Origin of the sequence: Planomonospora parontospora (assembly GCA_014647935.1) — a bacterium.
Taxonomy (GTDB): Bacteria; Actinomycetota; Actinomycetes; order Streptosporangiales; family Streptosporangiaceae; genus Planomonospora; species Planomonospora parontospora.
In genome coordinates, this window is the sequence record BMQD01000017.1 from 112,567 (window position 1) to 170,237 (window position 57,671).

At 72.8% G+C, this 57,671-nt stretch carries 48 protein-coding genes (2 of these 48 only partly in view); 17 read left to right on the forward strand and 31 right to left on the reverse strand.

Translation table 11 applies throughout. From position 1 onward, the window contains the following. Both IEZ07_RS24990 and IEZ07_RS24995 read left to right on the forward strand, forming a co-directional pair. A protein-coding gene (locus tag IEZ07_RS24990; RefSeq protein ID WP_068895985.1) for a thiolase family protein crosses the window boundary here: on the forward strand, window positions 1-1,134 show its 3' portion. It extends 66 nt beyond the left edge of the window; only the last 1,134 of its 1,200 coding nucleotides appear in the window; its start codon lies beyond the left edge, outside the window; it ends in the stop codon at window positions 1,132-1,134. Beyond that, on the forward strand, window positions 1,131-3,203 hold the full coding sequence (locus IEZ07_RS24995; protein WP_191896978.1) for a 3-hydroxyacyl-CoA dehydrogenase NAD-binding domain-containing protein: 2,073 nt from the start codon (window positions 1,131-1,133) through the stop codon (window positions 3,201-3,203). The genes IEZ07_RS24990 and IEZ07_RS24995 overlap by 4 nt, the downstream gene beginning before the upstream one ends. Before the next feature lie 84 nt (window positions 3,204-3,287). Here IEZ07_RS24995 and IEZ07_RS25000 read toward each other — a convergent pair whose 3' ends face one another. Then, window positions 3,288-4,751: an amino acid permease gene (locus IEZ07_RS25000; RefSeq protein WP_191896979.1), complete on the reverse strand. Its 1,464-nt coding sequence runs from the start codon at window positions 4,749-4,751 to the stop codon at window positions 3,288-3,290. Between the two features lie 87 nt (window positions 4,752-4,838). After that, window positions 4,839-6,758 (reverse strand): 1-deoxy-D-xylulose-5-phosphate synthase, encoded by a 1,920-nt coding sequence (gene dxs / locus IEZ07_RS25005; protein ID WP_239320418.1) that lies wholly within the window; start codon window positions 6,756-6,758, stop codon window positions 4,839-4,841. A 117-nt stretch (window positions 6,759-6,875) separates the two neighbouring features. Between dxs and IEZ07_RS25010 the strand changes: the two genes are divergently transcribed. Continuing rightward, entirely contained in the window at window positions 6,876-7,718 is an 843-nt protein-coding gene (locus IEZ07_RS25010; protein ID WP_191896980.1) for a neutral zinc metallopeptidase, read from the forward strand. A gap of 138 nt (window positions 7,719-7,856) precedes the next feature. Here the strand turns inward: IEZ07_RS25010 and IEZ07_RS25015 are convergent, their stop codons facing one another. From IEZ07_RS25015 to IEZ07_RS25045, 7 genes are all read right to left on the reverse strand, one after another. Then, on the reverse strand, window positions 7,857-9,059 hold the full coding sequence (locus tag IEZ07_RS25015) for an ROK family transcriptional regulator (protein WP_068895992.1): 1,203 nt from the start codon (window positions 9,057-9,059) through the stop codon (window positions 7,857-7,859). Window positions 9,060-9,114: 55 nt separating this feature from the next. Then, a complete protein-coding gene (locus tag IEZ07_RS25020) occupies window positions 9,115-10,359 on the reverse strand; it encodes a sugar ABC transporter permease (protein ID WP_191896981.1) in 1,245 nt (414 codons plus the stop codon). After that, entirely contained in the window at window positions 10,356-11,120 is a 765-nt protein-coding gene (locus tag IEZ07_RS25025) for an ATP-binding cassette domain-containing protein (protein ID WP_068895995.1), read from the reverse strand. Before IEZ07_RS25025 ends, IEZ07_RS25020 begins: the two co-directional genes overlap by 4 nt. Before the next feature lie 69 nt (window positions 11,121-11,189). Continuing rightward, complete coding sequence (locus tag IEZ07_RS25030; RefSeq protein WP_068895997.1) at window positions 11,190-12,314, reverse strand: sugar ABC transporter substrate-binding protein; 1,125 nt, start codon at window positions 12,312-12,314, stop codon at window positions 11,190-11,192. 204 nt (window positions 12,315-12,518) lie between these two features. Continuing rightward, the gene (locus IEZ07_RS25035) at window positions 12,519-13,208 is read right to left on the reverse strand and encodes a sulfite exporter TauE/SafE family protein (RefSeq protein ID WP_239320420.1); all 690 of its coding nucleotides are present in this window, start codon (window positions 13,206-13,208) and stop codon (window positions 12,519-12,521) included. 394 nt (window positions 13,209-13,602) lie between these two features. Beyond that, window positions 13,603-16,347, reverse strand: coding sequence for an aconitate hydratase AcnA (gene acnA, locus IEZ07_RS25040; RefSeq protein ID WP_191896983.1), 2,745 nt, complete (start codon window positions 16,345-16,347; stop codon window positions 13,603-13,605). A gap of 201 nt (window positions 16,348-16,548) precedes the next feature. Then, entirely contained in the window at window positions 16,549-17,277 is a 729-nt protein-coding gene (locus IEZ07_RS25045) for a metal-dependent hydrolase (protein WP_191896984.1), read from the reverse strand. Between the two features lie 453 nt (window positions 17,278-17,730). On the opposite strand from IEZ07_RS25045, the gene IEZ07_RS25050 reads away from it, so the two are divergent. Together IEZ07_RS25050 and IEZ07_RS35950 are read left to right on the forward strand one after the other, a co-directional pair. Further along, window positions 17,731-18,528: a PadR family transcriptional regulator gene (locus IEZ07_RS25050; protein ID WP_191896985.1), complete on the forward strand. Its 798-nt coding sequence runs from the start codon at window positions 17,731-17,733 to the stop codon at window positions 18,526-18,528. A 5-nt stretch (window positions 18,529-18,533) separates the two neighbouring features. Then, window positions 18,534-19,127 (forward strand): DUF1707 SHOCT-like domain-containing protein, encoded by a 594-nt coding sequence (locus tag IEZ07_RS35950; protein ID WP_204054540.1) that lies wholly within the window; start codon window positions 18,534-18,536, stop codon window positions 19,125-19,127. Here IEZ07_RS35950 and mug read toward each other — a convergent pair. Then, window positions 19,090-19,698: a G/U mismatch-specific DNA glycosylase gene (mug, locus tag IEZ07_RS25060; protein WP_301549348.1), complete on the reverse strand. Its 609-nt coding sequence runs from the start codon at window positions 19,696-19,698 to the stop codon at window positions 19,090-19,092. The genes IEZ07_RS35950 and mug overlap by 38 nt on opposite strands. Window positions 19,699-19,785: 87 nt before the next feature. After that, window positions 19,786-21,213 (reverse strand): sugar porter family MFS transporter, encoded by a 1,428-nt coding sequence (locus IEZ07_RS25065; RefSeq protein WP_191896987.1) that lies wholly within the window; start codon window positions 21,211-21,213, stop codon window positions 19,786-19,788. Window positions 21,214-21,388: 175 nt separating this feature from the next. Between IEZ07_RS25065 and IEZ07_RS25070 the strand changes: the two genes are divergently transcribed. From IEZ07_RS25070 to IEZ07_RS25090, 5 genes are all read left to right on the forward strand, one after another. Continuing rightward, window positions 21,389-23,077, forward strand: coding sequence for a sensor histidine kinase (locus IEZ07_RS25070; RefSeq protein ID WP_191896988.1), 1,689 nt, complete (start codon window positions 21,389-21,391; stop codon window positions 23,075-23,077). Next, window positions 23,068-23,715, forward strand: coding sequence for a response regulator transcription factor (locus tag IEZ07_RS25075; RefSeq protein ID WP_068896016.1), 648 nt, complete (start codon window positions 23,068-23,070; stop codon window positions 23,713-23,715). Before IEZ07_RS25070 ends, IEZ07_RS25075 begins: the two co-directional genes overlap by 10 nt. Before the next feature lie 113 nt (window positions 23,716-23,828). After that, on the forward strand, window positions 23,829-24,887 hold the full coding sequence (locus IEZ07_RS25080; protein ID WP_239320429.1) for a hypothetical protein: 1,059 nt from the start codon (window positions 23,829-23,831) through the stop codon (window positions 24,885-24,887). An 89-nt stretch (window positions 24,888-24,976) separates the two neighbouring features. Next, complete coding sequence (locus IEZ07_RS25085; RefSeq protein ID WP_191896989.1) at window positions 24,977-26,344, forward strand: DUF8832 domain-containing protein; 1,368 nt, start codon at window positions 24,977-24,979, stop codon at window positions 26,342-26,344. Next, a complete protein-coding gene (locus IEZ07_RS25090) occupies window positions 26,341-26,748 on the forward strand; it encodes a hypothetical protein (RefSeq protein ID WP_191896990.1) in 408 nt (135 codons plus the stop codon). The genes IEZ07_RS25085 and IEZ07_RS25090 overlap by 4 nt, the downstream gene beginning before the upstream one ends. A gap of 99 nt (window positions 26,749-26,847) precedes the next feature. Here the strand turns inward: IEZ07_RS25090 and IEZ07_RS25095 are convergent, their stop codons facing one another. The 3 genes from IEZ07_RS25095 to IEZ07_RS25105 all read right to left on the reverse strand — a co-directional run bounded on the left by IEZ07_RS25095 (window position 26,848) and on the right by IEZ07_RS25105 (window position 32,247). Then, window positions 26,848-29,568, reverse strand: a complete 2,721-nt coding sequence (locus IEZ07_RS25095) for a polynucleotide kinase-phosphatase (RefSeq protein WP_373868882.1) — start codon at window positions 29,566-29,568, stop codon at window positions 26,848-26,850. Beyond that, complete coding sequence (locus IEZ07_RS25100) at window positions 29,565-31,139, reverse strand: 3' terminal RNA ribose 2'-O-methyltransferase Hen1 (RefSeq protein WP_191896991.1); 1,575 nt, start codon at window positions 31,137-31,139, stop codon at window positions 29,565-29,567. The genes IEZ07_RS25095 and IEZ07_RS25100 overlap by 4 nt, the downstream gene beginning before the upstream one ends. Before the next feature lie 184 nt (window positions 31,140-31,323). Then, window positions 31,324-32,247 (reverse strand): LLM class F420-dependent oxidoreductase, encoded by a 924-nt coding sequence (locus IEZ07_RS25105; protein ID WP_191896992.1) that lies wholly within the window; start codon window positions 32,245-32,247, stop codon window positions 31,324-31,326. Between the two features lie 148 nt (window positions 32,248-32,395). Here IEZ07_RS25105 and IEZ07_RS25110 point away from each other — a divergent pair, with 148 nt between their 5' ends. Further along, complete coding sequence (locus IEZ07_RS25110; protein ID WP_191896993.1) at window positions 32,396-33,460, forward strand: glycoside hydrolase family 18 protein; 1,065 nt, start codon at window positions 32,396-32,398, stop codon at window positions 33,458-33,460. 104 nt (window positions 33,461-33,564) lie between these two features. On the opposite strand, the gene IEZ07_RS25115 is transcribed toward IEZ07_RS25110, so the two are convergent. After that, window positions 33,565-34,821: a class I SAM-dependent RNA methyltransferase gene (locus IEZ07_RS25115; RefSeq protein ID WP_191896994.1), complete on the reverse strand. Its 1,257-nt coding sequence runs from the start codon at window positions 34,819-34,821 to the stop codon at window positions 33,565-33,567. Window positions 34,822-34,874: 53 nt separating this feature from the next. Continuing rightward, window positions 34,875-36,917 (reverse strand): APC family permease, encoded by a 2,043-nt coding sequence (locus IEZ07_RS25120; RefSeq protein ID WP_191896995.1) that lies wholly within the window; start codon window positions 36,915-36,917, stop codon window positions 34,875-34,877. Window positions 36,918-37,033: 116 nt separating this feature from the next. Between IEZ07_RS25120 and IEZ07_RS25125 the strand changes: the two genes are divergently transcribed. Both IEZ07_RS25125 and IEZ07_RS25130 read left to right on the forward strand, forming a co-directional pair. Continuing rightward, the gene (locus tag IEZ07_RS25125) at window positions 37,034-37,699 is read left to right on the forward strand and encodes a potassium channel family protein (RefSeq protein WP_068896028.1); all 666 of its coding nucleotides are present in this window, start codon (window positions 37,034-37,036) and stop codon (window positions 37,697-37,699) included. Then, window positions 37,699-38,358, forward strand: a complete 660-nt coding sequence (locus tag IEZ07_RS25130; protein WP_068896030.1) for a potassium channel family protein — start codon at window positions 37,699-37,701, stop codon at window positions 38,356-38,358. The genes IEZ07_RS25125 and IEZ07_RS25130 overlap by 1 nt, the downstream gene beginning before the upstream one ends. A gap of 82 nt (window positions 38,359-38,440) precedes the next feature. Here the strand turns inward: IEZ07_RS25130 and IEZ07_RS25135 are convergent, their stop codons facing one another. The 7 genes from IEZ07_RS25135 to valS form a co-directional block, all read right to left on the reverse strand. Then, window positions 38,441-39,112: a DUF3159 domain-containing protein gene (locus tag IEZ07_RS25135; RefSeq protein ID WP_373868883.1), complete on the reverse strand. Its 672-nt coding sequence runs from the start codon at window positions 39,110-39,112 to the stop codon at window positions 38,441-38,443. Between the two features lie 38 nt (window positions 39,113-39,150). Next, window positions 39,151-39,546, reverse strand: a complete 396-nt coding sequence (locus IEZ07_RS25140) for an OB-fold nucleic acid binding domain-containing protein (protein ID WP_068896033.1) — start codon at window positions 39,544-39,546, stop codon at window positions 39,151-39,153. A gap of 130 nt (window positions 39,547-39,676) precedes the next feature. Then, window positions 39,677-40,342: a DUF3710 domain-containing protein gene (locus tag IEZ07_RS25145; protein WP_191896996.1), complete on the reverse strand. Its 666-nt coding sequence runs from the start codon at window positions 40,340-40,342 to the stop codon at window positions 39,677-39,679. A 40-nt stretch (window positions 40,343-40,382) separates the two neighbouring features. Continuing rightward, window positions 40,383-40,826: a dUTP diphosphatase gene (gene dut, locus IEZ07_RS25150; RefSeq protein WP_189237300.1), complete on the reverse strand. Its 444-nt coding sequence runs from the start codon at window positions 40,824-40,826 to the stop codon at window positions 40,383-40,385. Next, window positions 40,823-41,377 (reverse strand): PaaI family thioesterase, encoded by a 555-nt coding sequence (locus IEZ07_RS25155; protein WP_068896039.1) that lies wholly within the window; start codon window positions 41,375-41,377, stop codon window positions 40,823-40,825. The genes dut and IEZ07_RS25155 overlap by 4 nt, the downstream gene beginning before the upstream one ends. Before the next feature lie 11 nt (window positions 41,378-41,388). Further along, on the reverse strand, window positions 41,389-42,777 hold the full coding sequence (locus tag IEZ07_RS25160; protein WP_191896997.1) for an AI-2E family transporter: 1,389 nt from the start codon (window positions 42,775-42,777) through the stop codon (window positions 41,389-41,391). Between the two features lie 307 nt (window positions 42,778-43,084). Continuing rightward, window positions 43,085-45,634 (reverse strand): valine--tRNA ligase, encoded by a 2,550-nt coding sequence (gene valS, locus IEZ07_RS25165; RefSeq protein WP_191896998.1) that lies wholly within the window; start codon window positions 45,632-45,634, stop codon window positions 43,085-43,087. Between the two features lie 107 nt (window positions 45,635-45,741). Between valS and IEZ07_RS25170 the strand changes: the two genes are divergently transcribed. Continuing rightward, window positions 45,742-46,038 carry a DUF4235 domain-containing protein gene (locus tag IEZ07_RS25170; RefSeq protein WP_068896045.1) on the forward strand — a complete coding sequence of 99 codons (297 nt, stop codon included), beginning with the start codon at window positions 45,742-45,744 and terminating at the stop codon, window positions 46,036-46,038. A 132-nt stretch (window positions 46,039-46,170) separates the two neighbouring features. On the opposite strand, the gene IEZ07_RS25175 is transcribed toward IEZ07_RS25170, so the two are convergent. The 5 genes from IEZ07_RS25175 to IEZ07_RS25195 all read right to left on the reverse strand — a co-directional run bounded on the left by IEZ07_RS25175 (window position 46,171) and on the right by IEZ07_RS25195 (window position 51,144). After that, on the reverse strand, window positions 46,171-47,547 hold the full coding sequence (locus tag IEZ07_RS25175; protein ID WP_068896047.1) for an alpha,alpha-trehalose-phosphate synthase (UDP-forming): 1,377 nt from the start codon (window positions 47,545-47,547) through the stop codon (window positions 46,171-46,173). Between the two features lie 52 nt (window positions 47,548-47,599). Continuing rightward, a complete protein-coding gene (locus IEZ07_RS25180; protein WP_191896999.1) occupies window positions 47,600-48,406 on the reverse strand; it encodes a hypothetical protein in 807 nt (268 codons plus the stop codon). A 90-nt stretch (window positions 48,407-48,496) separates the two neighbouring features. Then, a complete protein-coding gene (locus tag IEZ07_RS25185; RefSeq protein WP_012893211.1) occupies window positions 48,497-48,796 on the reverse strand; it encodes a DUF4193 domain-containing protein in 300 nt (99 codons plus the stop codon). 271 nt (window positions 48,797-49,067) lie between these two features. Continuing rightward, on the reverse strand, window positions 49,068-50,366 hold the full coding sequence (locus IEZ07_RS25190; protein WP_191897027.1) for a sensor histidine kinase: 1,299 nt from the start codon (window positions 50,364-50,366) through the stop codon (window positions 49,068-49,070). A gap of 124 nt (window positions 50,367-50,490) precedes the next feature. Beyond that, window positions 50,491-51,144 carry a response regulator transcription factor gene (locus IEZ07_RS25195; protein WP_068896051.1) on the reverse strand — a complete coding sequence of 218 codons (654 nt, stop codon included), beginning with the start codon at window positions 51,142-51,144 and terminating at the stop codon, window positions 50,491-50,493. A gap of 268 nt (window positions 51,145-51,412) precedes the next feature. Between IEZ07_RS25195 and IEZ07_RS25200 the strand changes: the two genes are divergently transcribed. Beyond that, the gene (locus tag IEZ07_RS25200) at window positions 51,413-51,577 is read left to right on the forward strand and encodes a hypothetical protein (RefSeq protein WP_189237307.1); all 165 of its coding nucleotides are present in this window, start codon (window positions 51,413-51,415) and stop codon (window positions 51,575-51,577) included. Between the two features lie 148 nt (window positions 51,578-51,725). On the opposite strand, the gene IEZ07_RS25205 is transcribed toward IEZ07_RS25200, so the two are convergent. Both IEZ07_RS25205 and IEZ07_RS25210 read right to left on the reverse strand, forming a co-directional pair. After that, entirely contained in the window at window positions 51,726-52,520 is a 795-nt protein-coding gene (locus IEZ07_RS25205) for an inositol monophosphatase family protein (RefSeq protein ID WP_191897000.1), read from the reverse strand. A gap of 164 nt (window positions 52,521-52,684) precedes the next feature. Beyond that, complete coding sequence (locus IEZ07_RS25210) at window positions 52,685-54,652, reverse strand: S9 family peptidase (RefSeq protein ID WP_191897001.1); 1,968 nt, start codon at window positions 54,650-54,652, stop codon at window positions 52,685-52,687. A gap of 165 nt (window positions 54,653-54,817) precedes the next feature. Here IEZ07_RS25210 and IEZ07_RS25215 point away from each other — a divergent pair, with 165 nt between their 5' ends. Further along, window positions 54,818-55,786 carry a ferrochelatase gene (locus IEZ07_RS25215; RefSeq protein ID WP_204054542.1) on the forward strand — a complete coding sequence of 323 codons (969 nt, stop codon included), beginning with the start codon at window positions 54,818-54,820 and terminating at the stop codon, window positions 55,784-55,786. A gap of 99 nt (window positions 55,787-55,885) precedes the next feature. Here the strand turns inward: IEZ07_RS25215 and IEZ07_RS25220 are convergent, their stop codons facing one another. Next, window positions 55,886-57,238, reverse strand: coding sequence for a lytic transglycosylase domain-containing protein (locus IEZ07_RS25220; protein ID WP_275413854.1), 1,353 nt, complete (start codon window positions 57,236-57,238; stop codon window positions 55,886-55,888). Between the two features lie 117 nt (window positions 57,239-57,355). Here IEZ07_RS25220 and IEZ07_RS25225 point away from each other — a divergent pair, with 117 nt between their 5' ends. Continuing rightward, on the forward strand, window positions 57,356-57,671 hold the 5' end (the start) of the coding sequence (locus tag IEZ07_RS25225) for an MFS transporter (RefSeq protein ID WP_191897002.1). The gene runs 881 nt beyond the window's last position; the window shows 316 of its 1,197 coding nt (coding positions 1-316); it begins with the start codon at window positions 57,356-57,358; its stop codon lies beyond the right edge, outside the window.

Below are 57,671 nucleotides of genomic sequence, written 5' to 3' on the forward strand. Positions count from 1 at the left end.
AAGGGCCTGTACGCCGAAACGCGCGCCGACGACCTGGTGATCCGCGTCATCCGCGAGCTGATCCGGCGTAATCCGAATCTGCCGCCGGAGCGTGTCGACGAGGTGGCCATCGCGGCCACCACCCAGATCGGCGACCAGGGGCTGACCATCGGCCGCTCCGCCGCCGTCCTGGCCGGGCTGCCCAAGAGCGTGCCCGGCTACGCGATCGACCGCATGTGCGCCGGCGCCATGACCGCGGTGACCTCGGTCGCGGGCGGCATCGCCTTCGGCGCCTACGACGTGGCCATCGCCGGCGGCGTCGAGCACATGGGCCGCCACCCGATGGGCGAGGGCGTCGACCCCAACCCCCGGTTCGTGGCCGAGCAGATCGTGGACGGCTCCGCCCTGGTCATGGGCATGACCGCGGAGAACCTGCACGACCGCTACCCGGCCATCTCCAAGGAGCGCGCGGACGCATTCGCCCTCGCCTCCCAGGAGAAGGTCGCCAAGGCCTACGCCGACGGAAAGATCCAGCCCGACCTGGTCCCGGTGGCCGTGCGCTCCGCCGAGAAGGGCTGGGGCCTGGCCACCGCCGACGAGGCGCCCCGCCCGGGCACCACGCTGGAGGGCCTGTCCACGCTGAAGACGCCGTTCCGGCCGCACGGCCGGGTCACCGCGGGCAACGCCTCCGGCATCAACGACGGCGCCACCGGCTGCGTCCTGGCCGCCGCCGACGTCGCCGCCGAGCTGGGCCTGACCCCCAAGATGCGCCTGGTCTCCTACGCCTTCGCCGGCGTCGACCCCGAGGTCATGGGCGTCGGCCCGATCCCGTCGACCGAGCGGGCGCTGCGCCTGGCCGGGCTCTCCATCGACGACATCGGCCTGTTCGAGATCAACGAGGCCTTCGCCGTACAGGTGCTGGCCTTCCTGGAGCACTTCGGCATCGCCGACGACGACGACCGGGTCAACCCGTACGGCGGCGCGATCGCCTTCGGCCACCCGCTCGCCTCCTCGGGCGTGCGCCTCATGACCCAGCTCGCCCGCGAGTTCGGCGAGCGCCCCGACGTCCGGTACGGCGTCACCACGATGTGCGTCGGCATGGGCATGGGCGGAACGGTCATCTGGGAGAACCTCGCCTGGGAAGGTGCGAAGTGACGGATATCAAGGAACTGTTCGCCGACGAGGTCGTCACCAGGGCGGCCGTCCGCGACGTCGAGCTGCCGTACGGCGCCGGCACGATGGCCCTGATCACGCTGGACAACGGCTTCGACCACACCAAGCCGTCGACCTTCGGCCCCGGCGGCCTGACCTCGCTGAACGAGGCGATCGACTCCGTCGCGGGCCGCACCGACCTGGCCGCGGTGGGCGTCACCGGCAAGCCGTTCATCTTCGCGGTCGGCGCCGACCTCAAGGGCGCCGCCCTGGTCTCGCAGCGCGAGCAGGCGCTGGCCATCGGCAAGCTGGGCCACGACGTGTTCCGCCGCCTCGGCGAGCTGGACGTGCCGTCGTTCGCGTTCGTCAACGGCGCGGCGATGGGCGGCGGCCTGGAGGTCGCCCTGCACTGCACCTACCGGACCATCTCCTCCGGCGTGCCCGCGGTGGCGCTGCCCGAGTGCTTCCTCGGCCTGGTACCCGGCTGGGGCGGCACCCAGCTGCTCCCCCGCCTGATCGGCCCGGCGAACGCACTCAAGCTGATCATCGAGAACCCGCTCTCGCAGAACCGCATGATCAAGGGCCGGGACGCCTTCGCGCTGGGCGTCGCCGACGCGATGTTCGAGCCCGCCGACTTCCTGGAGGAGTCGCTGCGCTGGGCGGCCCAGGTGCTCCGCGGTGAGGTGGAGGTCTCCCGGACCGACCACACCGCCGAGGACTGGTCGCAGGTGGTCGACGGCGCCCGCGTGCTGCTCGACATGAAGCTGCACGGCGCCAGCCCGGCCCCCTACCGGGCGCTGGAGCTGGTCGCGCTGGCCCGCACCGCCTCCCGGGACGAGGGCTTCGACGCCGAGGACCAGGCCCTGGCCGACCTCCTCATGGGCGACGAGCTGCGCGCCGGGCTGTACGCCTTCGACCTGGTGCAGCGCCGCGCCAAGCGGCCCGCCGGGGCCCCGGACAAGGCGCTCGCCCGCAAGGTCACCAAGGTGGGCGTGGTCGGCGCCGGCCTGATGGCCTCGCAGATGGCGCTGCTGTTCGCCCGCCGCCTGGAGGTCCCGGTCGTGCTGACCGACCTGGACCAGGCCCGCCTGGACAAGGGCGTCGGCTATGTGCACGCCGAGGTCGACAAGCTGCTCGGCAAGGGCCGGATCACCGGCGACCAGGCCAACCGCCTCAAGGCCCTGGTGACCGGTTCGCTGACCAAGGACGCGTTCGCCGACGCCGACTTCGTCATCGAGGCCGTGTTCGAGGACATGAAGGTCAAGCAGCAGGTGTTCGCCGAGGTCGAGGCCGTGGTCTCGGAGACCTGCGTGCTGGCGACCAACACCTCCTCGCTCTCGCTGACCGAGATGGGCTCGGAGCTGGCGCACCCCGAGCGCCTGGTGGGCTTCCACTTCTTCAACCCGGTCGCGGTGATGCCGCTGCTGGAGATCATCCGCGGCCACGCCACGGACGACGCCACGCTCGCCACGGCGTTCTCCGTCGGCAGGTCGCTGAAGAAGTCCAGCGTGCTGGTGAAGGACGCCCCTGCGTTCGTCGTCAACCGGCTGCTGACCCGCTTCATGGGCGAGGTCATCGCCGCGGTCGACGAGGGCACCCCGCTGGAGCTCGCCGAGCACGCCCTCGACGACCTCGGCCTGCCGATGACCCCGTTCGCGCTGCTGCAGCTGGTCGGCCCGGCCGTCGGCCTGCACGTCGCCGAGACCCTGCACGCGGCCTTCCCCGACCGCTTCGGCGTCTCGGAGAACATGGCGAAGCTGGTCGCGGCGGGCAAGCCCGGCGTCTACGGCGCGGACTTCTCCCTCGACCCGGAGGCGGTGACGATCTTCTCCGGCGGCGCCTCCCCGTCCACGGCCGAGCAGGTGCGCGAGCGGGTGCTGCGGGCCCTGGCGCAGGAGATCCGGATCATGCTCGACGAGGGCGTGGTCGCCGCGGCCCAGGACATCGACCTGTGCATGATCCTGGGTGCGGGCTGGCCGTTCCATCTGGGCGGCATCACCCCGTTCCTGGACCGGTCCGGCATCGCCGAGCCGCGCTTCCTGGAGCCGGGCGTGGCCTCCGTGCCCGCCTGAGTGCCCGCCTGAGTGCCCGCCTGACGGTCCCGGCCTCCACGGGGCCCGTCCCGCGCCTCTCCCGGCGCGGGGCGGGCCCCGTTCTCATCTGCGGGGCCGGCGGGCCAGGACGCTGTGGTGGTAGCCGTAGGAGAAGTAGAGCAGGACGCCGAGCACCATCCACGCCAGGAACCGGATCCACGTCTCCACCGGCAGGTTGAGCATCAGGTAGACGCAGGACAGCACCGACAGGATCGGCACCAGCGGCACCAGCGGGGTGCGGAAGGAACGCGGCAGGTCCGGCCGGGTCCGCCGGAGGATCACCACCGCGAGCGAGACCACCACGAACGCGAAGAGCGTGCCGATGTTGACCAGCTCGGCGATCGCCGCCAGGTCGAGGAGGCCCGCCAGCGCCGCGACGATCACACCCAGCAGGATCGTGATCCGGTACGGCGTGCCGTACCGGGGGTGCACCCGGGCCAGGCCCCGGGGCAGCAGGTTGTCCCGGCACATGGCGAACATCACCCGCGACTGGCCGAGCATGAGGATCATCACGACGGTGGTCAGGCCCGCCAGCGCGCCGATGCTGATCAGCGAGGCGGCCCAGGTCTGTCCCACGGACTTGAACGCGTCGGCGAGCGGGGCGGCCTCGCTGAGCTCCCGGTACGGCTGCATGCCGACGACGACCACGGAGACGGCGACGTACAGGGCCGTGCAGATGCCGAGCGAGGCGATGATGCCGATCGGCAGGTCGCGCTGCGGGTTGCGGGTCTCCTCCGCCGCGGTGGCCACCACGTCGAAGCCGATGTAGGCGAAGAACACGATCGCGGCGGCGCTGAAGACGCCCACGACGCCGAAGGCCACCGGCGTGATCCCGAAGACCACCTGGATCAGCGGCGCCGACAGGCCCTCGACGGCGGGCGTCGACGCGGGCGGCGGGATGAACGGCGTGTAGTTGGCGGCCTCGACGAAGAACAGCCCGGCCACGATGACCAGCAGGATCACCGTCACCTTGATCGCGACGACGACGAGGTTCAGCCGCGACGAGAGCTTGACCCCGGCGACCAGCACCGCGGTGAGGGCCAGCACGACGAGGGCCGCGGGCAGGTTGAAGACCGGGTCCTCGCCCGCCAGCGCGGCGGGCAGGCGCAGGCCGAGGGACTCCAGCAGCGAGGTCAGGTAACCCGACCAGCCGACCGCGACGACCGCGGCGCCGAGCATCATCTCCAGGATCAGGTCCCAGCCGATGATCCAGGCGGGGAACTCGCCCAGCGTGGCGAAGGAGAAGGTGTACGCCGAGCCGGCCACCGGCACGGCCGAGGCGAACTCGGCGTAGCAGAGCGCGGCGAGCCCGCAGACGACCGCGGCGACGACGAACGACAGGGCGACCGCCGGCCCGGCCATCTCCTTGGCCACCCGGCCGGTGAGCACGAAGATGCCGGTGCCCACGATGACGCCGACGCCGAACACGGTCAGGTCGAGGGCCGACAGGTCCTTTCTCAGCCGGTGCTCGGGCGCCTCGGTGTCCCTGATCGACTGCTCGACGGACTTCACTCGGAAAACGGCCACCGGTGCCTCCCCGTCCCGCGGATCACCTCCGGGTGTTTCCCCGTGATCGGCGGGTCATGCGGGCCGGGGAGGCCGAGTCCGCGGGGATCAGCGGGCCGGGTGGTTCTCCAGGACCGGGGAGCGCTTCGCGACCGCCTCGGTGATCTCGCGGGCGATGTCCTGGGCGGTCAGGCCGATCTCGGCGAGGATCTTCGCCCGCTTGGCGTGGTCCAGGAAGCGCTGCGGAATGCCGTAGGTGCGGACCGGGACGTCCACGTCGGCGTCGCGGAGCATCCGGGCCACCGCGTCGCCCACGCCGCCGACCCGGCCGTTGTCCTCGACCACCACGACCAGCTTGTGCACCCGGGCGGCGGCCACCAGCGCCTCGTCCAGCGGCTTGACCCAGCGCGGGTCCACCACGGTGGCCGAGATGCCCTGGGCGTCGAGCAGCGCGGCGGCCTCCAGGCAGGTCTCGGCCATCGGGCCGACGGAGACCATCAGCACGTCCGGGTCGCCCGCGCGCAGCACGTCCATCCCGCCGAGCCTGCCCTCGGCCTCGATCTCGGGCCCGACCGGACCCTTGGGGTAGCGCACCACGGTGGGGCCGTCGTCGACCTCCACGGCCTCGGCGAGCAGCTCGCGCAGGCGCGGCTCGTCGCGCGGGACCGCGACGGACAGCCCCGGGACGACCTGCAGAATCGACAGGTCCCACATGCCGTTGTGGCTGGCGCCGTCGTCGCCGGTGACGCCCGCCCGGTCGAGCACGACCGTGACCGGGAGCCGGTGCAGCGCGACGTCCATCAGCAGCTGGTCGAAGGCCCGGTTGAGGAAGGTGGCGTAGACCGCCACGACGGGGTGGAGCCCGCCGAGCGCCAGGCCGGCGGCGCTGGTCAGGGCGTGCTGCTCGGCGATGCCGACGTCGTAGAGGCGGTCGGGGTAGGCCTCGGAGAACGGGATCAGCCCGGTCGGGCCGAGCATCGCGGCGGTGATGGCCACGATGTCCTGGCGCTCGGCGCCGAGCCGTACCATCTCCTGGCCGAAGACGTTGGTCCAGCCGTGCGGCTTGGGCTTCTCCTCGCCGGTCAGCGGGTCGAAGACGCCGGGCGAGTGGAAGCAGTCCTCGCCGTGGTTCTCGGCCGGGGAGTAGCCGAAGCCCTTCTTGGTGAGCACGTGCACGATGACCGGGTGGCGGAAGCCGCGGGCCTTGCGCAGCGCCGCCTCGACGGCCTGCTCGTCGTGCCCGTCGACCAGCCCGATGTACTTCAGGCCGAGGTCCTCGAACATGACCTGGGGGGCCAGGACGTCCTTGATGCCCTTCTTGACGCCGTGCAGCGCGTCGTAGACCGGGGCGCCGACCACGGGCACCTTCGTCAGGTTGCCCTTGACGAACTCCAGCACGTCCTCGTAGCGCTGGTTGGTGCGCAGCGAGGCCAGGTGGTTGGCCAGCCCGCCGATGGTCGGCGAGTAGGAGCGGCCGTTGTCGTTGACCACGATGATCAGCGGCAGGTCCTTGCAGGCGGCGATGTTGTTCAGCGCCTCCCAGGCCATGCCGCCGGTGAGGGCGCCGTCGCCGATCACGGCCACGACCGTGCGGTCGCTCTCACCGCGCAGCCGGTACGCCTTGGCCAGCCCGTCGGCGTACGACAGGGCGGTGGAGGCGTGGGAGTTCTCGATGACGTCGTGCTCGGACTCGGCCTGGCTCGGGTAGCCCGACAGGCCGCCCTCCTGGCGGAGCGTGCCGAAGCGGTCCGCCCGGCCGGTGAGCATCTTGTGGACGTAGGCCTGGTGGCCGGTGTCCCAGAGGATGCGGTCGCGCGGCGAGTCGAAGACGCGGTGCAGCGCGATGGTCAGCTCGACCACGCCCAGGTTCGGGCCGAGGTGCCCGCCGCTGCGGGCGGTGGAGCTGACGAGCAGGTCCCTGATCTCGGCGGCGAGCACCGGCAGCTCGTCCGCGTTCAGCAGCTTGAGGTCCCGTGGTCCCTTGACCGACTCCAGAAGACCGCCCAGCCGTCCGGCGCGCTCGCTCACGGAATCATCCCCTCTGTCTGACGTAACAGGGCGAGTCTAGTTCGCCTCTAGCGCGCGGCCAGCAAAGACGGGCAATCTATACGTTTTATCCACAGTTGCCCTACCCTTTCCCTCACCATGAGCGCTCTCCCCTTCGGCCACCTGTCCTCCCTCGTCACCGCCGCCCTCTCCTTCTCCCTGGCGGCGGGCGCGGGTCAGGCGGGAGCGATCCCGGTGGCCGCCGCGCAGGCGCCCGCGGCCCCCGCCGGCACGGCCCTGGTGCAGGGCAGGGCCGCGGCGACCGCGAACCCCCTGTACGCCGCCGGCGTGCTGCCCTCCGTGGCGTGCCCGGCCGGGAGCATCAAGGCGGGGAGCGCGGCCTCCTACAAGGCCTTCATGACCCGCGTCGCCCGCTGCCTCGGGCTGGCCTGGGGCATCCAGTTCGGCAAGGCCGGGCTGGACTTCACCCCGCCGGAGCTGCGCTTCGCGACCTCGCGGGTGAGCAGCCCCTGCGGGAAGTGGCCCGCCGGCGCGGGCGGCTACTACTGCTCCAGCGACCGGACCATCTACATCGGCCTGACCCGCGCCGTCCTGAAGAACCCGTACGGTCCCAACCACGCGCAGTTCATGGCCCACGAGTACGCCCACCACGTCCAGCAGCTGGCGGGCATCCTGCCCTACTACGGCCGGGCCGTCTGGCGGGCCGGGACCCCGGCCAGGCTCGCGCTCTCCCGCCGGCTGGAGCTGCAGGCCGACTGCCTGGCCTCGGCCTTCCTGCGCGGAGCCGCCGGCGACCTGCAGGTCACGCCGGAGCACTGGGAGGCCATGCTGGAGTGGACCGCCCGCAACGGGCACAAGAGCTGGCCGAAGAACGACCACGGCAGGGGCAGCAGCCAGGCCTACTGGATGGAGCGCGGCTTCGAGCGCGGCGCCCCCCGCGCCTGCAACACCTTCACCGCCCCCCGCCGCGTCGTCGACTGAGCACGCCGCCCCGCCCGCGCCGCCGCCTCCGCCGGCCGGCCCGGGAGCCGCCGGGAGCGCGCCGGGGCCCGTCGGGAGCGCGCCGTCCGTTCCCGTACGGCCGCCGCGGACCGGCGCCCCGGACCGTACGGCCCGCCGTCAGGAGCCGGCGCGCGCGAGGACCTCCAGGGGGTCGGCCAGGACCTGGGCGAAGGCGAGCTCGGCGGCGCCCACCAGGGTGGCGTCGTCGCCGAGGGCCGTGGTGCGCAGGCGCAGGTGCTCCCGCGACGGGGAGAGGGCGTCGAGGTTCAGCCGGCTGCGGACCTGCGCGGCGGAGCCGAGGTAGACCTCGCGCAGCATGCCGCCGAAGACGACCATCTCCGGGTTGAAGACGTTCACCAGGTTGGCCACGCCCAGGCCGAGCCAGTCGCCGACCCGGCTCAGCGCCGCCTGGGCGACGATGTCGCCGCGGTCGGCGGCCGAGACCACCGCGCGCACGGCCTCCCTGCCGACCTGGGAGCCGAAGCGCCCGGCCGCCTCCAGCAGCGCCCGCTCCCCCACCTCGGCCTCCAGGCAGCCGCGAGAACCGCAGCCGCACAGCCGGCCCTGGGGGTTGACGACCATGTGCCCGACCTCGCCGCCGAAGCCCTGGTGGCCGCCGAGCAGGGCGCCGCCCGCGATCACGCCGCCGCCGACGCCCACGTCGCCGTGGAGGTAGACGAGGTCGCGGCAGCCGACGCCGACACCGCGCAGGTGCTCGGCCATCGCCGCGAGGTTGGCGTCGTTGCCGACCGTCACGGGCAGGCCGAGCGCGAGGCGGCGGGCCATCTCCTCGCCGAACGGCACGTCCACCGAGCCCATGTTCGGTCCGAACCTGACGACGCCGTCGCTCTGCGCCACCCCGCCGGAGAAGGCCGCGGCCACCCCGACGCAGACCGTGTCCGGCCGTGTCCTGCGGTGCATCTGCCGGGCGAAGGCGGCCAGCGGACCGACGACCTCCTCCAGCGAGAAGGGACCGCGCCGCCGTACCGTCTCGCGGCGGTCGAGGACCGCCCCGCCCAGGCCGACCCGGGCGGCGACCAGCCGGTCGACCCCGACGTCCAGGGCGAACACGTAGACCCGCGCCGACTCGGGGCGGACCACCAGGGAGGGGCGTCCCGCCCGGCCGGTCTCCCGGGGGAGCTCCTCGCGGACCAGGCCGGCGGCGGTCAGGTCCGCGGTGAGCGCCATGATGGTGCTGCGGTTGAGCCCCATCCTGCTGGTGAGTTCCGCGCGCGAGGTCGGCCCGCTCAGGTGGACATGACGGAGCAGAGCGCCGAGGTTGTGGCGTCTGATCTCCTCTTGGGAGGGGCCGGCCCGCATCGCGTGGTGTTCCTTCGGGGGGTCAGGAGCATCGATCACCTTAGACCGGCGCCGGTCACCTCATTCCGGTGGCCGCCGCGCGCTTACGGGAGAACGCGTCCACGCTCGCCGCCAGGAGCAGCACCGAGCCGGTGACGATGTACTTCACACCGGAGCTGTAGCCCATCAGGCCCATGCCGTTCTCGATGACCGCGACCACGGCGCCGCCCAGGATGGCGTCCAGCACCCGGCCCTTGCCGCCGAACAGGCTGGTCCCGCCGATGACGGCCGCGCCCACGGCGTACAGCAGCACGTTGCTGCCGCCGGTGTTGGGGTCGACCGAGCTGGCCCGGGAGGCCGCGATGACGCCGCCGAGCGCCGCCAGGGTGGAGCAGATCATGAACGCGCTGATCTTCATCCGGTCCACGTTGATGCCCGCCCGGCGCGCGGCCTCGGCGCTGCCGCCGACCGCGTACAGGTGCCGGCCGAAGGAGGTGCGGCGCAGCACGAACGTGAGGACCAGCAGGAGCACGATGATGATCGGGACGACGATCGGCACGCCCTTGAGCGAGACGACCGCGGCGTTGCGGCTCCGCTCCAGGTTGAGGAAGTAGACGGCCAGACCGCCGAGGACGGCCAGCGCCCCGACCCGGACCGCGATCAGCGAGACCGGGTCGGCGGTCAGGCCCCGCCCGGCCCGCTTGCGGGCGCGCAGCAGCTGCAGTCCCGCGTACGCCGCGACGCCGACGACCAGCAGCACCCAGCCCAGCACGGGCGGCAGGTACTTGTTGGAGATCGCCAGGATCGTCTCGTCCCGGATGGAGATGTTGGTGCCGCCCTTGACCAGCAGCAGCACCAGGCCCTGGAAGCCGAGGAAGGCGGCGAGCGTCACCACGAAGGACGGGATGCCGAGCTTGGCCACCAGCGTGCCGATGACGCTGCCGATCACCGCTCCGGTGAGGATCGCCGCGGCCACGGCGACGTACCAGGGCATCCCCTGCTCGGTGAGCAGGATCGCGAGCACCGCGGCGCAGACACCGCTGGCGAAGCCCGCCGACAGGTCGATCTCGCCGAGGAGCAGCACGAACACCAGGCCCATGGCGATCACGGTGACCGCGGCGCCCTGGGTGAACAGGTTGGCGAAGTTGCCCGAGGTGAGGAACGAGGGCCGCAGGATCGAGAAGACCGCGCAGAGCACGACCAGCCCGAACACGGCGGGCAGCGCGCCCATGTCGCCCCCGCGGACCCGTTCGACGTAGCCGCGGGCGTTGGCGGCGATCGAGGGCCCCTCGACCGGGGCGGGCTTGAGGGTGGTGGTCATGCCGGAACTCCGTTGGTGAGGCCGAGGTCCCCGCTCCGGCCAGAGGTGATCAGTTCGACGACCTGCGCGTGGGTGACGTCGGAGGTCTTCACCTGAGCCGCCATCCGGCCGAGGTAGAGCGCGGCGATCCGGTCGGACACCGCGAACACGTCGTTCATGTTGTGCGAGATGAGCACGACGGCCAGGCCTTGGTCGGCGAGGCGGCGGACCAGTTCCAGCACCTGCGCGGTCTGGGCGACGCCGAGCGCGGCGGTGGGCTCGTCGAGGATGACGACCTTGCTGTTCCAGAGCACCGCCTTGGCGATGGCGACGGTCTGCCGCTGGCCGCCGGAGAGGCTGGAGACGTGCTGCCGGATGGACTTGACGGTCCGGACCGAGAGGCTCTCCAGGGTCCTGGCCGCCATCTCCTCCATGGTGTCCTCGTCGAGGACGATGCCGCGCTTGTGCTCGCGGCCGAGGAACATGTTCTGGACGATGTCCAGGTTGTCGCAGAGGGCGAGATCCTGGTAGACGATCTCGATGCCCAGGCCTGCGGCGTCGCGCGGGGAGCCGACCTGGACGGGCTTGCCCTCGAAGAGGTACTCGCCGGAGTCGATGGGGTGGATGCCGCCGACGCACTTGACGAGCGTGGACTTGCCGGCGCCGTTGTCGCCGACGAGCGCCGTCACCTCCCCGGGGTAGACGGAGAAGGCGACGTCGTGCAGGACCTGTACGGGACCGAAGCTCTTGTCGATCCCGCGGAGTTCCAGTACGGGGGTCATACGGTGCTCCTCGGATGCGGGGGGCGGCCGGCCGGCCCCTCGGGGCCGGCCGGCCGCTCCCTCGGCGCGTTACTGGATTCCGGCCTCGGTGCACTTGTCGGCGAACTCGCCGGTGCACAGCTCTTCCTTGGTGACGAAGCCGTCGGCCACGACGTCCTTGACGTTCTCGAAGAAGATCGCCTGCGGGTCGAGCAGGACGGCGGGCACGTCGGCGCCGCTCTCGGTGTCCTTGACCGTGCCGGTCGCCGCCGGCTTCTCGCCCTTGGCCAGGCCGATCGCGAGCTCCGCCGCCGCGTCCGCCTCCTTCTTGATCGCCTTGTAGACCGTCATGCACTGGTCGCCGGCGAGGATGTTCTGCAGGCCCTGAACGGTGGCGTCCTGGCCGGTGACCGGGACCTTGCCGTTGAGCTTGTTCTTCTTCAGCACGGTGATCGCGGCGTTGCCGAGGCCGTCGTTCGCGGCGAGCACACCCGCGATCTTCGGCTGCTCGGTCAGCATCTGCTCGAAGATCGTGCCGGCCTGGGCGTTGTCCCAGTCCGGAACCGACTGGTCCGGGCCCTTGACGTACTCGCCCGAGTCGTACTTCGGCTTGAGCACGCCGTCGTAGCCGTTCTTGAACAGCGTGGCGTTGTTGTCGGTCGGCGAGCCGTTGAGCTCGGCGACGATCGGCTTCTCGGCCTTCTTGTCGGCGAGGCACTTGACCAGGCCCTCACCCTGCAGGGTGCCGACCTTGGTGTTGTCGAAGCTGACGTAGTACGACGCGCCGCCGTTCAGGGTCAGGCGGTCGTAGTCGATCGTGGCCACGCCCTGGGCCTTGGCCTTGTCCAGCACGGCCTTGCCGGTGCCGCTGTCCAGGTTGACGATCATCAGGACGGTGGCGCCGTTAGTGATCATCTGGTCGGCGATGGTCTGGAACTGGTTCTTGTCACCCTGGGCGTTCTGGATGTCGTAGGCGACGCCCGCGGCCTTGAACGCCTCCTCCAGGTACTTGCGGTCCGCGGTCTCCCAGCGGGCCGAGGACTTGCTGTCCGGCAGGATGACGCCGACCTTCCCGGCGGCGGCCGGCTGGCTTGCGGCGCCGGAGGGAGCGGTGCTGCTCTGAGCGGTGGTGTCGCCGCCCTCGCCCCCGCAGGCGGTGAGACCGAGGGTCATCGCCGCGGCGGCGGCGGACAGGCTGAGGATCCCCTTGCGCATGGTGCACGGGTCCTTTCTTCGAGAACTTCGAGAGATGGGGGGTCGGGAAGTGCGGCATGCCGAGCTCACCGGCACGGCTCTCCGGGTCGCGGATCACCGTGCCGTTGAATGTTGTTTGCGGCAACGTATTCCGGTGTGGCCTGGAACACCAGACCTTGTCCGGGTAAAGTTTGTTGTGGCCGGTAACAATCCAGAAACGTGGGATTAACCCAGGTTGCCGTGCAGGATCAGGGTCAGCGCGGAGAGCGCGGCCACGCAGAGGATCCCGGTCCTGATGCGCCCGCCGTCCAGATAGCGGCGCAGGGGTCCCGACGCCAGGAAGCCCGCCACCAGGAACGGGAGCAGCGTCGCCCCGAAGACCAGCGACCGCGCCGGGAGCCTGTCCAGCGCGGCGAGGACCACCAGGGACTGGGCGGCACTGAGCAGGAAGAACACTGCGAGGGTCGCGCGGATCTGCGGGCCCTTGGCCCCGGAGTAGACCAGGGCCATCGGCGGGCCGCCGATCCCGGTGGCGGTGCCCGTGATCCCCGAGACGAAGCCCGCACCCGTGATCGTCGCCCGGTTGCGCGGCACCGCCGCCGCCCACGCCGTGAGGGCCACCGCGAGCAGCACCATCACGCCGACCAGCACGCCCAGCATGCGGGTGGATACGTAGACGACCACCAGGCCGCCCAGGAGGCTGCCCGGCACCCTGCCCAGCACCGCGAACCCGAGCCCTCGCCAGTCGACCCCGCGCCACTCCCCCAGGATCGTGAACAGCGGCAGCGTGACGTTGACGACCTGGATCGCCCCGGGCATCGCGGAGGGCTCCAGCATCGCGATCACCGGCGCCGCGACCAGCCCCAGCCCGAATCCGACCGCCCCCTGGACGACCGCCCCCACGAAAACCGACAAGCCGGCAAGGACAAGTACGAAAAGCTCGTCTTCCACGGTGAGACCGTAGCCCCACCGGGCAACCGCCCCGCCCCGGGAGGCCCGCCCCGCCCGGAACGTCACGGCGACCGCATACGGCCCGCTGTCTTGAGCCCGTATCCCGTCTCGGTTATGCAGGGGCAGGGGGTCGGCCGGCGACCACGGGACACCGGAGAACGCATGAGCGCGCTGGGCCGCCGACCGGAAGGGCCGCCCGGCGGGCTGGTGTGTCCCGCGGGGCGGCCCTGTGGATCGGGTGGTCCCCCGAATCGGGCGCGGAGGTCGCGCCCGCCCCACCGCGCACGACGAGGCTCTCGGCGCGCGGTGAGGCTCTCCGCCCGCCCGCCCGCTCGTGGCGGACGGGCGGGCGGAAGCGTCAGCCCTTGGCGAGCAGGGAGCGCAGGACGTACTGCATGATGCCGCCGTGGCGGTAGTAGTCGGCCTCGCCCGGCGTGTCGATGCGCACGACCGCCTGGAACTCCTTGCCGTCCGCCCGCACGGTCACCGTGCGCGGCACGCCGCCGGAGTTCAGCTCCTCGACCCCGACGATGTCGAAGGTCTCCTGGCCGGTCAGGCCGAGGGAGTCGGCCGTCTCGCCCTCGGGGAACTGCAGCGGCAGCACGCCCATGCCGATCAGGTTGGAGCGGTGGATGCGCTCGTAGGACTCGGCGATGACGGCGCGGACGCCGAGCAGCGCGGTGCCCTTGGCCGCCCAGTCGCGCGAGGAGCCGGAGCCGTACTCCTTGCCGGCCAGGACGACGAGCGGGATGCCCGCGGCCTGGTAGTTGGCGGAGGCGTCGTAGATGAAGCTCTGCGGGGCGCCCTCGACGGTGAAGTCGCGGGTGTAGCCGCCCTCGACCCCGTCGAGCAGCAGGTTCTTCAGCCGGATGTTGGCGAAGGTGCCGCGGATCATCACCTCGTGGTTGCCGCGCCGGGAGCCGTAGGAGTTGAAGTCCCTGACCTCGACGCCGTTGGCCCGCAGGTACTCCGCGGCGGGGGTGCCGGGCTTGATGGAGCCGGCCGGGGAGATGTGGTCGGTGGTGACCGAGTCGCCGAGCTTGGCGAGCACCCGGGCGCCGGAGATGTCGGTGACGGGCTCCGGCTGGGCGGGCATGCCGTCGAAGTAGGGGGCCTTGCGCACGTAGGTCGAGGCCGGGTCCCACTCGAAGGTGTCGCCGGTCGGGATCGGCAGCGACTGCCAGGTCTCGTCGCCCTTGAACACGTCGGCGTAGTCCCGCAGGAACATCTCCTGGTCGATCGAGGAGCTGACGACCTCGGAGACCTCCTCCGGCGACGGCCAGATGTCGGCGAGGAAGACCGGCTCGCCGTCGGCGCCGGTGCCCAGCGGCTCGGCGTTCAGGTCGATGTCCATCGTCCCCGCCAGGGCGTAGGCGACGACCAGCGGCGGCGAGGCCAGGTAGTTCATCTTGACGTCGGGGTTGATCCGGCCCTCGAAGTTGCGGTTGCCGGACAGCACCGCGGTGACCGCGAGGTCGTTCTCCTGGATCGCGGCCGAGATCTCCTCGTCCAGCGGGCCGGAGTTGCCGATGCAGGTGGTGCAGCCGTAGCCGACCAGGTTGAAGCCGATCTTGTCGAGGTACGGCTGCAGCCCGGAGCGCTCGAAGTAGCCGGTGACGACCTGCGAGCCGGGGGCCAGGGAGGTCTTGACCCACGGCTTGCGGGTCAGGCCCTTCTCGACCGCCTTCTTGGCCAGCAGCGCCGCGCCCATCATGACGTACGGGTTGGAGGTGTTGGTGCAGCTGGTGATGGCCGCGATGGTCACCACGCCGTGGTCGATCTCGAAGCCCGTGCCGTCGGCCAGCGTGACCGGGACCGGCTTGTGCGGGCGCAGGCCGTTCGCACGGGCGTTGGAGGCCGGGGCGTCGGAGGCCGGGAAGCTCTCCTCGCTCGCCTCGTCCACGCCGTCGCCCTCGAAGTCCGTGACGTAGTTGCGCACGTCGCGCCGCCAGGTCTCCTTGGCCGTCGAGAGCGCGATGCGGTCCTGCGGGCGCTTCGGGCCGGCGATCGACGGCACGACGGTGGCCAGGTCCAGCTCGATGTACTCGGAGAAGACGGGCTCGGGCGCCGACGGGTCGAGCCAGAGGCCCTGGGTCTTGGCGTAGGCCTCGACCAGCGCGACCTGCTCCTCGGAGCGGCCGGTGAGACGCAGGTAGTTGACCGTCTCGCCGTCGATCGGGAAGATCGCGCAGGTGGAGCCGAACTCGGGGCTCATGTTGCCGATGGTGGCGCGGTTGGCCAGCGGGACGCTGGAGACGCCCTCGCCGTAGAACTCGACGAACTTGCCGACGACGCCGTGCTTGCGCAGCATCTCGGTGATGGTGAGCACCAGGTCGGTGGCGGTGGCGCCGGCCGGGAGCTTGCCGGTCAGCTTGAAGCCGACCACGCGCGGGATCAGCATGGAGATCGGCTGGCCGAGCATTGCGGCCTCGGCCTCGATGCCGCCGACGCCCCAGCCCAGGACGCCGATGCCGTTCTCCATCGTGGTGTGGGAGTCGGTGCCGACGCAGGTGTCCGGGTAGGCCTTGCCGTCGCGGATCATCACGACGCGGGCCAGGTGCTCGATGTTCACCTGGTGCACGATGCCGGTGCCGGGCGGGACGACCTTGAACTCGTCGAACGCCGTCTGGCCCCAGCGCAGGAACTGGTAGCGCTCGCGGTTGCGCTCGTACTCCCGCTCGACGTTGCGCTGGAACGAGTCCGGCCCGCCGAAGAAGTCGACGATGACCGAGTGGTCGATGACCATCTCGGCCGGGGCCAGCGGGTTGATCCGGGCCGGGTCGCCGCCGAGGTCGCGGACGGCCTCGCGCATGGTCGCCAGGTCCACGACGCAGGGCACGCCGGTGAAGTCCTGCATGATCACACGGGCCGGGGTGAACTGGATCTCCACGCTCGGGGCGGCGGACGGGTCCCACTGGCCCAGCGCACGGATGTGGTCGGCCGTGATGTTGGCGCCGTCCTCGGTGCGGAGCAGGTTCTCCATCAGGATCTTCAGGCTGTACGGGAGGCGCGCCGACCCCTCGACGGCGTCCAGCCGGTAGATCTCGTATGCCGCGTCACCGACGCGGAGCGTGTCACGGCTGCCGAAGCTGTTCGCGGACACGATTCGCCTCCCTCATCACCAGGTCGTCTGGGTCGTCTGGCGCCCCGTAGCTAAAAGGCGCAACTGAATCCTGCCGCACCGCGCGAGTGCTCCTGTCGGTTAGGTATGCCTAACCCGCATGTCACCGATGGGTTGCAGCGGATGTCTCGACATCAAGATATCCCCAGAGATATCTCGACATCAAGTTACCCGCCAGTATGATCACACCAGGAGGAAGCGCCAGTAGACGAGTCCCAGGACGACGACGGAGAGCACCGGGGCGAGGAACTTCTGCTCGAAGGCGCGGCCCGTCTTGATGCCGATCTTCCACGGCAGCAGCCAGCGCTGCTTCATCGGCCACAGCACCGGGCAGCCCTTCTCCGTGCAGCAGTCCCCCACCACGTGCACCAGGCAGCCGATCGCGACCGACACCCCGAGCCAGGCGTACCCCACGCCGTCCGAGCGGAACACCAGGAACAGCCCGGCCGTCAGCGCGACGTTCACCATCGCCGAGGCGACCTTCTTGCCCGGCACCCCGATCCCGATGGCGCGCAGGGCCAGGCCGATCAGGAGCACGACCAGGACGTCGCGGCCGATCGGATGGGTGTTGGCCAGGTAGTGGGCGCCGAATCCGGCCGCGGCCGCGAACAGCAGCGAGTGGGTGGCGTTGCGGTGGCCGCCGGCCAGCCAGTTGACGCCCTTGCTCAGCGCCCAGGTCACCGGGCCGAAGGTCTGCGCGATCGTCGCGCTGGGGTGGTCCAGGTCCGGCAGCATCGCGGCCCCGGCGCAGACCAGCGCCCCCGCGACGAACTCGGCCGGGGTCAGCGCGTTCACCATGACGCCGGTCTCGACGAACCGGGAGGACTCGGTGAGCAGCGGCAGCGCGGCCAGCGGCGGCGCGACGCCCAGCCAGGCGATCGCCCCCGTCAGCGCGTGCGTGTGCCCCATCATCGCTTGACCACCACCATCAAGATCACACCTGGTGAGCGTACGGCATGGCCGCCCGGAACGGCGGACGGCTCCATTGTCGCCGGAGGGATCACGCCGGGGAAGCGGTCCGGAGAGCACGCCCGGAAGGCGCGGGCACGGGTGCGACGGAAGGCGGAGAAGTGCGGAAACGGCAGACGGGACCGTTCCGCACCGAAAGCACCCCCCAGCCCTTCCGGCACGGAACGAATCCCGTCTATGTCATTTGTAACGCCTAGGTCTCGGTGCTTGTTCCGAAATCCGGCGAGAATCTCGTGATCTATCTCACTTTTTCGTTGAGTAACCAGGGTGTCCCTCTGCGCGACCGTCAATCGAGGACGGATCTGCGGAGATTCGGGGTTGCCGCAAGAATGTTCTCGATATATCTTTGAAGAGTCTAGAGCGGTCGCAAGACGATCGCTGAAAGAGGAGGAAGACATGACGTCCGCACACGCGATGGGCGGGTGGCCGGGGGCCGATCCCCGGGAGATCCGCCGTGAGATGAAGCGCGCCGCCCGGGAGGCCTGGCGCGCCCTGGCCGAGAGCCGGCACGAGCCCGGAGCCGGACGCGGCCACCGCGGCCCGACCGGCCCCTACGAGGGCGGGCCGCACGAGCAGCGCCGCCGCGGCCACCGGGGCGGCGGCCGCGGCGGCGGCCCGTTCGGCGGTGGTCCTTTCGGCGGCGGAGGGTTCCCCTGGGACTGGAGCCGGGGGCCCATGGGCGGTCCGGGGCGCGGCGGCCCGTTCGGCGGGCGCCCGCCGTTCGGCCGCGGGCGCAAGGCCAAGCGGGGCGACGTCCGCGCCGCGATCCTCGCACTGCTCTCCGAGGAGCCCCGCAACGGCTACCAGATCATCCAGGAGATCGCCCAGCGCAGCCAGGGCGGCTGGAAGCCCAGCCCGGGAGCGGTCTACCCGGCGCTCCAGCAGCTCACCGACGAGGGCCTGGTCCTGTCCGAGGAGAACGACGGCCGCAAGACCTTCCGGCTCACCGAGGCGGGGCTGGCCTACATCGCCGAGCACGCCGACGAGGTACGGGCGCCCTGGGAGGAGATGACGCCCGACGTCGACGAGGGCACCTGGGAGCTGCTGGACCTGGCCCGCCAGTCGGGCTTCGCCATGATGCAGATCCTGCAGACCGGGACCGAGGCCCAGATCCGCCAGGCCAGACAGCAGCTGGTCGAGACCCGCCGCAGGCTCTACCAGATCCTCGCCGACGGCGACCCGGCCGAGGAGTGACGCCGATGACCCACGGACACCCCTCCGGACGCGGCCTCCGCGCCGACCGGGACGCCGACCGGGACCTCCGCGTCGGCGACGCGGAGCGCGAGACGGCGATGGAGGCCCTGCGCGAGCACTACGCCCAGGGCCGCCTGACCCACGCCGAGCTCGACGAGCGCCTCGAACTGGCCCTGACCGCCCGCACCGGGCAGGATCTGGCCCGAGCCCGGGAGGACCTCCCCGACCTGTACGGCGCGCCGGCGGTTCCCCGCGCCTGGGACGGCCCCCGACCCGGCCCCGCGGCACGGCTCGCGGAGCGGGAGGCGTGGCGGGCCGCGTGGAGAGCCGAGCGGCGGGCCGAGTGGAAGACGCGGCGGCGCGCGGTCCGGCACCGCCAGGCGGCCTGGACGCACCACGCGGCCGGCCGTACCGGCCGGGACCGGCACCCGATGGCCCGCCGGGGCGGTCCGCCGGCCGCTCCCCTGCTGTTCCTGCTGCTGGTCGCCGGGGTGGCCCTCGGCGGGTTCGGGGCGCTCAAATTCGTGTTCGCCGCCTGGCTGGCGCTGACGCTGTTCCGCGTCATCCACCGCAGGGGCCACGCCCGATGGACTCCCTGAGCCGCCGCATCTCCCCCGCGATCCGGTCCAGCGTCCAGTGCGCGTTCAGGCCGCTGGGGTTGGGCAGCACCCAGACCGCCGTTCCGCCGACCTGCTCCTCCTGCGGCCCGACCGCCGCCTTGGGCCGTCCGAACGCCGTCCGGTAGGCGGTCACCCCCGCCACCGCCAGCACCCTCGGCCGGATCTCGGCGACCAGGCGCGCCAGCCGCCGGCCGCCCTCGCGGAACTCCTCGGCCGACAGCTCCGCCGCCTGCGCGGTGGCGCGGGCCACCACGTTGGTGATGCCCAGCCCGTAGGACGGGAGCAGGTCCTGCTCGGCCGGCGACAGCAGCCGGGGGGTGAGGCCGGAGCGGTGCAGCGCCGGCCAGAAGCGGTTGCCCGGCCGGGCGAAGTGGTGTCCGGTGGCGGCGGAGTAGAGCCCCGGGTTGATGCCGCAGAACAGCACGTCCAGCGAGGGGCCGAGCACGTCCCCGATCGTCCGGTCCCTCGCCGCGTCGAGTTCGGCTCTCGTGGGCGGCCTGCGCGCGGAGGGGCCGTCCGCGGGAGATCCGTCCGCCGCAGGCCCGTTCACAGCGGATCCGCCCGCGGGAGGCCTGTCCGCGGGGAACGACGGGTTCACAGGAGGCATGGACGTGTACCTGACCGCTCCCGCGGCCTCCTAACCCATCTCCTCCAGTCTGCGTCCCTTGGTCTCCCGCACCTTGACCAGCACGAAGACCAGGGAGAGCGCGGCGAAGACCGCGTAGCCGACGTACGCGCCGGCCAGGCTCCACTCCGCCAGCGACGGGAACGAGACGGTGATCAGCCAGTTGGCCACCCACTGCGCGGCGGCGGCCACCGAGAGCGCGGCGGCCCTGATCCGGTTGGGGAACATCTCGCCCAGCAGCACCCAGACGACCACGCCCCACGACAGCGCGAAGAACAGCACGAAGACGTGCGCGGCGACCAGGGCCACGGTGCCCTGCAGCTCCGGCAGGGTCACGGTCTCGCCCCGCGGCACGCCCGCGCTGAACGCCCACGCGGCCGCGGCGAGGGCGACCGCCATGCCCAGCGAGCCGATCATCAGCAGCGGCCGGCGGCCGATCCGGTCGACCAGCGCGATGGCGATGAACGTGCCGACGATGTTGATGATCGAGGTGGAGAAGCTGATCAGGAGCGAGTCGCTCTGGTTGATGCCGACCGACTGCCACAGCGCCGACGAGTAGTAGAAGATCACGTTGATTCCGACGAACTGCTGGAACACCGAGAGCGTGATGCCGATCCAGACGATCGGCAGCAGGCCGAACGCCGGGCCCCGCAGGTCGCGCAGGCGGGGCCGGTGCTCCAGGCGCAGCGACTGCTCGATCTCCGCCACCCGGGCGTCCAGATCGACGCCCTCGGCCTCGACCTCGGCCAGCACCTGGCGGGCCTGCGGGCTGCGGCCCGCCGCGACGAGGAACCGCGGCGACTCGGGGATGACCGAGGCGAAGAGCAGGTAGAGCAGGGCCGGCACCAGGCAGGCGCCGAGCATCCACTGCCAGGCCTGGATGCCGAGCAGCTCGTTGTTGACGTCCCCCCCGACCGTCTGCGCGATGGCGTAGTTGACGAGCTGGGAGACCGCGATGCCCAGCACGATGGCGAGCTGCTGGAAGGAGCCCAGCCTGCCCCGGTAGGCGGGCGGCGCGACCTCCGCGATGTAGGCGGGCCCGAGCACCGACGCCATCCCGATCCCCGCGCCGGCGAGCACCCGCCAGAACGCCAGGTCCCAGATCCCGAACGGCAGGGCCTGGCCGACCGAGCTGACCGCGAACAGGACCGCGGCGACCTGCATGGTCCGGGTGCGCCCCCAGCGGTCGGCCAGCCCTCCGGCGATCCAGGCGCCGACCGCCGAGCCGAGCAGCGCGATCGCCACCACGAAGCCGGTCACCACCGCGCCCACCTCGAAGTGGCGCTGGATGCCGGTCACGGCGCCGTTGATCACCGCGCTGTCGTAGCCGAAGAGGAAACCGCCTATCGCCGCCGCCGCGGTGATGAAGACGACGTGCCCGAGATGTTCTCTACGCGTGTCCGGAGACCCCGCAGGTCCGGAAGACGTGGTACCGACCATGACGGTCTCTTCCCCTGGTGGGGGCTTTAAGTCATATTTGTCCGTTTCGTCACCTGCGGGTACGGCCCGGCCGGGCCGTACCCGGGGACCGGAGGCGCGGTCTCCGGCTCTTTCCGGAGCCCGCATACCCATCCGGATCGGGGCGATCGACCGTAGAATCCCCCGGGGGTGAGGGATGACCGGCCGACCGTGGATCAGCACCACCGCGATCGCCGCTCCGGCGGTGGCGGTCTGGCTGCTCCTGGTGATGCTCCCGGAGGCGCGCCGCGATCCGCTGTGGGCGCTCGGGGCCGTGGTGGGGGCGTCGTTCCTCGGCACGGGGATCGTGGCCTGGCGGCTCCATCCGCGCAACCGGGTCGGCCCGCTCATGGCCGCCGTCGGGATCGCGTGGATCCCCCAGCAGCTCCTGATCGGCGACGGGGCGCCCGCGCCGTTCGTGGTCTGGCTGGGCGCCTGCGGGCTGTGGGCGGGCCTGGCCTGCCACCTGTTCCTGGCCTACCCCACCGGCCGGCTCGACGGCCTGCCGTCCAGGGTCGTCGTCGGCGTCGCCTACGCCGAGTCGGTGGTGCTCCCGGGGGCGTCCGTGGCGGTCCGCACCGATCCCCCGGAGCCGCTCGGGTCGGTCGCTCTCCTCGTCGACGGGGTCCGGTGGCAGACGGTCGTCGTCACGGGCGCCCTGGTGGTGGGCCTGTCCGTGGCGCGGTGGCGTGAGGGGAGCGCCGCCCAGCGGCGCGCGGTCACCCCGGTCGCGGCCGCCTCGCTGATCGCCACGGTCGCGTTCGTGGCCGATCACGTGGCGGCCGGCTGGGGCTGGGGAACGCAGCCGCTGTTCGTCTACGCCATGTTCGGAGCGTTCATCGCGGTTCCGCTCGCCTACCTGGGCAGCCTGATCCGGCGCGGGATCGACCGCGGCCGGGTGGCGGACCTCGTGGTGCGGCTCAGGGGCGGGAAGCAGCCCGGCGACCTGGAGGGCGAGCTGGCGGCGGTGCTGCACGACCCCACGCTGCGCGTCGGCTACTGGACGGCCGGCCAGGACCGGTACGTCGACGCCGAGGGCAGCCCCGTCGAACTCCCGCCGAAGGAGGACGGCCGGGTGATGACCCGGGTGGACCGGGGCGGGGCCCGGCTCGCCGTACTGCTGCACGACGCCGCGCTGCTGGAGCAGCCGCTGCTCGTCGAGGCGGCGTGCGCGGCCGCCTCGCTCGCGCTGGAGAACGAACGGCTCACCGCCGATCTGAAGGCGCGGCTGCGGCAGCTCGCGGCGTCGCGGGCCCGGATGCTCCGGTGGGGCGAGGCGGAACGCCGCAGGATCGAGCGCGACCTGCACGACGGCGTGCAGCAGAGGCTGCTGTCGGTGGCGATGACGCTCGGGCTCGCCGAGGCCACCGCTCACTCCGGCAGGAGGGACGGGCTGATCGGCGAGGCGAAGGCCTCCGTGCTGGCGGCGCTCGACGATCTGCGCGCCGTCAGCCACGGGATCCATCCTCCGGTGCTCACCGAGCGCGGGCTCCCGGGAGCGGTGAAGGAGCTCGCCGCCGTCACGCCCGTCCCCGTCGAGTGCGTGATCGGCATGGTGGAGCCGCTGCCCGCGGCGGTCGAGAGCGCGGCCTACTACATCGTCAACGAAGCGCTGGCGAACGTGACGAAGCACGCGCGGGCGGGCCGCGCGTGGGTGCGGCTGGCGCGGAGCGAAGGCCGCCTCGTGGTCGAGATCGGCGACGACGGCCGCGGGGGCGCCGACCCGGCGCGCGGCTCCGGGCTCCGGGGGCTCTCCCACCGCGCCGAGGCCAACGGCGGCAGTCTCCGGCTCGACAGCCGGCGGGGAGGGGGAACGGTGCTCCGGGTGACGATGCCGTGCGAGTAGCGATCTGCGAGGATTCCGCCCTCTTCCGGGAGGGCATGGCCCGGCTGCTGACCGAGGCGGGATTCCAGGTGGCGGCGGCCGTGGACGACGCCGAGGAGCTGCTGGCGCTGGTCGGCGGGGACCGTCCCGACGTCGCCGTCCTCGACATCCGCCTGCCGCCCACGCATACCGACGAGGGGCTGCGGGCGGCGCTCACCCTGCGCCGGCGCCACCCGGAGATCGGCGTGCTCGTGCTCTCGCAGTACGTGCGGGTGAGCTATGCGGTCGAACTGCTCGGCGGCGGTGTCGAGGGCGTCGGCTACCTGCTCAAGGACCGGGTGTCGGACCTCGCCGAGTTCGCCGCGGCGATCCGCCGGGTGGGCTCCGGCGGTTCCGCGCTGGATCCCGTGGTGGTCGAGCAGCTGGTGAGCCGGCACCGGCAGCCCGACGATCCGCTGATCCAGCTCACCGGGCGCGAGCGGGACGTGCTCCGGCTGATGGCGGAGGGCCGGACGAACCTGGCCATCGCCGAGCGGCTGGCCATCGCGGAGCGCACGGTGGAGAAGCACTGCACGAACATCTTCGGCAAGCTCGGGCTGGAGGCCGGCCCGCACGACCACCGCCGGGTGCTGGCGGTGCTCCGCTACCTGAACGCCTAGGCGCGGCCGGCGACGCCCGGGTGCGGTTAACCGCACCGGCGGGAGGGGGGCTGCCCGGCTTCCCGGGGGTCCGCCCGGGGAGCAGAATGCCATCCGACGAAGGGAGCCCGACGGTGGCTGTGGTTGGCGTGGACGTACGGCGGTTGTTGGCGGATTCGGGGGAGCCGCGGGAGTGGGTGGCCCCCCGGACGGACATGGTCACGGCGCTGCTGGGGGTCTGGTTCGGCATCGGCCTGATGATCGACGCCTGGGCGCACAGCAACCTGGCGGAGCTCGAGACGTTCTTCACCCCCTGGCACGCGGTGTTCTACTCGGGGTTCGCCGCGGTCTCCGGCTGGATCATCTGGCAGGTGCTGCGCGGCACCAGGACCGGCCGGCAGGGGCTGGCGGCCGTGCCGATGGGATACCTCGCGGGCCTCGTCGCGGTGCCCGCGTTCGCCGCCTTCGGCTTCGCCGACATGATGTGGCACACGTTCCTCGGCATCGAGACGGACATCGACATCCTGTTCAGCCCCTCCCACCTGGGGCTGATCGCGACGATGTCGCTGATCATCACCACGCCGCTGCGTTCCGCCTGGCGCGCCCCCGACGTGGGCGAGCGCCCCTCGCTCGGCAGGCTGCTGCCCGCGCTGCTCGGCCTGGCGTTCGCGACCACCCTGGTCTCGCTGTTCGTGTCGTACGGCAACGCCATGCAGTACGGCGCGGCCCACGTCGTGGACGCGTTCTCCAGCACGGACGGCGGGGGCGCGAGCGACCTGGCGGCCTCGATCGTCATCACCAACGTCGTGCTGCTCGCCCCCGTGCTGCTGCTGGTCCGCAGGTGGCAGCTGCCCTTCGGCAGCGTGACGGTCCTGTTCACGGTGGGCGTGCTGATGCCGGGGGCGCAGACGGCGTTCGAGAACCTGCCGATCCTGCTCTCCTTCGTCGCCGCCGGCGTCGCGAGCGACCTGCTGATCCGGTGGCTGCGCCCGTCGGCGGAGCGGCGGGCCGCCTACTGGGCGTTCGCCGGGCTGTCGGCCCTGGTGACCTGGTCGCTGTTCATCGTGGTCGCGTCGGCGGCGGGCGGTGGGCTGCCCGCCGTACCCGAGCTGTGGACCGGCGCGCCGGCCGTGGCCGGGCTGATCGGCCTGGCGCTCGGGGTGCTGTTCCTGCCCGAAGCCCGCCGGACGTGATGCGGCGGGACCCGGCGCGGGCCCGTGCGGTGCGCCCGCTCCCGGCGCCGCCCAGTGTGGCGCGTCCGTCCCCGGGACGGGTCCGCGCGGTGCGCCTGCTCCCGGTGTGGGCCGCCTGCCTGGCCGCCGTCCTCGTGCTGGTGCGGCCGGTTCCGGCCGAGGCCCACGTGGTGGCGGCCGGGGCGGACCTGCGGGTGGCCCAGACGATCGCCGGCACCGAGCTCACCGTGGTGGTCGAGGGGGTGGAGCGGGTGCCGGGCGAGCTGCGGATCGGCGTCGTCGCCTACCAGCCGGTCACCGGCCTGCCCGTCGCCCTGGAGCTCCGTTCGGTCGCCGACGGCCGTACGGTGACCGGTACGGCGCACGCGGGGCGGGAGCCCCGGTACACGCCGCTGTGGGTGGAGCGCGCCGGCCCCCACGAGCTCCGGCTGCGCGCCGGGGACGAGGTCGCCGTGGTGCCGTTCCGCGTCCTGGTGGAGCGCGCGTCGGTCTGGGAGCCGCTGATCTACGGGGGGCTGTTCACGGCGGGGCTGCTGCTGGTGGGCGGTCTGCTCACCGGGGCGCTGTCCCGGCCGAGACCGGCGATGCTGCTGGCCGGGGGCGCCGCGGTGGGGCTGACGATCGCCTTCGCGGTCGTGGTGCTCGAACCGTGGCTGCCGCCGAGCCCGCCGGACGGTGCCGCCCCCACGGCCGAGGCCGGGGTGCAGGGGCGGCCGTTCGCGCAGGGCCGGGTGGCGACGGTCCCCGCCCGCCCGGTGGCGGGAGAGGAGTTCACCCTGCGGATCGACCTCGTCGACGGGTCCACCGGCCTGCCGCTGGACGACCTGGCCGTGCACCACGAGGCACTGGCCCACCTGGTCGTCACCAGCGAGGACGGGCGGGCCTTCCACCACGTGCATCCGCTGCGGACGGCTCCCGGACGGCTGGAGGTCAGGATGCGGGCGGCGCGGCCGGGCCGCCATCTGGCCTACGCCGAGCTGGAGCGTCAGGACTCCGGCGGGCAGCTCGTCACCGGCGAGTTCACCGTCGGCGGTGAGCCCTCCCCCGCCAAGACCTCCCCCGCCGAGTCCGCGGCCACCGAGCCCTCCCCAGCCGAAACCCCCTCCGCAACCGCCTCCGCCGAGCCCTCCCCGGCCGGGCCCGCCGGCCGGCCGGGCCCGCCGCGGCTGCACCCGGCCGTTCCCGTCGCCGGGCGCCCCGCGACGATCGAGGTCGAGACCTCGGGCGCCGTGCGCCCCTGGCTCGGCATGGCGGGCCACCTGATCGTACGGAGCCACGACGGGGCCTTCCTGGGGCACGTGCACGAGATGGGCTCGGCCGGGAGCGGCAGGCTCCGCTTCACCTTCGGCTTCCCCGCCGCGGGGCGCTACCTCGCCTGGGCGCAGTACGCCACCGGCGACCGGATCGTCACCGTGCCGTTCACCGTCGACGTCACAGCGCCGGAGGCGACCCGATGAGGCGTGCCCTCGTCGCCGCCGTCTGCCTGGTGGTGGCCGCCGCGGCGTTCTTCGTCCTCGGCCGGGGCGGCGACGAGCCCCTCCGGCTGACCGTCGCGGGGACGCGCTACGCCGTGACCGTGCTGATCGGCGAACCGGTGGCCGGGAAGGGCGCGGTCGAGGTGGTGCTGGACTCGGGCGACGCGGACACCGTCGTGCTGTCGGCCGTGATGCCCGAGATGGGACACGCCACGCCGGAGGTCGTCGCGCGGGAGCCGGAGCCCGGCCGCTTCCTGGCCGAGGGCGGGCTCTTCTCCATGGCAGGGGTCTGGGAGCTCGTGATCCGCCTGACCGGGCCCCCGGGCGAGGAGGTGCTCACGGTCAAGGCGCTGATCACGGGATCGGCCGCGGAGCCGGGGGCCTGAGATCTCCGCGGATCCCCGCCCCCGGCCCGCCCCGAGACCCGGGTGCGGAACACCCCTGTCCGAGGACCGGGGCCCGGTCCGCCCGGGCGCGGAACACCCCTACAGCCGGGGGTCCACCGGCTCGGACTCCAGCGCGAGCACGGCGAAGACCGCCTCGTGGACCCGCCACAGCGGCTCGCCCCCGGCCAGCCGGGACAGGGCCTCCAGCCCGAGCGCGTGCTCGCGCAGCGCCAGGGAGCGCTTCCGGCCGAGGAACCGGTGGCGCAGCACGTCCAGGCTCTCGGTGTAGTCGGGGCCGTAGATGATCCGCAGGTACTCCCGGCCGCGCACCTTGATCCCCGGCTGCACCCGGCTCGGCCGCGCCTGCCCCCGACGCGGCGGCTCCGTCCCCGGATCCGCGCCGGTCCGGACCCCGGAATCGGCCCCGGTCCCGGAATCCGTACCCGGGTCCGTCCCGGACCCGGTCTCCCCGGCCCGGTCCGGCGGCCCGCCGGGCACGGCGACCGGCTTGACCACCATGCCCTCGCCGCCCTCGGCGGTCAGCGCCGACCACCACGCGGTCGCCGCCTCTCTCGACTCCGCCGAGTCCAGGTCGGCGTAGACGTGCCGGGTGGGCGCGATCAGCGGGTCGTCCAGCCGCGACAGCATCTCCAGGTGCCACGGGTGCGGCTCGGTCACGGCCGTCGCCCGGCCCTCGCAGGCCAGGATCTGGAACGGGGCCAGGCGGATGCCGTCCAGCCCCGCCACCGGCCAGCAGTAGCGCGCGTAGGCGTCCCTGAACCGGGCGGCGTTCTCCAGCCGCCGCCGGGTGCGCTCCAGCACCCCGCCCACGTCCAGGCCCCGCCCGGCCGCGGCCTCCAGCGCCGCGACCGCCTCCGGCAGCGCGGTGCGGGCCGCGGCCCCCACCGACGCGTACTGGCTGCGGATCAGCCCTTCGGCCTTGGCCGACCACGGCAGCAGCTCGCCGTCCAGGACCAGCCAGTCCGAGCCCAGCTCGTCCATGAGCGGCGCGCAGACCCGCCGGAGCCGGTCCACCAGTTCCCCGGCGACCGCGGGATCGCTGAAGAACGGCCGGCCGGTGCGGGTGTGCACCGCGCCCGAGCTGCCGTCCGCGACGCCGAAGCGCGCCGCCGCGACCTCGGGCGTCCTGGCCAGTACGGCCACCGCCCGCGAGCCCATGTGCTTCTCCTCGCACACCACCCGCCTCACCCCGGCCGCCGCGAACTCGGCGAACGCCTCCGCCGGGTGCTCCAGGTAGCCGTCCAGCCGGGAGGTCTCCGGCGGGGCCATCGTCGGCGGCAGGTAGACCAGCCAGCGCGGGTCCACCGCGAACCGGCTCATGATCTCCAGCGCGGCGGCGGAGTTCTCCTCCCTGACCTTGATCCGGCCGCCGCCGTGGCGCACCTCGACGTGCCGGGTGCCGCGCACGTCGTCGATGGAGAGCAGACCCGGGTCCCGCCGGCCCGCCTCGTGGCCGGGGGCGGCCAACGGCCGGGCGGGCTCGTACCAGACCTTCTCGGCGGGCACCGAGACGATCTCCCGGCTCGGGTAGCGCAGCGCGGTCAGCCGCCCGCCGAAGACCACGCCGGTGTCCAGGCAGATGGTGTTGTTGACCCACTCGGGCTCGGTGACCGGCGTGTGCCCGTAGACGACCATGGCCCGGCCGCGGTACTCCCGTGCCCAGGGGTAGCGGACCGGCAGGCCGTACTCGTCGGTCTCGCCGGTGGTGTCGCCGTACAGCGCGAAGGAGCGCACCCGGCCGGAGGCGCGGCCGTGGTAGGCCTCCTTCAGCCCGGCGTGCGCGACGACGAGCCTGCCCCCGTCGAGCTGGTAGTGGCTGATCAGGCCGTCCATGAACTCCAGCGCGGCCTTCCGGAACTCCTCGGGCTCGGCGGCGAGCTGGTCCAGCGACTCCTGCAGCCCGTGCGCGACCCGCACCTTGCGCCCGTTCAGCGCGCGGGCGAGCTTCTGCTCGTGGTTGCCCGACACGCACAGCGCGGTCCCTGCGGCGACCATGCCCATGACCAGGCGGAGCACGCCCGGCGTGTCGGGGCCGCGGTCCACCAGGTCGCCGACGAACACCGCGGTGCGGCCCTCGGGGTGGGTCGCGCCGTCCGGCCCGACCTGCCAGCCCAGCTCGCGCAGGAGCGCCTCCAGCTCGGCGCGGCAGCCGTGCACGTCGCCGATGATGTCGAACGGCCCGGTCAGCTCGCGCCGGTCGGTCCACGCCCGCTCCGTGACGACCTCGGCGGCCTCGATCTCGTCGGCGCCGCGCAGCACGTGCACGCGGCGGAAGCCGTCGCGGGAGATCTTCCCCAGGGAGCGCCGCAGGTCCTTGCGCTGCCGCCGGACCACCTGCGGTCCGAAGTCGCGGTCGGGCCTGGTCTCGTTGCGCGCGATCGCGACCTCCTCGGGGACGTCCAGGACGATCGCGTCGACCAGGACGTTCTCCGCCTTGGCCAGGTCGACGAGCTGCTTGCGGGCCTCCCACTGCACGTTGGTGGCGTCCACGACCGTGAGCAGGCCGCGGCGCAGCCGGGTGCGCACGATGTAGTGGAGCACGTCGAAGGCGTCCGGGGTGGCCGCCTGGTCGTTCTCGTCGTCGGCCACCAGGCCGCGGCAGAAGTCCGAGGAGACCACCTGGGTCGGCGCGAAGTGCCGGCGCGCGAAGGTCGACTTCCCGCTCCCGGACACCCCGACGAGCACGACCAGCGACATCTCCGGCACGGCGATCCTGGTCACTCCGCCCCTCCCCTCCTGCCCCGCGGCCTCGGCCGCCGGTCCCTCTCCGCCCGTGAGAGCGGCGTTCTCCTCGGTCATTCCGTCCCTCCCAGGGTGAAGACGGCCAGCTGCGTGGGCGGGCCGACCTCGGGGTCGTCGTCCCCGACGGACCGGAACGCGACGGTGCAGCGGTACTCGGCGCAGACCCGCTCCGCCCAGGCGGCGAACTCGGCCCGGGTCCACTCGAAGCGGTGGTCGGGGTGGCGCATGCCCGTCAGGAACTCGTAGCGGACGTTGTACTCGGCGTTGGGCGTCGTCACGATCACGTGGCCGGGCCGGGCGGCGCCGAAGACCACGCGTTCGAGGGCGGCCAGGCGCGGCGGGTCGACGTGCTCGACGACCTCCATGAGGACGGCGGCGTCGTAGCCGGAGAACCGGTCGTCGGTGTAGGTCAGCGCCCCCTGGAACAACTCCAGCCGCGCCCTCTGGCGGTCGGGCATGCGGTCCAGCCGCAGCTTGCGAGCGGCGACGGCGAGCGCCTGGGACGACACGTCCGCCCCGGCGACCCTGGTGAACGACGGGTCCGCCAGCAGCGCCCCGACCAGCTGGCCGGTCCCGCAGCCCAGGTCGATGACCGTGCGCGCGCCCAGCTCGCCCAGTACGGCGAGCACGGCCTCCCGGCGCAGGACGTTCAGCGGCCTCCTGCCCCCGGCCTCCGGCCCGTTCCCGTCATCGACGGGATCGCCCTGCGCGGGTAGGGCGGTCCCCTCGGACACGGCGTCCTCCACGGCGTCCTCCCCGGGCGGGGCCGTTCCGTCAGGCGGGGCCGTTCCGCCGGGCGGCGCCTCCGCGGGCCCGGCGTCCGGGTCCTCCGGGGCCCCGAACGCGGCGGTCTCCTCCTCGACGGGGGGCTCCAGCTCCTCCTCCACGTCGTCGCCGAGCTCGGCCAGGCGGGCGAAGGCCGTCCGGGTCAGCGCCCAGCGGCGCCCGAGGTAGCGTCGGGTGATCAGTCCCCTCTCCGGGTGGGCGGCCAGCCAGGACTCGCCGGCGCGGATGAGCTTGTCCACCTCGTCGGAGGCGATCCAGTAGTGCTTGGCGTCGTCCAGGACGGGCAGCAGCACGTAGAGCTGGTTGAGCGCGTCGGCCAGCCGGACCTCGCCGCGCAGCGACAGCCGCACGTAGCGGGAGTCCCCCCACTCGGGGAAGCCCTCGTCCAGCGGTACGGCCCGCGCCTCGACCTCCCAGCCCAGCGGCTCGAACAGGCGGTGCGCCAGCTCGGGGCCGCCCCGGCAGGGCAGGGCGGGAAGCGTGATCTCCAGGGGGATGGGCCCGGCCGCGAGTTCGGGACGGCTCGCGCAGCGTCCGGTGCGCGCGGTGCGGAAGACGTCCGCCAGCGCCCCGGCCAGCAGCGACGAGGCGGCGTAGGGCCGGTCGTTGACGTACTGGCCCAGCGCGTAGTCGGGGGTGGATCTGCCGCGCGAGCGCACCAGGCGGACCGGGTCGACGTCGAGCATCAGCGCCGCGGTGCAGCGCTCCTCGCTCGCCTCCGGGTAGAAGACGCGGGCCGTGCCGTACGACTGGCCGAACTCCTGGACCCGGTCCGGGTGCTTGTGCAGCAGGAAGCCGAGGTCGGTGGCGGGCCGTACGGTCGTGGAGATGGTGAGCAACACCCGGGACAGTCTGCCGCATGTCCGATTCGCCGGGCCATCGGTTAACGGCCGGAGCGACCGGGCGACGCGGGCTGCCGGTCGACAGCCGGACGGCGGGACGGACGGACGACGGCCCGGCACGACCGGGTGGCGGCCGGGTGGTCCCGGCTCCCGGCCGCGCCGGGCCGTCCGCGGGCGACCGCGGTCAGACCTGACGCATCACCTCGGCGGCGATGAGCTCCAGGTGCTCCAGGTCGTCCAGGTCCAGCAGCTGCAGGTAGATGCGCTCGGCGCCCAGCTCCGCGAACCTGCCGATCTTCTCCACCACCTCCGCGGGGGTGCCCGCCAGCCCCCCGGCGCGCAGCGCGGCGAGGTCCTGACCGGTCGCCGCGGCCCGGCGGGCGAGCTCCGCCTCGTCGGCGCCCACGCAGACGGTCTGCGCGGCCGAGAGCACCATCGGGGAGCGGCCCGCCTCCTCGCACGCCTCGCGGACCCGCCCGAATGCCGCGGCGGTGTCCTCCGGCGTGCGGAACGGCACGTTGTACTCGTCGGCGAAGCGCGCGGCCAGCCGCGGGGTGCGCCGGGCGCCGAACCCGCCGATGATGATCGGCGGCCTCGGGCTCTGCGCGGGCTTGGGCAGCGCGGGCGAGTCGGCGAGCCGGTAGTGGGCGCCCTCGAAGGAGAACGTCTTGCCCGCGGGAGTGGTCCACAGCCCGGTGAGGATCTCCAGCTGCTCCTCGAACCGGGCGAAGCGCTCGCCGACCGGCGGGAACGGGATGCCGTACGCGGAGTGCTCGGCGTCGAACCAGCCGGTGCCCATGCCCAGCTCGACCCGGCCGCCGCTCATCCGGTCGACCTGGGCCACGCTGATCGCCAGCGGTCCGGGCAGCCGGAAGGTCGCCGGGGTGACCAGCGTGCCGAGCCTGATGGTGGAGGTCTCCCTCGCCAGGCCCGCGAGGGTCACCCAGGCGTCGGTGGATCCGGGGCCGGGGTCGCCCGCCCCGATCCGCATGTAGTGGTCGGAGCGGAAGAAGGCGTCGAACCCCAGCCGCTCCGAGGTCCGCGCGACCACCAGCAGCTCCTCGTAGGTGGCGCCCTGCTGCGGTTCAGTGAAGATCCTCAACTTCATGGACCCCATTATCCGGCCGCCCCGCCCGTCATCCGCCGAAAGCTCGCGCCGCGGCACGCCGCCTTGCTAACGTTCGAACCCCGAATGCCGTAGGTGTTCGCCCGGATACCCTGAGCGATCACCTGGTGTCGTCGAGAGGGTGGATCACATGTCCGTGGCGACAGACCGCTCCTCCGCTCGCCACGCCCGCGAGCCGGGCACCCCGCCCCGTGCCCTCATCGTGCTGGCCTCGGGAGCGCTCGCCACCGTGACCGGCGCCGCGCTCTGGCTCCTGCCCACCGAGACCGGCGAGTGGGGTCGGCCCGCGCGGGCCAAGGCGGTGGCCCCGCTGCCCGCCGCCCGCACCGCCTCCGGGCGGACGGACGCACCGGCCGTTCCCTCCCCCGCGGCCGGCCCGTCCGGCTTCGTGACGTTCGTCGACGCGGTCCACGACCCCTTCTTCCACCTGCCCCGGGCCGCCCGGCAGAGCGGTGGGCGCTGGTTCACGCTCGGCCACCTCACCGCCGGGCAGGACGGCTGCACCCCCCGCTGGGGCGGCCACCAGGACCAGGGGGTCAACCCGGTCGCCAACCGGCTGGGCCGGCTGCGGACGGCCGGGGGCGACGCCGGTCTGGCCTTCGGCGGCTCCGCCGGGCGGGAGCTCGCCTCGGCCTGCCCCCTGCCCGACCGCCTGGCCGCCGCCTACCGCCAGGTCGTGGGAGTCTTCGACGTCGCCCACATCGACTTCGAGGTCCGCGACTCCGCCGACCACGAGGCCGTACGGCGCCGCGCCGCGGCGATCTCGGCGCTCCAGCGGGAGACGGCGGGCCGGGGCCGGCCCCTCGCGGTGAGCTTCACCCTCCCGCTGACCGGGAGGGGCCTGTCCCCGCAGGACCAGCTGATGCTCCGCACCACCCGCGAGGCGGGCGCCCGGATCACCGCGGTCAACCTCATGGTGCCGCTGCGCCCCGCGGCTCCGGGGCGCAACCGGCTGCGTCCCGTCGCCGCCGCGGTGCGGGCCGCCCAGCCGCAGATCGCCCGGGCCCTGGGCGAGCGCTCGGCGTGGAGGCGCATCGCCCTGACGCCCGTGCTGGCCGGCCCGTCGGACCTCTCGCCCGCCGACGCCCGCAAGCTCGCCGGCTTCGCCGCCCGCCACGACCTGGCCTGGATCTCCACCCGGGGCGCCGTGCCCGCCCCCGAGGTCGCCCGGCTGCTGGCGGCCCCTCCCCTCTAGGACCTGCCGCCAGGACCCGCTCTGCGACCGCTCCGTCCCCCGGGCACCGCTCCAGGACCTGATCTGAGACCCCTCCGGGCCCCGGGGAGAGGCCGCAGGGGAGGTCAGGCCGTGCCGGGGACCAGCAGCGCCACGGACTCCACGTGGTGGGTCATCGGGAAGGCGTCGAAGGCGCGCAGCTCGGCCAGGCGGTAGCCGCGCTCGGCGAACCAGGCGAGGTCGCGGGCGAGCGTGGCGGGGTCGCAGGAGACGTAGACGATCCGGGAGGCCTCCAGGCCGGCGACGCGGTCGACGACCTCCCGGCCCAGGCCCGCGCGGGGCGGGTCGACGACGACCAGGTCGGCCTTCTCGATGCGGTGGCGGTCCAGGGCGCTCTCCACGTATCCCCGGGCGAAGCGCGCCTGCGGCAGGTCGCGCAGGTTGCGCTCGGCGTCGCGGACGGCGACGGTCTCGGACTCGACGCCGAACACCGCCCCGTCGGGACCGACCGCCTCCGCCAGGCCGGCGGCGAACAGGCCGACGCCGCAGTAGAGGTCGAGGGCCCACTCCCCGGGCTTCGGGTCGGCGAACTCCATGACGACCGCGTTCAGGGTGGCGGCGGCGCTCGGGTGGACCTGCCAGAAGCCGCTGCCGGTGATGCGGAACTCGCGGTCGCCGACCTTCTCGGTCAGGTGGCCCGGCCCGTGGACCGACCGGGAGCGGCCCTTGCCCTCGTCGACGAAGACGGCCACGCTCTCGTCGAGGTCGGGCACGGCCACCGTACGGCGCGGCTTGGGCGCCACCACGACGGCCTGGTCCCCCGTGGAGGAGGCGATGACCTCCACCGAGGAGGCGCCCCGCCAGTTCATGACCTCGGCGCCGACGTTCTCCACCTCGGGGTGGGCGATCAGGCAGGCGTCCACGTGCTGGATGTCGTGGGAGCGGTGGCGGCGCAGGCCGAGCGCGCCGTCGCGGTCCACGGCGAACTGCACGCGGGTGCGCCAGCCGAGGCCGTCGGGCGCGCCCGGGACCTCTTCGACCTCGCCCTTCCACTCGATCCCGGCCAGCCGGCGCAGCTGCTCGGCCACCACGTCGGTCTTCAGCCGGCGCTGCGCCTCCAGGGAGGCGTGCTGCCAGTCGCAGCCGCCGCAGCGGCCGGGACCGGCGAAGGGGCAGGGCGGGACCACCCGGTCGGGAGAGGCGTCGAGGACCTCCACGGCGTCGGCCCGCAGGAACCGGGCCGTCTCCTCGGTGACCTCGGCGAGCACGCGCTCCCCGGGGAGGGCGTGCCGTACGAAGACCACCCGGCCCTCGTGGCGGGCCACGCACCAGCCGCCGTGCGCCACCGGGCCCACCGTCAGTTCGATCGCCGTCGTCCCCATGTCCCGTCCTGTCCTTCTCGAGCCTCCCCTGCGTCGCAGAGCCACCCGCAAGGTTATGCCGTGCCGTCGTCGTGTCGCGCCGCCTTGCGCCGGGGCCGGCGCACCGCACCGGCGGCGAAGGGCTCGGGACGGCCCTTGAGCCGGTCGGAGGAGTGCAGCTGCCAGGGCACGCTGATGACCATCACGCCGGGCTGGAAGAGCAGGCGGCCCTTGAGCCGCAGCGCGCTCTGGTTGTGCAGGATGTGCTCCCACCAGCTGCCGACCACGTACTCGGGGATGTAGACGCTCACCACGTCCCGCGGGGAGCGCCGGCGCCGCGACTTGACGTACTCCAGGATCGGCCGGGTGATCTCCCGGTAGGGCGAGTCGAGCGTCTTCAGCGGCACCGGGATGCCCCGCCGCTCCCATTCCTCCTGCAGCGCCCGGGCCTCCGATCCCTCCACGCCCACGGTGACCGCCTCCAGCGTCGAGGGCCGGGTGGCGCGGGCGTAGGCGAGGGCGCGCAGGGTCGGCTTGTGGATCTTCGAGACGAGCACGACGGCGTGGTTGCGCGCGGGCAGCATCGACTCGTCGATCTCGGCGTCCTCGTCGACGGCGAGCTCCCGGGCCACCTTCTCGTAGTGGCGGTGGATGCCCTTCATCATCGCGAACAGCACCGGCATCGCCACGCAGACGATCCACGCGCCGTGGGTGAACTTGGTCAGCAGCACGACCACCAGCACCAGGCCGGTCATGACGCCGCCGAAGAAGTTGATCGCCCGCGAGCGCTGCATGTGCAGCCGGGCCTTCAGCTCGGTCTGGGTCCGCATCTCCCGGGTCCAGTGCCGGACCATGCCGATCTGGCTGAGGGTGAAGGAGACGAAGACGCCGACGATGTAGAGGTTCAGCAGGCGGCTGACATCGGCCTGGAAGCCCCACAGCAGCAGGCAGGCCCCGGCCGCCAGGATGAGGATGCCGTTGGAGAAGGCCAGCCGGTCGCCCCGGGTGTGCAGCTGGCGGGGCAGGAAGCGGTCCTGCGCGAGGATCGAGCCGAGCACCGGGAAACCGTTGAAGGCGGTGTTCGCGGCCAGGAACAGGATCAGAGCGGTGACCCCGGAGATGGCGAAGAACAGCAGCGATCCGCTGCCGAAGACCGCCTCGGACACCTGCGCGATGATCGGCTGCTGGTGGTAGTCGAATCCGGCGGGGTGGCCGTCGATGATCACGTCGCGGTGGGCGTAGGCGGGCTCGGCGACCTTGACGCCGGAGGCCAGCCCCAGCGTGATGATGCCGGTGAACATGGTCACCGAGATCAGGCCCATCATGAGCAGCGTCCTGGCCGCGTTGCGGCTCTTGGGCTTGCGGAAGGCGGGCACGCCGTTGCTGATCGCCTCGACGCCGGTCAGCGCGGCGCAGCCGGAGGAGAAAGCGCGCAGGATCAGGAAGGCCGCGGCGAAGGAGGTGAGGTTGGTCTGCTCGGCGACGATCTGATAGTCCGCGGTGGGCGCGCGCAGCTCGTCGCCGAGGACGAACAGCCGGAAGAAGCCGTAGCCGACCATGACGAGGACCGCGGCCATGAACGCGTAGGTGGGGACGGCGAAGGCCACGCCCGACTCGCGGATGCCGCGCAGGTTCACGAGCGTGAGCACGGCGACGATGAGGATCGCCACCAGCGGCTTGTGCGTCGCGACGTACGGGATCGTCGCGCCGACGTAGTCGACGCCGTTGGCCACCGAGACGGCGACCGTGAGGACGTAGTCGACCATGAGCGCACTGGCGACCGTGAGGCCCGCGTTCCGGCCGAGGTTGACGGTGGCCACCTCGTAGTCGCCGCCCCCGCTGGGGTAGGCGTGCACGTTCTGCCGGTAGGACGCGACGACCGTCAGCATCACCACCACGACGCCGCCCGCGACCCAGGGGCTGAAGTTGTAGAACGACAGGCCCGCGAGGGAGAGGATGACGAGGATCTCCTGCGGGGCGTAGGCCACCGAGGAGAGGGCGTCGCTGGCGAAGACCGGCAGCGCGAGACGCTTCGGCAGCAGTTGCTCGTGCAACTGGGTGCTGCGCAGTGCACGCCCGATGAACAGGCGTTTAGTCAGGTCCGTCGCTTTCGGCACGTCTGACGATGCTAGTCCCCTCCGGCTCCGTCCCCTCACGCGACGCCCCCGGAGCGGGCCATACTGACTGGGTACACCGGAGACAAGATCCGCCTCGAGCCGATCGGCGGGGGAGCATGCATATTGTGATCATGGGGTGCGGCCGGGTGGGCTCCACCCTGGCGCACATCCTGGAGGACGGCGGCCACTCGGTCGCGATCATCGATCGGGATCCGCAGGCGTTCCGCCGGCTGCGGGCCGGGTTCCGCGGGCGGCGGGTCACCGGGATCGGGTTCGACCGGGACGTCCTGGAGGAGGCCGGCATCGAGTCGGCCGGCGCCTACGTGGCGGTGAGCAGCGGCGACAACTCCAACATCATCTCCGCCCGGGTCGCGCGCGAGACGTTCGGCGTCGACAACGTGGTGGCCCGCATCTACGACTCCCGCCGGGCCGAGGTCTACCAGCGGCTGGGCATCCCCACCGTCGCCACGGTCCGCTGGACCGCCGACCAGATCCTCCGCCGGGTGCTGCCCGAGGGCGCCGAGCCGCTCTGGCGCGACCCCACCGGGACGATCGTGCTGGCCGAGGTGGCCTACCATCCCGGCTGGATCGGCACCAGGACCAGGGACCTGGAGGAGGCCGCCGGGACCCGCCTGGCGTTCGTCAACCGCATGGGCGAGACGCTGCTGCCCCGGCACGACTCCATGGTCCAGGAGGGCGACATCCTGCACGTCATGGCGGCCGGAAGCGACATGGACCGCATCAACAAGGTGCTGTCCGCCGCACCGGAGGAGGAGCACTGATGCGTGTCACCATCGCGGGCGCCGGGGCCGTCGGCCGCTCCATCGCCGCCGAGCTCCTGGAGAACGGCCACCAGGTCCTGCTCATCGACGTCGACCCCAAGGCCATCAAGATCGACTCAGTGCCGCGGGCGGAGTGGCTGCTCGCCGACGCCTGCGAGATCTCCTCCCTGGACGAGGCCGGCCTGGCCGACTGCCACGTCGTGGTCGCCGCCAGCGGTGACGACAAGGTCAACCTCGTCGTCTCGCTCCTGGCCAAGACCGAGTACGGCGTGCCGCGCGTGGTCGCCCGGATCAACCACCCGAAGAACGAGTGGCTGTTCAACGAGTCCTGGGGCGTGGACGTCGCCGTCTCCACCCCGCGCCTGCTCAGCGCCCTGGTCGAGGAGGCGGTGAGCGTCGGCGACCTGGTCCGCCTGATGACCTTCCGCCAGGGCCAGGCCAACCTGGTCGAGCTGACCCTTCCCGAGGACGCCCCGGTGGTCGGCCAGCGCGCCGGCTCGGTGCCGTGGCCGGCCGACACCGCCCTGGTCGCGATCCTGCGCGAGGGCCGGGTGCTGGTCCCCAGCGCCGACGACCCGCTGGAGGCCGGCGACGAGCTGATGTTCGTGGCCAGCCAGGAGGTCGAGGAGGAGCTCGCCCGGCTGCTCTCCCGCCACTGAGCGCCGTACGGCCCGCCCCCGCTCTTGCGGCGGGAGGCGGGACCTCCGGCCGGAGACCCCGATCGGCCCGGGAGACCGCCGGTCAGGAGGCGGCGGGCCGGACCGGGGTGCGCCCGCGGGCCAGCAGCCACACCATGGCGCCCAGGGCGGCGATCTGCAGCGGCCAGCCCATCACGATCTTGAGGATGCCCAGCTCGGCCACCGCGTCGTTCCCGCCGATCAAGTAGACCGGCGCCTGCACGGCCACCCGGACCACGCACGGGATCATCAGCAGCCAGGTGAGCCGGGAACAGAGCTTCACGACGGCCGGGTCGCTGCGCCAGGCCGTCGGGTCGCCGGTGACCGAGCCGATCAGGAAGCCGACCACCGGCCAGCGGGTGACGATCGAGATGAGCATCGCCACGGAGTAGCCCGCGTTGTAGAGGATGCCGGGCAGGTAGACGTCCTTGGCCTCGCCGGTGCGAGACGCGAAGAACCAGCCGATGCCGATGCCGATCAGACTGTTGATCACATACTGCGGGGTGGAGCGCTGGACCAGCCGGGCCACCAGCAGGACCACCGCCGTGGAGGCGCTGACGATCAGCGAGAGCTGCAACCGGGACGTGGCGATCCACATGACGGTGAAGACGGCCGTGGGCACGGCCGCCTCGATCACGCCCCGGATCCCGCCGAACGCCTTGGCGAGCTGGGACCGGATCGCGGCCTCCACCGTGTCGTGCGCGTCCTGCTCGGTGGTGGTCATCTGCTCTTTCACCGTTTTCCCACTTGCCGGTTCCGGGCCCATCTGTCCCCTCACACCCCGCCGGTAGGGCGGAGCTCGTAACGCGGGTTGAACATCACCTTCCGGCCGTCCTGCAGGCTGACGAGCCCTTCGGCCAGCACCATCCGGCCCGGCTCGATCCCGGCGATCCGCCGGCGCCCGAGCCAGATCAGGTCGATCACGTCCGAGCCGTCGTAGAGCTCCGCCTCGAGCGCGGGCGCGCCGCCCCTCGGCCTGAGGGTCACCGTCCGCAGTGTACCGGTCACGCAGAACCGGCGGCGTCCGGCACACGCGGCGATGGGCGTCGCGCCCTCCTCCCGGTCGAGCTCCTGGCGCAGCTCGTCCGCCTCCAGCTCGGCCTGGCTCGTCGCCAGCCGCCGGAAGAAGCCCCGCAACCCGCCCCGTCTGTGCGGCTCCTGCGAACTCACGCCTTCTCCTTAACCCGCATATCGCCTCAGGGTACGCGATCCGCCCTGCCGGGGAGCTGCCCCCGGACCGGTGGCGGTCGGCGGCAGGCGGCGGTTCCCGGCGGTTCCCCGGCAGGGCGTCGCCGGGTCGTCAGCGGAGCTCGGCGATCTCCGGGCCGCGCTCGAACGGGTTGAGGTCGGGCTTCCCCGCCTCCGCCTGCCGGTCCATCGCCTGCCTGGCCTCGGGGGGCAGGCGCAGCTCGATCGACTCGTGCGGGGGCATGGGCTCGTCACCGCGGACCACCACGATGTCGCGCACGACGTCCTCGAGGATCCCGGCGGCGCCGGCGTCCAGCGCGGCGCGCCCGCTGACCGCCGCCCGGAGGAACCAGCGCGGCCCGTCGATCCCGAGGTAGCGGACCGGCTGCGGGCCGCCCTCGCCCGGGACCTTCGCGGCCAGCTCGGTGCCGAACGGCCCCTGCCGCTCCTCCGCCGTGCCGCCGGCGCTCTTGACCGCCGCGGCCAGCTCGGCCCGGACCTCGTCCCAGATGCCGTTCCGTTTGGGCGCCGCGAAGGCCTGCACCTGCAGCGCACTCTCCTCGGCCAGCACGACCGCGCCCACGATGCGGTCGCCGGCCAGGTTCAGCTGGATCTCGAAGCCGGGGCCGACCGGCACCCGCAACCCGCCGAGGTCGACCCGCTCCCGCTCGGGGTGCGGCTCCCCGGAGTCCCACGGGCCGGAGTCGCGGGCCGGGGCCTGCGCGACCTCCTCGACGGCGGCGGCCGGGGTCTCCTCGCGACGGCGACGTCCGAACATCTTCCTCACGCTCCTTGGAATGTCAGCGGCCGCTGAGACGTCAGCGGCCCGTGGACCCGAACCCGCCGGCGCCGCGCGCCGATCCGGGCAACCGGTCCACCTCGTAGAACGCGGCCCGCTCCACCTTCTGGACGACGAGCTGCGCGATCCGGTCTCCCCGGCGCAGCCGTACCGCGTCCTTGGCGTCGGTGTTGAGCAGCGTCACCCGGATCTCGCCGCGGTAGCCCGCGTCGACGGTGCCCGGCGCGTTCACGATCGTCACGCCGTGCTCGGCGGCCAGGCCGGAGCGCGGGTGGACGAACGCGGCGTAGCCGTCGGGCAGGGCGATCGCCACCCCGGTGCCCACGGTGGCCCGCTCGCCGGGGAGCAGCTCGACGTCCTGCGCGGCGCGCAGGTCCGCCCCGGCGTCGCCCGGATGCGCGTAGGACGGCAGCGGCAGTCCGGCGTCGAGCCGGTGGATCAGCACCTCGACCTGGTGGGTCACGGATTCACCTCGTACTCATGGTGCTCGGCGAGGATGGCCTGGGCATCGCCGTGCTCGGCGAAGTGCTCCATGCCGACCTCGATGAAGAGAGCGGCGGCGCGCACGGCGACCGGGCCGTCCGGGGCGCCGGCCCGCCCCTCCGCTTCAAGATATGCCTTCCGGCCGGACATGCCGGTGCACCAGGCGCGCAGGTGCAGCGTGGTTCCCACGGGGACCGGCGCGAGATAGTCGGTCTCCAGCCGCCCGGTGACGTAGGGGCGCTGGAACAGCCAGACGGACATGCCGATGACCTCGTCCATCGCCGCGGCCAGCACGCCGCCGTGCGCGAGGCCCGGCGCCCCCTGGTGCGCCTCACCCACCGTGAACTCCGCGGTCACCGTGACCCCGTCGGGGGTGACGGCCGACAGGTGCAGGCCGGTCGGGTGGCGGTCGCCGCAGCCGAAGCAGCGGCTGTAGTGCGAGCCGAGCGGGCTGCCGGGCGCGGGCGCCCCGGGAAGCGGCTCCGGCAGCGTCGCGCCGGGCGGAGGGGTGGTGATGGCGGAACGGGTCACGTGGCAGAACGTTACCCTCTGGACTGCGGCGATCCGTCATCCGCGGGCGAGCCCGGCTCGCGGCGCGCGGGTTCCGGAGCGGGCGGCCCCCCGGCGGGGTCCGGCGGGGACTGGGCGGAGCCCCGCGGCGGCGCCGCGGGATCCGCCGCGGGCCGCGTGGCGTCCGGCACGGGCTGCGCGGCCTCGGAAACGGGCTGTGCCGCCCGGGGCACCGGTTGCGCGGCCTCAGGCACGGGCTGTGCCGCCTGGGGCGCGGGCTGCGCGGCCTCGGGCACCGGCCGCGCGGGGTCCGGCGGAGCGGATCCGGAGGCCACCGGGGACGACGCGGGCGGCAGGGCGGCCGGCGCGCCCCTCATCAGCTCGGGCACTGCCCGGTAGACGACCGCGGCGATCGGCACGGCCACCGCGGCGCCGGCGATGCCCGCGATGATGCCGCCGACGGCCAGCACCAGGATGATGGCCAGGGGGTGGAAGTTCACCGCCCGGCCGACGATCAGCGGCTGCAGCACGTGGTTCTCCAGCTGCTGCTCGACCAGCAGGATGCCCAGGAAGACCAGGGCGTAGATCGGACCCTGGGCACCGAGGGTCACCAGGGTGGCGACGGCCCCGGCGAAGAAGATGCCGACGATCGGGATGAAGCTCGCCAGGAAGATGAGCACGGCCAGGGGCGCCCAGAGCGGCACCCCCATCCCGGCCAGCACGATGCCCATGATGACGCCGTGCACCGCCGCGACCGCCACGGTCCCCTGGACGTAGTGGGAGAGCGTCACCCAGGCGGCCCGCCCGGCCCGGTCCACCCGGGGCGCGGCCGAGCCGAACGCCCGCAGGAACCAGGCCCAGATCCGGTCGCCGTCCTTCAGCAGGAAGAAGGTGACGAACAGCAGCAGCACGAGCGAGGCGAGGACCTCCAGTGCGACGGTGGCGCCGGTGAGGACAGTGGTGGTGATCATCTCGCGCTGCACGTTGATCAGCTTGGTGAGCTGTCCCACCCACTCGGAGAGCTGGTTCGGCTGCACGTGCAGCGGGCCGGTGTAGAGCCAGTTCTCCACCGTCCTGGCGGTCGCCTGCACCTGGTCGAGCAGGCGGGGGAACTCCTCGTTGGCCCGCACCCCGATGATCCACCCGGTGCCGCCCAGCACCGCGAGCGCGATCAGCATGGTGACCCACGTGGCGTAGATCGGCCGCAGGCCCATGCGCCGGAGCCTGCGGGTGACCGGGAAGAGCAGCGCGGTGAGCAGCAGCGCGATGGCCACCGGCAGCATGACGATGTGCAGGGTGGCCACGAACGACGCCGCGTAGAAGACGGCCCAGCCGATGATGATCAGGCACAGGCTCCACACGGCCAGGCGGAGCAGCGTACGGGGCACCAACTGCGTCAGACGTTCCCGGTCGGAGATCACGGGTTCCAGACTGGCACGCTCCGGCCGCGAGCGCGCGCGGTTATCGCCCAGCGGGGAATCCGGGACGGGGAGGGGACCGGCCGCCCGGGCCGGTCCCCTCCGCGGTGGATCCGGGTCAGCGCTCCCCCGGCGGCCCGGAGATCACCCGGTCCTCGAGGTAGCAGCTGCAGCTGCCGCATCCTGGCGTCATCTCTGTCCTCCCTCACCTGTCGTGGTTCGACCGTACGCCGGGAACGGCCGACGGGGAGGACAGAGTCGTGTGCTCTCGCGTCCTCCCCGCCGGCGCGCCTCCTCGGCGCACTCCGCGTCAGGCCAGGGTCACCTCCACGGCGAGGTCGCCCTCGCCGGGCTCCAAGACGAACTCCTCGACGGCGCCGGCGCCGCACAGGTCGTCCTGCGCCCGCCGCAGCAGGTCCGCCCGGGCGCCGCGGGCGGTCAGCCGGGAGACCTCGGCGCGCATGGAGAGCTTGGCGTCGGACTTGGCCCTGCGGATCCGGCCGAGGACGCCGGCCACGACGGGGAGCAGTTCCGGGTCGCCGTCGCGGGCGGCGGGCACGGGCCAGGCGGCCCGGTGGACCGAGCCCTCCCGCCACCACGACCAGACCTCCTCGGTGACGAACGGCAGGAACGGCGCGAACAGCCGGAGCACGACGTCCAGCGCCTCACGCAACGCCGCGTGGGCCGAGCGGGCGGCCGCCCCACCGGACTCCCCCGACTCCCCGCCGTACGCCCTGGCCTTGACCAGTTCCAGGTAGTCGTCGCAGAACTCCCAGAAGAACCGCTCGGTCCGCTCCAGCGCCCGCGTGTAGTCGTAGGCCTCGAACGCCTCGGTGGCCTCGCGGACCACCTCGTCCAGCCGGGCCAGCATGGACAGGTCCAGCGGCTCGGTCACCTCGGCGTGCCGGGTCTCCGGCCCGTCCGGGTCACCGAAGCCCAGGACGAACCGCGAGGCGTTCAGGATCTTGATCGCCAGGCGGCGGCCGACCTTGATCTGGCCGGTGTCGAAGGCCGTGTCGGTGCCGAGACGGCCGCTGGCCGCCCAGTAGCGGACCGCGTCGGAGCCGTACTCCTCCAGCATGCCCATCGGCGTGACGACGTTGCCCTTGGACTTGGACATCTTCTTGCGGTCCGGGTCGAGGATCCACCCGGAGAGGGTCGTGTTGCGCCAGGGCAGCGCGGCGTGCTCCAGGTGGGAGCGGACCACGGTGGAGAACAGCCACGTGCGGATGATGTCGTGGCCCTGCGGGCGCAGGTCCATCGGGAAGACCCGCCGGAACAGGTCCTCGTCCCGCTCCCAGCCGCCGGCGATCTGCGGGGTCAGCGAGGAGGTGGCCCAGGTGTCCATGACGTCCGGGTCGCCGGTGAAGCCGTCCGGCTTGCCGCGCTGCTCCTCGGTGTAGCCCGGCGGCACGTCGCTGGAGGGGTCGATCGGGAGCACGGACTCGTCGGGGACGATCGGTGAGGAGCGGTCGGGCTCCCCGCCCGAGTCCAGCGGGTACCAGACCGGGATCGGCACGCCGAAGAAGCGCTGCCGGGAGATCAGCCAGTCGCCCGCCAGGCCCTCGACCCAGTTGTCGTAACGGGCCTTCATGTGCGGCGGGTGCCAGGACAGCTCGGCGCCCCGGGCCAGCAGTTCCTCCCGCAGCGCGCGGTCCCGTCCGCCGTTGCGGATGTACCACTGGCGGGTGGTGACGATCTCCAGGGGCTTGTCGCCCTTCTCGAAGAACTTCACCGGCCGCTTCACCGGCCTCGGCTCGCCCTCCATCTCGCCGGAGGCCCGCAGCAGCTCCACGATCCGCTCGCGGGCGCCGTGCGCGGTCTTCCCGGCCAGCTCGCCGTACGGCTCGGCGGGCACGCCCTGGGGCGGGTCGGGGAGCAGCCGGCCGTCCCGGCCGACGACCCCCCGGGTGGGCAGGTCGAGCTCCCGCCACCACAGGACGTCGGTGAGGTCGCCGAAGGTGCAGACCATCGCGATGCCGGACCCCTTGTCGGGCTCGGCCAGGTGGTGGGCGAGCACGGGCACCTCGACCCCGAACAGCGGGGTGCGGACCGTGGTGCCGAACAGCGGCCGGTAACGCTCGTCGTCCGGGTGGGCCACCAGGGCGACGCAGGCCGGGACCAGCTCGGGCCGGGTCGTCTCGATCCAGACCCGCTCCCCCGACGGCGCGGTGAAGCCGATCCGGTGGAACGCGCCGGGGTGCTCGCGGTCCTCCAGCTCGGCCTGGGCCACGGCCGTGCGGAAGGTGACGTCCCAGAGCGTGGGCCCCTCCGCCAGGTAGGCCTCGCCCCGGGCGAGGTTGCGCAGGAACGCGCGCTGCGAGGCGGCCCGCGCGCGGCCGTCGATGGTGGCGTACGTCATGGACCAGTCGACCGACAGGCCCAGGCGCCGCCACAGCTCCTCGAAGACCTTCTCGTCGGAGATGGTGAGCCGCTCGCACAGCTCGATGAAGTTGCGCCGGCTGATCGGGATCTGCTGTTTCCCGGGCGCGGCCGGGGGCCGGAAGTCCGGGTCGTAGGGGACGGACGGGTCGCAGCGCACGCCGAAGTGGTTCTGCACGCGCCGCTCGGTGGGCAGGCCGTTGTCGTCCCAGCCCATCGGGTAGAAGACCTCGCGGCCGCGCATCCGCTGGAAACGGGCGATCGTGTCGGTGTGGGTGTAGGAGAAGACGTGGCCGACGTGCAGGGAGCCGGAGACCGTCGGCGGCGGGGTGTCGATCGAGTAGACCTCGTCCCGCGTGCGCGAGCGGTCGAAGCGGTAGGTGCCCTCGGCCTCCCAGCGGGCCGCCCATACGGACTCCAGGCCGGCGAGAGTCGGTTTCTCGGGCATGGGCGCGGGGCGTGATCGCTGGTTCGTCATGCCTCCTGATGGTATGGCTTCACCTGATCCGCCGCTGAAGGAGACTAGTGTTCGTTATCCGAGGGGAATCATCGGATGCGGCGCCGCCGTCGAGGAGGAGGAGCACTGTGACCGACGAGAAGGAGAAGCAGGACCTGGCGTGGAAGGCCGTCGGCGGCCTGGTGGGGTTCGCCACGGCGTGGGCCGCCAAGAAGGTCCTGTCGGTCGTCTGGGAGAAGACGACGGGCAAGAAGCCCCCGGCGGACCACGACTCCCTCGACGTCAGCCTCGCCGAGGCGATCGGCTACGCCGTGGTGATGGGCGTGGGCATGCAGGTGGCGCAGATCGTGATGGCCCGCACCGCCAGGAGGCGCTACGACGCCTGGCGGGCGCTGAAGGACGCCGCCCGCGACGTCGTCGACTGAGGCGGGGCGCCCTCCCGGCGGTGCGGGCCACCGCGGGAAGCGGTCAGGACTCCGGAGCCGCCAGGGCTCCGGAGCCGCTCAGGACCCAGGAGCCCCTCAGGACTCAGGAGCCGCTCAGCGCTCCGGAGCCGCTCAGGCCTCCAGCGCGGTGAGGAACTCCTTGGCCCAGTGGTCCACGTCGTAGGTGGCCACCCGGCGGCGCAGCGAGCGCATCCGCCGGGACAGGTCGTGCGGCGTGGCCCGCATGGCGGCCAGCATCGTCCGCTTGAGCCCGTCGACGTCGTACGGGTTCACCATGAACGCCTGGCGGAGCTCGTCGGCGGCTCCGGCGAACTCGCTGAGCACCAGCGCTCCGCGCAGGTCGTTCCGGCAGGCGATGTACTCCTTGGCGACCAGGTTCATCCCGTCGCGCAGCGGCGTCACCACCATCACGTCCGCCGCCAGGTACAGCGCGGCCAGCTCGTCCCGCCCGTAGGACTGGTGGAGGTACTGGACCGGCTGCTGACCCAGCTCCCCCTGCTCGCCGTTGATCCGGCCGACCTGCAGCTCGATCGAGTCGCGCAGCCGGATGTACTCCTCGACCCGCTCGCGGCTGGGCGTCGCGATCTGCACGAAGGCCGCCTCACCAGGCTTGACCGCGCCTTCGGCGAGCAGCTCGCCGAAGGCCTTCAGCCGCTGGCCGATGCCCTTGGTGTAGTCGAGGCGGTCCACGCCCAGCAGCACCTGCTCCGGCTCGCCCAGCTCCGCGCGGATCTCCTTGGCCCTGGCGATGATGTGCGGCTCGCGGACCAGGGAGTCGAGTTCGCCGAAGTCCACGGAGATGGGGAACGCCCCGGCCCGCACCGTCCGGCCGTCCTCGGTGTAGATCTCGTGCTTCTGGTGCGACATGCCCAGCATGCGCCGGCAGAGCCGGACGAAGTTGGACGCCCCGCCGGGCCGCTGGAAGCCGACGAGGTCGGCGCCGAGCAGGCCCTCCAGGATCTCCCGCCGCCACGGGAGCTGCTGGAAGAGCTCGCCGGGCGGGAACGGGATGTGCAGGAAGAAGCCGATGCGCAGGTCGGGGCGGAGCCTGCGGAGCATCGCGGGGACCAGCTGGAGCTGGTAGTCCTGCACCCACACCACCGCGCCGGGCGCGGCGGCCTCGGCGGCGGCCTGGGCGAAGCGTTCGTTGACCGTGCGGTAGGCGTCCCACAGGACCCGGGAGTAGACGGGCGTGGCGACCACGTCGTGGTAGAGCGGCCAGAGGGTGGCGTTGGAGAAGCCCTCGTAGTAGAGCTCGACCTCCTGCCTCGACAGGGGCACCGGGATCAGGTGCATGCCGTCGTGGTCGAAGGGGTCGAGCCGCTCGTCGGGGGCGCCGTGCCAGCCGATCCAGGCGCCCTCCCTGCGCTGCAGCACAGGGGCGATCGCGGTGACCAGGCCACCGGGGCTGCGCCGCCACATGTCATCTCCGACCCGGTCGACGGGGAGACGGTTGGCGACGATCAGGAACGAGCTGGTGCTCGTCACAAAATCCTCCAGATAGTTGACTTGCTTCAGCAACTACCCCATTTAGGCGATTTTATGACTTTCCGGACGGTAGAGCACGGTGTCGACGCAGGTCGTCACGGACCGTGACCGCCAGCTTCCGGGTGGCGGCCCGGTTGAGCGCGCCTCCGGCCACCGCTCCGGTGAGGAAGGGCCCGAACGTGGTGAGGTGCCTCCCGAGCGTGCGCATCAGCCGGTTGCGCAGCGCGGTCTTGGCCGCGGTGCCCAGGGCGATGGTGACGGAGGCGGGGGTCAGGGGGTCCACGCCGCGCTGCTTGGACCAGGCCGTCACGAACGCCACGGCCCGCTGCGCGCCGGTGCCGGGGACCTGCACGCCGTACACCTCGTGCAGCTCGGCGATGAGCTTGACCTCGATGGCGGCGACCACCAGGGTCTCGGCCACGAGCTGGGCGGGGGCGGAGAGCAGCAGGGGCGGGGCGGCGAACTCGGCGGCCGCGAGGGCTCCGCCGATCGCGCCGACCGCCATGGTGGCCTTGGCCGCGGTGCGGGCGAGGTCGTCGGCGAGCTCCTCGGCGACGAGCCCGTGGTGGTGCTCGGAGAGGGTGGCCAGGTCGCGGATGGGGATGCGGGGCGCCACGGCCAGGAAGACGTCCGCGAGCCAGCGCCCCCGGCCCACCCCGGACGCCTTGGCCTTCTTCGCGCCGTCGGCGAGCGCCGCCGTCAGACGGCCGAGCAGCCGCCGCCGCTCGGCTCCGTCCATCTCGCCGGGCTCGGCGAGCCTGCCGACGAGCTCGGCGACCTCACGCTCCGGTGCGTCGGCCGGCCCCCCGGCCGTGGAGCCGGCCGGCCCGGCACCGGTCTGTTCGTTCTCCGACGTCATGTCGCGGAACCTCCTCAAGGCTGTCCTCGGTCGCGGCCCTCTACCCTTGGGTGAAGGGACACACCTTCGGACAGGCCGTCGGAACGGTCGTCAGGCCGCGCACTCCCGGCAGATCTGCTGGCCGTTCCTCTCGACGGCGAGCTGACTGCGGTGATGCACCAGGAAACAACGCGCGCAGGTGAACTCGTCGGCCTGGCGAGGAATCACCCGGAGCGAGAGCTCCTCGTTCGACAGGTCCGCACCCGGCAGCTCGAGCGACTCGGCGAGGTCGGTCTCGTCGATGTCGATGCTGCCCGAGGACTTGTCGGTACGGCGCGCCTGCAGTTCCTGAAGACTGTCCTCGTTGAGGTCGTCGTCGGTCTTGCGTGGACTGTCGTAATCGGTAGCCATCGGTCTGCTCCATCCCCCTCATCTATCTGTCTGCGCTCGCTCGCGCGTTGTAACGTACGAGAGGTCCGTCTTGTGCCCGAACCGACGGAGAGATTCCTGCTGGGGTACCCCGTCGGAATGGCCGCTGAACCTCCTCACACGCGAGGGACCCGCCACCAATGGGCATGGTTAGCCAAATATGGCGTAAACCACAGCATTGGCAGCATGCACCACCGTGTTCGACGGCACATCCAACCACATGTACGGCGTGAGCGAGACGCCCCCCGCCGGATCAACGCGGCTGAAGTCTCACGGTCACCACGAGACCACCCCCGTCCCTGGGGACGGCGGCCACGTTGCCTCCGTGAGCCCGCACGACCGCTCGGACGATGGACAGCCCGAGTCCCGCCCCCTTGGCCGAATCGACCCGGTCGGCATTGAGCCGCCGGAACGGCTCGAACAGGCTGTTCACCTCGTACGCGGGGACGTGCGGCCCCGTATTGGCCACCTGAACAACCAGTGCGCCTTCCACCATTCCCGTTCGTACCCAGACTTTTCCGGATTCTGGGAGATTGTGCTTGATGGCGTTTTCCACCAGGTTGGCCACGCACCGCTCGAGGAGCACCGGATCGCCGACGGTCTCGGCGTTCCTCAGCTCGGCGGCGACCGTGACGCCGGCCTCCTCCGCCCGCGGGGCGAGCTGCTCCACCGCGGTCTCGGCCACCTCCTTCACGTCCACCGGCTTGCGCACGCTCAGCTCGCGCTCGCTGCGGGCGAGCAGGAGCAGCCCCTCGATGAGGCGCTCGTTGCGCGCGTTGACCTCCAGGAGGGTACGGCCCAGCGTCTTGAGGTCCGCCGACGCCTCGGGGTCGCCCAGTGCGATCTCCAGGACGGTCCGGTTGATCGTCAGCGGGGTGCGCAGCTCGTGCGAGGCGTTGGCCACGAACCTGCGCTGCGCGTCGAACGCCACGTTGAGCCGGGTCAGCATGGCGTCGAAGGTGTCGGCCAGCTCCTTGAGCTCGTCGTTGGGGCCCTTGAGGTCGATGCGCTCGTGGGCGAGGGTGGAGTCGGAGAGCGTGCGGGCGGTGGTGGTCATCTGCTGGATCGGCTTGAGCGCCCGGTCCGCGACGACGTAACCGATGATCAGCGCGAGGATGCCGAGCCCGACCAGCGCCAGCAGGGACCTGGTGAGCATGTGCTGCCGGGCGACGATGATCGCGCTGTCGCGCTGCAGCGCCCAGTACTGCTTGACCTTCCACTCGTCCTCCGGCGGGTAGTCGAAGGCGGTGTGCGGAGGCCAGGCCACGTCGATGGCCCAGGCGACCATCACGTACATCACGAACAGCAGCAGCGCGCCCGCCACGAAGAAAAGCGCGCCGTAGGTGAGGGTGAGCCGCCACCGGATGCTGACGCGGTCCGTGATCCTCTTCACCCTGTCCAGGGGGGAGACCCGGACGGGCGAGGCGCCCACCGGGGGCGGGCCGTCCCAGGCGGGCGGACCGCTCGGCGGCGGCGGGGTCCCGGTCCTGCGAACGGCGGTCACCGCCTGCGGGGCCCCGCGCTCCCCGCGTTCGGAGTGCGGGCTGATCATCGGGTGGGTCGGCACGGCCTGTCCGATCTCCTCCGCCGGCCCGAACGGCGGCCGCTCCTCCGGAGCCCCGCTCACGACATCCCCCGTCCCGGTCGCGCACCGGCCCGCGGCCTGCGGTACCCGCTCACAGCCGGTATCCGACCCCGGGCACCGTCTCGATCACCTGCGGCTCGCCCAGCTTCTTCCGCAGGGTCATCATGGTCACCCGCACCACGTTGGTGAACGGGTCGATGTTCTCGTCCCAGGCCTTGTCCAGCAGGTCCTCCTGGCTGACGACCGCGCCCTCGGCGCGCATCAGCTCCTCCAGGACCGCGAACTCCTTCTTGGTCAGGGCCACCTCCGCGCCGTCCCTGGTCACCAGCCGCTTGCCCGGGTCCAGCCGGATCCCGGAGCGCTCCAGCACCGGCGGGAGCGCCGGGGCCGAGCGGCGGCCGAGCGCCCTGACCCGGGCGACCAGCTCGATGAAGACGAACGGCTTGGCCAGGTAGTCGTCGGCGCCCAGCCCCAGCCCCTCCACCTTGTCGTCGACGTCGCCCGAGGCGGTCAGCATCAGGATCCGGGAGGCGGTCCGCTCCGCCACCAGGCGGCGGCAGACCTCGTCACCGTGGACCTTGGGCAGGTCCCGGTCCAGCACGATCACGTCGTAGTCGATGTAGCTCGCCCGCTCCAGCGCGCCGGCGCCGTCGTAGGCGACGTCCACGGCCATGGCCTCGCGCCGGAGCCCGGTCGCGATCGCGTCCGCGAGCACCCGCTCGTCCTCAACCACAAGCACCCGCACGACCCCTGGCACCTCCACTGGAAAACCTCTGGGAACACTTCGGGGAACACCGGGGGACGGCCGGGAGAACCCGCGTCGCCGGACGGTCTCCCGCCATCACCCCATTGTCGCCGCAGCCTGCGTAAGCCTGCGGTAAGGCCCGCACCATGACGGGTGCGCCGCCGGTGACGTATCGCACACCCATGTTTAGGACATGCCGGGCACTGGGTACAGCGGTCCTACACCCTTTTGCCGAACGCCCTTCGGACCCCGTGAGAGAGAAGGTGAGATGGGCGAGTTCACGACCACGATCGAACACCGCCTCGACCAGGCCTACAAGAACCTGCAGGAGGCCAGGTCCACCGGTGACGATTACTTCGCCGACACGCTCACCGCAGAGATCGAGGATCTGCGCCGGCTGGCCACCGACAACGGCATCCCGCTCCAGCCCTGACCATCAGGCCCTGACCGTCAGGCCCTGACACCGCGGAAGGCGCCCTCCCCGCTCGGGGAGGGCGCCTTCCCGTGTGCCCGGGCCCCGCCGCGGCCGGCCTCGGCGCGGCTGCGGCGGGGGGCGCCTTCCCGTGTGCCCGGACCCCGGGTCAGGCGTCCCGCTCGGGATCCAGCGGGGCCAGCAGGTCGTGCAGCTCCTCGAAGAGCCCGGGCGCCGCGCACAGCGTCAGCCCCGGGTTGCACGGCTTGCCGTGCAACCCGCCGAGCCTGGCCCCCGCCTCGGCCGCGACGAGCCCCCCGGCCGCGTAGTCCCACTCCTGCGGGCCGCGCTCGTAGTATCCGTCCACCCGTCCGGCGGCCAGCGCGCACAGGTCCGAGGCCGCCGAGCCGCCCCGGCGGATGTCGCGCACCCGCGGCAGCACGTGCGCGAGCACCTCCGCCTGGACCGCGCGCCTGCCGGGCTCGTAGCCGAAGCCGGTGGCGATCAGCGCCTGCGCCAGCGGCACCCCGCTGTTGCAGCGCAGCCGCTCACCGGCCAGCCACGCGCCCCCGCCCCGGGCCGCGGTGAAGACCTCGCCGCGGGGCACGATGTTCACCACGCCCGCGACGATCTCACCGTCGACCTCCACCGCGATGCTCACCGCCCACTCCGGCACGCCGTACAGGAAGTTGACCGTGCCGTCGATCGGGTCGACGACCCAGCGCACCCTCCCCTCACCGGTGACGCCGCCCTCCTCGCCGAGGATCGCGTCGTCCGGCCTGACCTCCTTGATCCTGGCGCGGATCAGCTCCTCCGAGGCCCGGTCCAGCGCCGTCACCACGTCGGTGGGGCTGGACTTGGTGGCCAGCACCTCGGGCCGGACCGGCCGCTCGGCCAGGAGCATCTCCCCGGCCTCGCGGGCGATCCTCTCCGCCAGTCCCAGGAAGTCAGCGGCAGTGCTCATGTCGTTCCCCGATCCTCTCACTCGTCGGCCCCATCGTGCCCGGTGCGCCGGTCCGCCCGCCGCACCGGGTTCGCGGCGGGCGGACCGGCGGCGCCGGCGACGGCGCCCGCACGGTGTCCACGACGGGGCCCGCGACGGTGACCGCGGCAGGGTTCAGACGGGGTTCACGACAGCGACTCGGGCCGCTTCCACTCCTGGCCGAGGACGTGCTGGGCGAGGAAGGCGAGCACCGTCTCGTACCAGACGACCGCGTTGCCCGGCTTGAGCACCCAGTGGTTCTCGTCGGGGAAGTAGAGGAACTTCGACTCCACGCCGGAGCGCTGCAGGTCCCACCAGAGGCGCAGCCCCTCGCCGATCGGCACCCGGTAGTCCTTGTCGCCGTGGATCACCAGCATCGGCGTGGTGATCCTCTCCAGGGACAGGTGCGGGGAGAGCTCGGTGTACAGCTCGGTGCCGGGCCTGCCGAACTCGCGCTGCCAGTACATGGAGGCGTCGGTGGTCCCGGCGAACTGGTCCAGGTGCCAGAGCGAGGCGTGGGTGACGATCGCCTTGAACCGGTCGGTGTGCCCGGCCACCCAGTTGGCCATGTAGCCGCCGAAGGAGCCGCCCATCGCCGCGGTGCGCGCGGCGTCGACCTCGGGCCGCTCCAGCACCGCGTCGGTGATCGCCATCAGGTCGGCGTGGGTGCGCGGGCCCCAGTCCGCCCAGCCGCGCCGGATCATCTCCGGTCCGTAGCCGGTCGACAGGCACGGGTCGGGCAGCAGGACGGCGTAGCCCTGCCGCGCCATGATCCACGGGTTCCACCGCCAGGACCAGTCGTTCCAGCTGGACAGCGGGCCGCCGTGGATCCAGAGCAGGAACGGCGCCGGGTTCTCCGCCGAGGCGCCCTCGGGCAGCACCAGCCAGGCCCGGATCTCCGCGCCGTCGTCGGCGGTCGCGGTGACCTCGGTGAGCGTGCCGGGCAGCTCCAGCTCGGGCGCCGGGGAGGGCAGCTCCTCCACCGCGCCGGTGCCCCCGGTGGTGATCCGCACCGGGCCGGCCGGCCGGTCCACGGCGCTGCGCAGCGCGTAGAGGCTCCCGTCGGGGGCCGCGTTGAGCGAGGAGTAGGCCGCGTCGTCGGGCGTGAGCCGTACCGGCTCGGAGCCGTCGGCCGGGACGCGGAAGACGGGACGGCGGCCGAGGTGGTCGGCGGCCACGTACAGCGAGGCCGAGTCGGGGGCCCACACCATGTCCGACGGCCACAGGTCGCCGCCCGCGGCGTGCCCCTCGCCGGTCGCCAGGTCGACGATCCAGAGCGTGACCCGGGGGATCTCGGTGACGGAGGCGTGGCCGCTGCGCACGCAGGCGACCAGGCGGCCGTCGGGCGAGACCGCGAGCGGCCCCTCGAAGTCGTGGCCGTCCTGGCCCGCCAGGACCCGGCGGGCCCCGCCGTCCGCGGTCTCGATCGCGACCAGCTCGGTGCGCAGCTCACCACCCGGCAGTGGGACCGTCCAGGTGGTGACGACCGTGCCGCCGTCCGGGACCACCTCGTAGGAGGCGTTGGTCAGCGCCTTGCCCGGCTCGGGGGTGAGGTCCCTGATCCCGGTCAGCCGGCCCTCGCCCAGGACGCCGGCGAACAGGCGGGGCTCGCCGGGGCCCAGGTCGTGGTCCCAGTAGCGCACCGGGTAGCTCTCGTGCAGGATCGCGCTGATCCCGGCGTCCTTGCGGGCCTTGCGCCGGTCGGCCTCGGTGGCCTCGTCGCCCGCGAGCACGTCGGAGCCGAAGACGACGACGGAGCCGCCGGTCGCGAAGCCGGCGATCCCGCCGGGCCGGGAGGCGACCTGGCGGGCCTCGCCCCCGCCCATGGGGAGCAGCCAGAGCGCGGGCGCCTCCTCGTCGGGGTCCTTGACCGTCGGGTCGGGGCGGCGCGAGCCGAACAGCACGTCGCCGCCGGCGGTGAACTCGGCGCCGGCCTCGCCCTTGACGGACCTGGTCAGCCGGTACGGCGAGCGCCCGTCGAGGGGGATCTCCCACAGCGACGTCCCGTAGCTCCTGCCGTCCGGGTTGAGGGACTGCACCACGCTCACCAGACGGGTCCCGTCCGGGGAGAGCCGCAGGGAAGCCACCCGCGGCACGCCGACATAGTCACGCATGTCAGAAAAAGGGGTCACCTTCCCGAACTTACCTCTACATCGGGTCCCGGTTCATGCATCCACGCGGCCGTCCCGCGCGAAACACCGGTCATGGCGATGCGAGGAGCGGCCCGGGCATACGGTTGGATGAAGGCCGTGGGCACCGTGGGAACCGTGGGGAGTGCTGTGGGGAGCTACGACGCGCTGCTCGTCGTCTCGTTCGGAGGTCCGGAGAAGCCGGACGACGTGATGCCGTTCCTGGAGAACGTCGTGCGGGGCCGCGACGTCCCCCGCGAGCGCCTGCTGGAGGTCGAGGCGCACTACCAGCGCTTCGGCGGGGTCAGCCCGATCAACCAGCAGTGCCGCGACCTGATCGCGGCCGTCGAGCCGACCGTCGACCTGCCGGTCTACTGGGGCAACCGCAACTGGCACCCCTACCTGGAGGACACGCTCCGGCGGATGGCCGCCGACGGGGTGAAGCGGGCCGCGGCCTTCGTGACCTCGGCCTACAGCTCCTACTCGGCCTGCCGGCAGTACCTCGACGACATCGCCCTGGCCCGCGCGGCCGTGGAGGGCGCCCCGGAGGTCGTCAAGCTCCCCCACTACTACGACCGCCCCGGCTTCGTCGCGGCCATGGTCGACCACACCCGCGAGGCCCTGGAGCGCCTGCCCGCCGAGCACCGGGACGGCGCGCGGCTGGTCTTCACCGCGCACAGCGTCCCGATCTCGATGGCCGCGACGTCCGGGCCGGACGGCGGGGCCTACGAGGCGCAGCTGCGCCGGGCCGCCGAGCTGGTCGTGGCCGGGCTGGGCGGCGACCGCGGGTGGGACCTGGTCTGGCAGAGCCGCAGCGGCCCGCCGCACGTCCCGTGGCTGGAGCCCGACGTCTGCGACCACCTGCGCGGGCTCGGCGCCCCGGCGGTGGTGCTGGTCCCGATCGGCTTCGTCTCCGACCACATGGAGGTCGTCTACGACCTCGACGTGGAGGCGGCGGACCTCGCCCGGGAGATCGGCCTCCCGCTGGCCAGGGCCGCGACCGTGGGCACCCACCCGAGCTTCGTCGCGGTGGTCGGCGAGCTGCTGGCCGAGCCGGAGCCGCCGGCCTGCCCGCCCGGCTGCTGCCCGGCGCCGCCGCGCCGCCGCGCCCACGGGTAGACCGGCGGCCGCCTTCGCCGCCGGGCGGCGCCGCGCCCGGACCGACGCTCCACGGGCGAGCGCGCTCCACGGGCGAGCGCGCTCCCGCGGCGGGCACGGTCACGGGTAGGTGCGGGCGTAGGCCTCGGCGATGCCCAGGACCTTCCTGACGTACGACCACGAGTGGTTGTAGAACCAGACGGCCTTCTCCAGCTTCTTCCCGCCCTGGCCCGCGCCGTTGGCGCACAGGTAGTTGGCCGCGCCGGGGACGGCGTCGTAGGGACTCCAGATGTCCCTGACGCCGTCGCCGTCGCCGTCCACGCCGTAGGCCTTCCAGGTGGCCGGCATGAACTGCATCGGACCCTGCGCACCCGCCGAGGACGGGCCGTTGTTGCGCCCGTGCGAGCTCTCCACCTGGCCGATCGCGGCCAGCACGGTCCACGACAGGCCGGGGCAGACCTCCGCCGCCTTCCGGTACAGCTCCAGGTAGCTGCCGGGCCGCCCGACCGACGCCCGGCGCGCCGCCTGCGGCCGGGACGCCGTCTCCGTCCCGGTCCCCGTTCCCGTACCGGTCCCGGTGCCGGCCTTCGCCCGCGCCGTACCGCCCGCACCGCCCGCGCCCAGCGGCACGACCTGCGAGCCCGCGCCCAGCAGCTTGCGCACCCCGGCGCCGAGCGCGTCCGTCGCCTTCGCCGGGCCGTGCACCAGCAGCGCCACACCGGGCAGCAGCCCCAGCCGCCGGCCGGTCTCCTGCCCCACCAGGCCGTCCACGCCGGGCAGCCCGAAGCGGGCGGAGGCGGCGACCCGGAGCCGGGGCCCGCCGTCCACCTGGTAGTGCGAGCCGAGGACCAGTCCGAGCCGCCGGACCGCCGCGCCGTCGGCGACGAGCTCCCCCCTGGCCAGCGCGTCCCACACGCCCTGCTCGTCCGCCACCGCCTTCGGCGCCCAGGCGCGGAAGCGGGCGGGGTCCACCGCGAGCAGGTTCAGCCCGACCCCGGAGACCCGTACGGCGCCGCCGTCGAACGCGTCGACCTTGCGGACGTGCTCCAGTCCCGCGATGTCGTCCCTGGTCTGCTGGGGCAGGGTGGACCGGGAGATGACCAGCAGCCGGGGCGGGGTCGGGGCGGCGCCGGGCCCGTCGGCGTCCCCGGCCGTGCCGGTATCCCGGGTGCCCCCGGCCGCACCGGCGTCCCCGCTGTCCCCGCTGTCCCCGGCCGTGCTGGTGCCTCCGGTGGTGCGGACGGCCGGGGCGGAGGCGGTCGCCGCGGAGGCCCTCCGCGGCGAGAGCTCCCTCAGGTCGGAGACGCCGGCGCGGGCGGCGTCCGCCGTACCGGGCGCCGCCTCCGTAACCGCGGCCGGCCCGGCGGCCCCGACCGCCACCACCACCGCCCCCGCGGCGGCGGTCAGCGCGAGCGATCCGGCCAGGATCACCATGAACACCCGCGACCTGGGAAGACTCTGACGCTCGGTCACGTTTGCCTCAGCGGGCCGTACAGCACACCGTTGCATGGAAAATCACTTGCCGGGCTGCCGTTTGGTGCGAAATCGTCAGTGCGATCCACGCCTGGGGCGTGCGGAAGGGGAAAATCGGTGGTCGGGCCGTACCGGGAGCTGTTCAGCACGCCCGGAGTCAAGGGTTTCGTGATCTCGGGCTTCGTCGGGCGGATGCCGATGTCGATGCTGGGACTGGGCATCATCGTGCTCGTCGAGACCCTGACGGGGTCGTACGGCATGGCGGGCGCGGTCGCAGCCACCGTCAGCGTCTCCTATGCCGTCGCCGCGCCCTTCTCCGGGCGCCTGGTGGACAAGTTCGGTCAGGCCAGGGTAATCGTCCCGCTGACCTTCGCGCACGGGAGCGCGCTGATCGCGCTGATGCTCTGCGCGCAGGCCGGGGCGCCCGCCTGGA

Coding starts and splice junctions, on each gene's coding strand:
- IEZ07_RS25205 (WP_191897000.1), bottom strand. CDS start 52,520: ATGAGCACTGCCGCTGACTTCCTGGGACTGGCGGAGAGGATCGCCCGC.
- IEZ07_RS25190 (WP_191897027.1), bottom strand. CDS start 50,366: ATGATCAGCCCGCACTCCGAACGCGGGGAGCGCGGGGCCCCGCAGGCG.
- IEZ07_RS25105 (WP_191896992.1), bottom strand. CDS start 32,247: ATGAAGTTGAGGATCTTCACTGAACCGCAGCAGGGCGCCACCTACGAG.
- IEZ07_RS25115 (WP_191896994.1), bottom strand. CDS start 34,821: ATGGGGACGACGGCGATCGAACTGACGGTGGGCCCGGTGGCGCACGGC.
- IEZ07_RS25200 (WP_189237307.1), top strand. CDS start 51,413: ATGGGCGAGTTCACGACCACGATCGAACACCGCCTCGACCAGGCCTAC.
- IEZ07_RS25185 (WP_012893211.1), bottom strand. CDS start 48,796: ATGGCTACCGATTACGACAGTCCACGCAAGACCGACGACGACCTCAAC.
- valS (WP_191896998.1), bottom strand. CDS start 45,634: ATGACGAACCAGCGATCACGCCCCGCGCCCATGCCCGAGAAACCGACT.
- IEZ07_RS25010 (WP_191896980.1), top strand. CDS start 6,876: ATGAGCGCTCTCCCCTTCGGCCACCTGTCCTCCCTCGTCACCGCCGCC.
- IEZ07_RS25090 (WP_191896990.1), top strand. CDS start 26,341: ATGAGGCGTGCCCTCGTCGCCGCCGTCTGCCTGGTGGTGGCCGCCGCG.
- IEZ07_RS25180 (WP_191896999.1), bottom strand. CDS start 48,406: ATGACGTCGGAGAACGAACAGACCGGTGCCGGGCCGGCCGGCTCCACG.
- IEZ07_RS25030 (WP_068895997.1), bottom strand. CDS start 12,314: ATGCGCAAGGGGATCCTCAGCCTGTCCGCCGCCGCCGCGGCGATGACC.
- IEZ07_RS25065 (WP_191896987.1), bottom strand. CDS start 21,213: ATGGTCGGTACCACGTCTTCCGGACCTGCGGGGTCTCCGGACACGCGT.
- IEZ07_RS25015 (WP_068895992.1), bottom strand. CDS start 9,059: ATGCGGGCCGGCCCCTCCCAAGAGGAGATCAGACGCCACAACCTCGGC.
- IEZ07_RS25020 (WP_191896981.1), bottom strand. CDS start 10,359: ATGACCACCACCCTCAAGCCCGCCCCGGTCGAGGGGCCCTCGATCGCC.
- IEZ07_RS25125 (WP_068896028.1), top strand. CDS start 37,034: ATGCATATTGTGATCATGGGGTGCGGCCGGGTGGGCTCCACCCTGGCG.
- IEZ07_RS25130 (WP_068896030.1), top strand. CDS start 37,699: ATGCGTGTCACCATCGCGGGCGCCGGGGCCGTCGGCCGCTCCATCGCC.
- IEZ07_RS25050 (WP_191896985.1), top strand. CDS start 17,731: ATGACGTCCGCACACGCGATGGGCGGGTGGCCGGGGGCCGATCCCCGG.
- IEZ07_RS25025 (WP_068895995.1), bottom strand. CDS start 11,120: ATGACCCCCGTACTGGAACTCCGCGGGATCGACAAGAGCTTCGGTCCC.
- IEZ07_RS25110 (WP_191896993.1), top strand. CDS start 32,396: ATGTCCGTGGCGACAGACCGCTCCTCCGCTCGCCACGCCCGCGAGCCG.
- IEZ07_RS25210 (WP_191897001.1), bottom strand. CDS start 54,652: ATGCGTGACTATGTCGGCGTGCCGCGGGTGGCTTCCCTGCGGCTCTCC.
- IEZ07_RS25095 (WP_373868882.1), bottom strand. CDS start 29,568: ATGACCGAGGAGAACGCCGCTCTCACGGGCGGAGAGGGACCGGCGGCC.
- IEZ07_RS25145 (WP_191896996.1), bottom strand. CDS start 40,342: ATGTTCGGACGTCGCCGTCGCGAGGAGACCCCGGCCGCCGCCGTCGAG.
- IEZ07_RS25070 (WP_191896988.1), top strand. CDS start 21,389: ATGACCGGCCGACCGTGGATCAGCACCACCGCGATCGCCGCTCCGGCG.
- IEZ07_RS35950 (WP_204054540.1), top strand. CDS start 18,534: ATGACCCACGGACACCCCTCCGGACGCGGCCTCCGCGCCGACCGGGAC.
- IEZ07_RS25045 (WP_191896984.1), bottom strand. CDS start 17,277: ATGATGGGGCACACGCACGCGCTGACGGGGGCGATCGCCTGGCTGGGC.